This is a genomic window from Alteromonas sp. ABH4_456, from assembly GCF_056160645.1.
On sequence record NZ_JBSWXO010000002.1, the window covers coordinates 461372 to 515036 of the forward strand.

The following is a 53665-nucleotide window of genomic DNA, read 5'->3' on the forward strand; positions in this document are numbered from 1 at the left end:
TTCTATGGTGGATTTTGCTCCAACGTTTTTATCCTTTGCCGGTGCACCGCTCCCTGATTTTTTGCAGGGCACCGGTATCTTTTCCGGCGAACAGAGAGAGTATATCTACGCAGCCAGAGACCGCATGGATATGGTACCGGATAAAGAAGGCGCTGAAAAACTGGGAGGTACAGATTCATGATAAAAGCACTGAGCCGGAAACCAGTATGGTCGGGGCCATGTGGCCGGGGTTTGAACAGCCGGTGACCGCCAGCCCGCAATTTAAATTGACTGAATGTCACCGGCAGGTGTGCGTTGCGATGACCTCGTCCAGTGACAATGCATCCGTTGCCTGGCGAATGGCAGCCGGGGAGCCCTGGCAACTGTATACCCAACCCGTTCCTGTCCAACCCAACAGTTATATCGAAGCAAAAGCCGTCCGCTATGGCTATCAGGAAAGTAATGTGGAGCAATATCATCATGACTAAGTTTTCTGTAGCAACACTGTTATCTGCCACCATCGGCGCAGCATGTTTGCTACCTGCATTTCCAGCCAGCGCAAAAAGCACCGGGCAACCCAATGTCATTATCATTTTCGCTGACGATATGGGCTATGGCGACATGAGCAATAACGGTCATCCCACACTCACCACGCCTAATCTGGATAAAATGGCGATGGAAGGACAGAAATGGACAAATTTCTACGTGGCTGCTCCGGTGTGCTCACCCAGCCGCGCCGGTCTTATGCTGGGACAATATCCCGTTCGTGCGGGACTGGCATCATCCACGCCAATGCGTCAGGTATTCCGCGAAGACTCCTTAGGGGGCATGCCGGACAGCGCAACCACCATACCTGAAGCACTCAAAGCACAGGGCTACGATACGGCGATGATTGGTAAATGGCATATTGGCCATCTGCCACAATACCTGCCGGTCAATCACGGGTTCGACAGCTGGTTTGGTATCCCTTACTCCAACGATATGGACCAGGATTTTGAGAAAATTCAGCAGTTAAATGGTCCGGACTGGAGCGTTAAAAACTGGAATAAAGGCAAACAGTGGACAAACCCCAAATCAGAATACTTCCGTGTACCACTGATGCAGGGAGAGGAAGTCATTGAACGTGCGCCAGACCAGCATCAAATCACCAAAACCTATACCGCAAAGGCACAGGATTACATTAAATCTCATAAAGACAATCCGTTCTTTTTGTACATCGCCCATGCGATGCCTCATGTGCCACTGTTCGCATCGGAGGAATTCGAAGGACGCAGCACACAAGGCCTTTACGGCGATGTGATAGAAGAACTGGACTGGTCGGTAGGTCAAATTCTGCAAACATTGAAAGATGAAGGCATCGATGACAACACGCTGGTGATTTTCAGTTCGGATAACGGTCCCTGGTTATGGTTTGAAACCATGGGCGGCAGTGCCGGGCTGCTTCGCGGTGGCAAAGCCGACGTTTTTGAGGGGGGAATGCGTGTTCCCGGCATCTTCTGGTGGCCCGGACATGTCAAACCGGGGATCCGTCACGATATCGGTTCCACCATTGATTTACTGCCCACACTGGTGGATTTAGCCGGTGGTGAAATTCCCAAAGACAGCGACGGTTATTCAGTTAAAAGCACACTTCTGGACGGTGAAGATGCAGTCCGTGATGTGTATTTTTACTACCGCGGAGCAAAAGTGTTCGCTGTCCGTAAAGGCCGCTACAAAGCCCACTTTATTTACAAAGAAGGCTATGGCGGTAACCCCGGAGAAACACTGGCAGAGCCGTTATTGTTTGACCTGAACGCCGATCCTTCCGAGAAATACAACATTGCTTCAGAGAACAAAGCCATTGTTGCAGAGCTAGCTGCACTGCGGAAACAGCACGCGGCAAGCATTAAACCGGTTGAAAACCAGCTTGATAAGTGTCAAAAAGGGTCGCGACTTTGTCAGTAACGAAAAGCAGATCATTGTGAACAACCTGATAAGGGGCTGCCTGGCAGCCCTGTTTTTATGCATTACCTTTACCACCACAGCCAGTAGCGATAAGCGTTATACCGGTGCGGAAACCTGCCTGTCCTGCCATCAGAAGGAAGGGGACGCCTGGAGTCAGTCTGATCACTATCACAGCATGCTGCCTGCCAGTGACGAAAGCGTGCTGGGAAACTTTAACGACATGACTTTCAGTGCGGGAGCCCGCACTTCCCGTTTCTTCAAAGAAGGTGATGCTTACTTTGTCGAAACGCTGAACGGGCAGGGAGAAAAACAAACGTTCGACGTGGTTTATACGTTCGGCTTCAGACCACTGCAGCAGTATTTATTGCGGACAACCGGCGGACGGCTGCAAGCTTTTGATGTGGCATGGGACAGCCGGCCGGCAGAGCAGGGCGGGCAACGTTGGTATCAGTTGCAGAACAATGAAGTCACCGATCCGGAACATCCTTTTTTCTGGACAGGATACTATCAAAACTGGAACAGCCGGTGTGCTTCCTGCCACTCGACCAATTTACAAAAGCACTATGACCCCGTTAATAATACGTTCGATACTACCTACTCAGACGTTAATGTGGCCTGTGAAAGCTGCCATGGCCCTGGCAGTGAACATATCAAACTGGCCGGCGAAGGCACGTTAAGCGCAACCAACACTGGCCTTAAAGCACTGGGCAAAGCCATCGCTTTTCATTTTAAGCCAGGAGACGCCATTGCAAGGCCTCAGTCTTCTCCCGCCCCAATCAGTGAACTCGCCCTGAATACCTGCGGAGGGTGCCACAGCCGCAGAGCAGAATTAGGTGAACCGGATCTGACACAGCCATACCACCAGCAATTCCTGTTAGATGCCATCGACGAACCGCTATATTTCAGTGACGGTCAAATTCGTGATGAAGTTTTTGTACTCGGTTCTTTTATGCAAAGCAAAATGGCGCAGGCTGGTGTTACCTGTATCCATTGTCATGATCCCCACTCAGGCAAAACCCGCCTGCCCGGTGCACAGGTGTGTGCAACGTGTCACCGTCCTGACGTATTCATGGCCGACACCCATACCTTCGGGCATAAAGACGCCAACTGCCTGGACTGTCATATGCCCGCGCGCACCTACATGGGCGTGGATGACAGACGGGATCATAAATTCCACCGGCCTTCTGCCCTGAATGAAGACAGTGTACGCCCCTGCGCCACCTGTCACGAAGACAAATCCACGGCCTGGCTGCGCGATGCGGTTGAAAAATGGCCAGCCCGTGACGGCGCATCGCCGGATACCTCAGGTGAATGGGCAAAGTTAAATGCGGCATTAACCACGTGGGATCCCGCAGCCATTGCTGAATCCGTATCACTGCTTACTGATCCAAAAATTACGCTGCCTGATTTACTCACCAGTGCCCTGACCAGAAAAGTGGCCGCTCAGGCTTCGCAGCAAGCCGTAAAACTGATAAAAGCCCATGCGGCTTCGCCATCTGCAGCGGTACGCCGTGGCGCTGCTATGGCAGCACCGTCTTTATCAGCTCAGCAACAGGCAGCTGTACTGGCTTCACTTGCAGATGATCCGGCATTGTCTGTACGCAGTGAGGTGGCAGCGGCACTGCTGAATGCGCCGGCAGACAGTATTCTGCCGGAGGCGCAAATCAGCCCCCTTTTATCAGAATATGAAGCAACATTACTGGCCACGCGGGATCACCCGGGCGCCAACACGGGTCTGGCCCAGCTTGCTTTGCGTAAAGGAAACATAATCGACGCAAAAATGTATTACGAGGCGGCGCTTCGCATTGACCCTGCCAACTTACCCGCTCTGCTGAGCTTTGCCGATTTTTTACGCAACATGGGTAATGAGGACGGCGCGAAAAGATATCTGACAAATGCACTGACCATCGCACCGGATTCCGGAGCCGTGCAGTTTGCCTACGGACTGATGCTGGTGCGGGACAAGCGATATGAAGAAGCGACGACGCATCTGGAAAAGGCCGCCCGGGCAGAAGATGCCAGCCCGCGTTTCGCCTTTATTTACGGCGTATCCTTGTGGCAGCTCAAACAACCCGAAAAAGCACTCACGGTGCTGGATGACGCGGCCACAAGATGGCCGGGCGATTATGATTTGCTGACAACCCGCGCTAAATACGCCTATTTAAGCAAAAACGCCGTGATGCTCCAGAAAGCAGTCACGGCGCTGGGTAAGGTGTATCCGCAGGACAGCGTATATCTGCAGTTAAAACCGCTTATTCAGCCTTAGCGGCAGACGGCGCCTCAATGTGATGTGCCGTTACCCCCGCCGGATATAATAAACTGCGACGAAAGGTCGATGTTACCGTTACATCGTCAAATCCGGCATCCTTCAGTACGGCTTTAATGGACTTGTTCGAATAGCAACGCAGGCTCGACACAATGCCGTCCCACAATAACATTACCGGTACTACCGGGATCAGATAGGTGAAAATGGCAGTCACCAGCAATAACCGGCGCTCGGTGATAAACGGTAACATGATCATCGCCACCAGCGGGCCTAACAGCATAGACACGTAACTCATAAAGGAGTTATCACAATACTCCAGCACCAGCACATCATCACCGTGTGACAGATTGAGCTTGAAGATCTGCGCTACCTGTTCGTTGTCAAAGTGGTGGAAAGAGTTAATAAAGATTTTCGGGCAGCGGAAATCCGGATTGTCTTTCAGCACGTCAATGGGTTGTTCCAGATAATGAATACGGTCATCACCCAGATTGTTGATGCGCTCACGGAATTCCGGGTTTTTATCAATCATGAAATCCGACAGGTAAAAACGCAGATCTTTCTTACCCAGCCCCTTCATCAACAGTTCGTTGACATAGCCACTGCCGGCACAAGGATCCATCACTGTGCCGCCGGCTTTGTTGATAAAGCGGTTCAGCTCAGGCAACCATAATCTGTGATAGCCGAATACTCTATACAATGCGCCCATAAAGCGACGCAGAAAGGCGTGATAAAACTCCGGAACCCAAAATAAATCACCGAATTCAAACAATTTTTTCTGCATGGTATCCCCGCGTTCTGTCCTTTTTTCGTTGTAGGGTGAACAGTAAATAAACCTGTCATCGCCACAGGGTAAGTCTGTTTAGTATGGCTTATGTTGCGATAAACGGTTGAGCTATTTTTTCGCTGAACCTTTTACGCGCTTTTTCCGTTTATGATCTTATGCATTATTCTTTTAAAACACTCACCGGCGCATACATTGCCGTACTACTGGCTTTTGCCGGCCTGGACGCAGTCTGGCTGGGCGTAATTGCCATGCCGTTGTATCGTGAAGCGTTTGAAAGTCTGTTGCGACCGCAATTTATTACCTAGCCATGGATCGCATTCTATCTGCTTTACTGTGCTTCGGTCGTCTGTTTAACGATACGTCCTTATGCCGGAAAGAACCTGATTCATACTTCATTAGCGGGCCTGGCCCTGGGGGCTACCGCCTACGGAACGTACAATCTGACCTGCTATTCCATTATCCGGGACTGGCCATTGAATATGACTTTGATTGACTGGATATGGGGAACCGTGGCCACAGGAATCATTGCCACCTGCGGCGGTTTTGCAGCACAAAAAATCAGCGATAAACTGGCGCACTGAGGGTGACTCAGGCCCAAAGACCCCCTATCATGGTAACCCCGTCTTATGTTCATCTGGATCGCAGTAAATTTATGGTAGACTGCGCCCGTTTTCTCAACACAGGATTCCATTTTCATGTCGTGGATGCGCAAAACGCTTTTGTCAGTGTTTCATTATCCCGTAAAGTTGCTGGTGAAAGACCACAACATTCCCGCGAATGTCGAAAAAGAACTGGGTATCGACCGCACTAAGCCGATCATTTATCTGCTGCCCACCAACTCTGTGACCGACCAGCTTGCGCTGCGTATGTGCACACAGCGGTTAGGTTTGCCCAGCCCTGTGAAAGATGTCGAACTGGCCGGCAAAACCTATCCCGCCAGTGTCTTTCTCCGTAAAACGGAACCCTTGTTCGGACAGCCGTCCCAGACGGATGTAGAATCAATATTCTCAGATCTTTTCCACTTGCATCGTGACCATGAAGATGTGGATGTGCAGGTTGTCCCGGTTTTCGTTACCTGGGGACGTGCGCCGGGTAAAGGTAAACCCGGCCTTAGTGATTTAATTGCCCATCATGCCTCACCAAGCTGGCTGCGAAAATTCTTTATCGTGATGTTTCTGGGCCGCGATAACTTCATCAATTTTAGCAAAGCCGTATCAGCGAGAGAAATGTCGACCCAGCGGGGTACGGATGACTCGATTGCTCACAAGCTTGTTCGCGTAGCTAGTACTCACTTCCATCGTAAGCGCCAGAGCATGACGGGCCCCACTTTGCTCGAACGACAGGAACTGCACAATGCAATCCTGGGATCGGAAGCAGTTAAACGGGCCATGGCTGAAGAATCTGCGTCGAAAAAGGCGAAGAAACAGGATCCTAAAGAAGCTGTCAGAGAGTACATCGATGAGATTGCCGCAGACTACCGTGAAGGCCTGATCCGGTTCGGTGATCGCATCCTTACCCGTATCTGGAACAAGATTTATAACGGTATCAGTGTGGGTCACAGTGAGCGGATCCGTGAACTGGCTGCCAACGGTCATGAGATCATCTACGTGCCCTGTCATCGCAGTCATATGGATTACATGTTACTGACCTATGTGATTTATCACGAAGGTATGGTGACGCCTCACATTGCTGCGGGTATCAATCTTAACTTCTGGCCGGCGGGGCCCATTTTCCGTCGTAGCGGCGCCTTCTTCCTGCGCCGCAGTTTTGCCGGTAACAAGCTTTACACTGCAGTTTTCCGTGAATATCTGGAATTGCTGTTTAATAAAGGCTATTCCGTTAAATATTATCCGGAAGGTGGCCGCAGCCGCACAGGTCGTCTGATCCCGCCTAAAACCGGTATGCTTGCCATGACTATGCAGGCAGTACTTAAAGGTGTTCAACGTCCTGTGAGTATTGTGCCCGTGTACATCGGGTACGAAAACGTGATGGAAGTAAAAAGCTATCTCAGTGAACTGAAAGGCAGCGGCAAAAAGAAAGAGTCTAATTTGCAGGTGTTTTCTGCCATCAGAAAACTGAAAAATTATGGCCACGGTTACGTAAACTTCGGTGAGCCAATTCAGTTGAATCAGTTCCTTGAACAAAGCGTTCCTGACTGGCGTGAAACCTTACCTGCAGACCCGGAGAAAAAACCAAACTGGCTGACGCCACTGGTTAACGATCTGGCCCACGAGGTAATGCTGCGTATTAACCGCAATGCTGCCGTTAACGGTATGGCGCTGATTTCTTTATGTTTGTTGTCGTCTAAAACACAGACCATGACGGAAAAAGAGCTGGTCAGGGTGATGGACAACTACCTGGCTTTGCTGCGCAGTGCGCCGTACAGTGATGACGCCACCATTCCCGCCAGCAACGGCAGAACCATGCTGGAAGAAACCCTGGCGTTGAAACGTTTTGACATCAGTCAGGATGGCTACGGCACGATGATCGCGCCACTAAAAGATGCCGCTGTATTCCTTACATATTACAGAAATAATATTCTTCATTTGTTTGCCTTGCCCGGCGTGATCCTTTCAGCTGTCTTCGGCCGGCCCGGCATTCACCGTCATGAGATATTACGCCTGATGGCAGCACTGTATCCTTTGCTGCAACGTGAGCTTTTTATCTACATGACTCAGGATGAGGCACTGGCTTACACCGACAAGCTCATCACCACTTTGCTGGAACAAGGCATGCTGACAGAGATGGAGCAGGGACTGTTGCATCCGCCGGCATCATCAGACCGGGCGTTCCATTCAGCCTGGCTGCTGAGCCGGTGTATGCAGGAAACTTTCCAGCGCTACGCGGTGGTACTTACCATTATCGAGCGTGATCGGGTGATAAGCCGCAATAGTCTGGAACGGACGAGCCGTCAGGTGGCGGAACGTCTGTCAACCTTATACGGCATGAACTCTCCGGAGTTTTACGACAAGAATGTGCTTTCTTCTTTCATTTCTGCCCTGCGGGAGAACCACTGGCTGGATTCTGCGCCGGATGGCAGTCTGAAGTATTCTGAAGAAAGCGATGCGCTGCGCCAGGATGTGTTGTCTCTGGTGTGGCCTGAAATTACCCAGCACTTGCAGAATGTGGAAGCAACGTGCGGGTAACGGATCCACGTGTAAAAGTGAAAAGGAAAGTTATGATACAGGGCACTTGTCGATATTTATTTGCCTTCGCAGTGACACTGATGCTGGCGTCATGTTCATCTGTACCGGATATCAGTGAATACCGGAAACCGGCAGGGTTCAAGCTGGAAAGTCCCCGTCTTGGTGCCGGTGCAGCTACCGATCAGAAAACCATATTTGTGTTTGGTGGCAGTAATCAGAAGGGCCTGCTGAATGATGTAGAAATTCTCGACCCGGCGACCAAAAACGTTCAGGTGCTGAAAAACCATATTATTCCCCGCCGCTATTTTTCGTCGGTTTACGATGACAATAACCACGTGTATCTGATTGGCGGGATCTCTGCGTCAAAACAACGGGCAAATTATGAAAGCACCCTTGAGGTGTTTAATACCGTTACCCGTAAAGTGACTAAAGCGGCGACATTACCTTACCCTACGCGTACTAACACAGCAGTATATCTGGATGGCAAAATCTATGTGCTGGGCGGCTCTCACCACGACTGGCAGACCCGCAAGCTTAAACCTACAGCACTGATGGCAGTTTATGATATCAGCAAGGACGAGTGGTCTCTGGGCGCGCCGATGCCCACAGCCAAGTCCACCTCTGCTGTCACATGGCAAAATAAAATTTATGTCGTTGGCGGTTACACTGGTGAAGAGCAACTGGATGTGTTTGAACAGTACGATCCGGCGACTAAAAAGTGGAAATCTCTGCCTCCGCTGCCAGTCCCCGTCAGTGCACATACCACCACTGTGTGGCGTGATTACCTGATAGTGTTTGGTGACTACAACAATCTTGATGCTGTGTGGACTTACGACTTTAAGGCAGGCGCCTGGCATCAAAGCGACTTATCCATGACCGGTGTCAGACACGCAAAAGCGGTTACCTACAACGACGCTGTATATCTGATCGGCGGTAATCAGGACTCACCGGGCCCTGTGCTCGACACCATTCAGATATTTGATGCGAAACAATTGCGTCAGGCCGTTGGTAAGTAGCCTGTTCCAGCTCATTCAGACATAAAAAAGGGGCTGTTCAGCCCCTTTTTTATGACAGGAAGAATTTATACGCGGGGTCGTCTGTGACCTCTTTAAACTCGTAGCTTAACTGCTGCAAGTGAGCATTAAATTCATCACGGCTTTCCGGTGGTATTTCAAAACCGGCAAGCACCAGGCCTTCAGCGGCACCATGATTACGGTAATGGAACAGTGTTATATTCCAGCGTTCACCCAGCGTTCCAAGGAATTTAAGTAACGCCCCCGGGTGCTCAGGAAACTCGAAAGTAAACACCGCTTCATTCAGCAACGCCGGCGGTCTGCCGCCAACCATATGGCGTACGTGCAGCTTCGCAAGCTCGTTGTCGCTCATATTGAAGCAGTCGTAGCCCTGTTCAGTCAGCGAGTCATTAAGCGCAGCAAACTCCTGCTTACCGCCTTTAAGATTTACACCCACAAAGATGTGCGCGTCTTTCCCGTTAGCAAAACGGTAATTGAATTCAGTGATAGCTTTACCGCCAAGGACTTCACAGAATTGCTTGAAAGCCCCCTTACGCTCGGGGATCTTCACTGCAAAAACAGCTTCTTTCTGCTCACCTAATTCACAACGCTCAGACACATAACGCAGCGTGTGAAAATTAATGTTGGCACCGCACAGAATACCACCCAGCTTCTTGCCCTTGATATTATGCTCTGCCACATATTTCTTAATAGCCGCCACAGACATCGCACCGGCAGGCTCTGCGATAACACGGGTGTCATCGAAAATATCTTTGATTGCCGAACATATTTCGTCATTGGTAACAGTGATCACGCCGTCCAGCAATCTTTCACACAGACGGAACGTTTCTGTCCCCATAGTTTTTACCGCAACACCGTCGGCGAAAATACCCACCGAGGGCAGAGTCACGATTTCACCGGCTTCCATGGCCGCCTTAAAGCAGGCTGATTCTTCCGACTCGACACCGATGATTTTGATGTCCGGCTTCAGTTGTTTGAGGTATACCGCGATACCCGCAGCCAGACCACCACCGCCGATAGCCACAAACAGAATATCCAGGTTAGGATTCTGCTCCAGTAGCTCCCGGGCTACAGTTCCCTGGCCGGCAATAACATCAGGATCATCAAACGGAGGAATAAAGGTGTAGCCGTGGGTTTTCGCCAGCATCTGCGCGTGCTTGCTGGCCATATCGAAATTCGTGCCGTGGAGCACAATGTTAGCGAAGTGTCCGCCGAAGCGACGTACCGCATCCACCTTGATATCCGGCGTGGTTTCCGGCATCACGATAGTGGCATGTACGCCTTTCTTCTTTGCACCGTATGCAAGACCCTGAGCATGATTACCAGCAGATGCTGCAATAACACCGGCATCCAGTTGCGCTTTGCTCAGCGCACTTAATCTGGTGTAAGCACCACGGAGTTTGAAAGATTTAACCGGCTGCTGATCTTCACGTTTCAGATAAATATCATTACCTGTTAACTGCGAAAGTCTGGATAACACAGACAACTCGCTGTTAACCGCAACTTCATAGACCGGCGCTAACAAGACCTTTTTGAGGTATTCGTGATCGCTGACGGTCATATGTCTTCCAGTTTAGAGGCATCCCGCACAGCACCTTTGTCTGCACTGGTAGCCAGCATGGCAAAGTTCTTCAGTGACAGAGACACTTTACGTTCGCGGTTCTTCGGTTTCCAGGGCTTGTCGCTGGCTTCCATCGCGGCACGGCGGTGAGCCAATTCCTCGTCAGAAATCGCAATGTTGATAGTCCGGTTAGGGATATCAATTTCAATCTTATCGCCGTCTTCCACCAGACCAATGCCGCCACCGCTGGCCGCTTCCGGTGAACAGTGACCAATAGACAAACCGCTGGTACCGCCAGAGAAACGTCCGTCAGTGATCAGGGCACAGGCTTTACCCAGACCTTTCGATTTCAGGTAGGAGGTCGGGTACAGCATTTCCTGCATGCCCGGGCCGCCTTTCGGACCTTCGTAACGAATGATAACCACATCACCGGCTTTCACTTCGTCACCCAGGATGCCTGCTACCGCATCGTCCTGGCTTTCGTAAATTTTCGCAGAACCGGTAAATTTGAGGATAGATTCATCCACACCAGCAGTTTTCACGATACAGCCATCAACCGCCAGGTTACCGTACAGTACCGCCAGACCACCGTCTTTGCTGTAGGCATGTTCAAGATCGCGGATACAACCTTCGCTGCGGTCGGCATCGGCTTCATCCCAGCGACAATCCTGACTGAATGCCTGAGTAGTACGGATACCTGCAGGGCCTGCACGGAAGAAAGTATCAGCATCTTTGTTTTCCGGATTAGTGATATCCCAGTCGCTGATCACTTCCGGAAGCGTCTTACCCAGAACATGATGCACGTCCTGATTCAGCAGACCGGCTTTATTCAGTTCTCCAAGAATACCCAGTACGCCACCGGCACGGTGCACGTCTTCCATATGATATTTAGGTGTAGACGGTGCCACTTTACACAAATGCGGGACTTTCCGTGACAGACGGTCGATATCTGCCATGGTGAAAGGCACTTCACCTTCCATTGCCGCTGCCAGTAAGTGCAGGATGGTGTTTGTAGAACCGCCCATGGCGATATCCAGACTCATGGCATTTTCAAATGCCTTGAAAGATGCAATGTTGCGTGGCAACGCAGTTTCATCATCATTTTTGTAGTAACGCTCACACAACTCAACTACCAGCTTACCCGCCTGCTTAAACAGCTTTTCGCGGTCAGCGTGGGTAGCCAGCATAGAACCGTTACCCGGCAGGGACAGACCCAGCGCTTCCGTTAAACAGTTCATCGAGTTTGCGGTGAACATGCCTGAACAAGAACCACAGGTCGGGCAGGCAGAACGCTCAATCTGGTCTGTGTCTTCGTCGCTGACGCGGTCATCCGCAGCGGCAACCATGGCATCAACCAGATCCAGCTTAATCAGTTGATCTGACAACTTGGTTTTACCGGCTTCCATGGGGCCGCCGGAAACAAACACCACGGGAACATTCAGGCGCATAGACGCCATCAGCATTCCCGGGGTGATTTTGTCGCAGTTAGAAATACACACAATGGCATCAGCACAATGGGCATTCACCATGTATTCAACGGCATCTGCAATGATTTCCCGTGAAGGCAGGCTGTACAGCATACCGCTGTGGCCCATAGCGATACCGTCGTCTACCGCGATGGTGTTGAACTCTTTAGCAACACCACCGGCTTCTTCTACACTGCGGGCAACAAGTTGTCCGAGATCTTTTAAATGCACATGCCCTGGCACAAACTGCGTGAAGGAGTTGGCAATAGCAATAATCGGCTTACCGAAATCAGTGTCTTTCATACCGGTAGCGCGCCACAGCGCACGTGCGCCGGCCATATTTCTTCCCTGGGTGGAGGTTGCAGATCGTAACTTGGGCATAATGCTTTCCCGTTTCTTAATTCAATTACAAAAAATTACTTATAAACCGGCGTTAACCAGTTCCATTTATCTTCGGTCTTGCCGTTGAACAAGCCAAAGAACATATCCTGTACTTTCTCAGTGATCGGGCCGCGGGCACCGTTACCTACTGAAATACCGTCAACGCTGCGTACCGGCGTTACTTCTGCTGCGGTACCGCACATCAGAATTTCATCGGCCAGATACATCGCTTCACGGGGAATATTTTCCTCACGGACTTCATAGCCCATTTCTTTCAGCAAGGTTATCACTGTGTCACGGGTGATACCGGGCAGAATGGCTGCCGTCTTCGGTGTGGTGGATACAATACCATTGCGGATAACAAAGATATTCTCACCGGCACCTTCTGAGATATAACCGTTACGGTCCAGTGCGATACCTTCACCGTAACCATGACGACGGGCTTCCATAGAGATAAGTTGTGAAGACAGATAGTTACCGCCGGCTTTTGCACCGGTAGGGATGGTGTTAGCTGCCAGACGGTTCCATGAAGAAATACCGGCATCCACACCATTCTTCAGTGCTTCTTCACCTAAATATGCTCCCCATTCAAAGGCAGCAATGGCTAACTCAGTTTCAGTACCGAAAGGTACAGCCAGACCCATACCGATATCACCGTAATAAGCGATTGGACGGATATAAGCTGACTTCAGTTCATTCTTACGGATGATATCCATCGTCGCTTCATTGATTTGGTCCAGCGTATAAGGAATCGTCATGCGGTAAATTTTCGCAGAGTCCAGCAAACGCTTGTTGTGCTCGTCCAGACGGAAGACGCAGGTTCCTTTATCTGGCGTGTTGTATGCACGGATCCCTTCAAAGACAGATGAACCGTAATGAATAGCATGTGTCATTACATGCACAGTTGCATCTTTCCAATGCTTGATTTCACCGTTAAACCAAATAAATTCTGCTGGTTGCTTAGCCATGTTAATTCCTTCCTGTAGCAGGCTGTTCGCCTGAAACCGTTAGTTCGGTACAAAATAAGTGACAAGACAAATGTCTTAAGACGAATGATACATGACCGCAGTGAAGTGCCCAATAACCTCTCCGGACTCTGCTTGCGTCTGGACAGGAATATTTACACCTTTTGTAAGGTTGCAGACACACCTGTTCACGCCTGATTTCGCCTGTAGGTCGACACAGAAAAGGATAGTCCCTGAATACGGACTTGTTATGACTGGATTGTTGATAGTTCGGAATTTTATAAAGGGCCGGAACGGGCCCCCGGATCGTGGCTGGCTGACCACGAATCTGTACGGTGCGAAGAAATAGCATGAAACCCATGCCATAATCAAGTATTTTGCGCCCTGAACGCCGATTTTCCGTTTAACCGGCGTGCGTGTTAAGCAATAAAAAAGCTGAGTAAAGAAATGACAGACTGGTTTCACTGGTTAAACCTGGCGGGTGTGGCTGTTTGTGCCATTTCCGGCACCTTAATGGCTTACCAGAAAAAAATGGACGGCTTCGGGGTCGTTGTACTGGCATCGGTGACTGCAATTGGTGGCGGTACGCTGCGGGATATTATGCTCGATTTGCCGGTATTCTGGATTCAGAATACAGACTACATCTATACCACTTTAATTGCTGCGCTGGCGACCATTGCCTGGCTCAGAGTCAGCCCGCGATTCCCCTATCACTACTTATTGATTGCCGATGCTTTCGGCCTAGCGTTATTTAATGTCGTCGGCATGGAAAAAGCACTTATTCATGAAGCACCCATGTCTGTAGCCATTGCTATGGGGACGATCACCGGCGTTTTTGGCGGCCTGCTGCGCGATGTTATTTGTCGTGAAGTCCCGCTGGTACTGAACGGAGAGCTTTATGCCATTACCTGCATAACTGGTGGATTAAGTTACGCATTGCTGCTTTATTCCGGCTTTGACCAGCATTACTGCCCCTGGGCTGCTTTGCTTGTCACCGTGGTCATACGCCTGTGTGCCATGCGGTGGCACTGGCAACTGCCGGTATTTAAGCCCGACTGAGAACTGTTCACCGGTTCAGTTATTCCCGTTCCGCCACCTCTGTAAACTGCACAGCAGAAAGAACACAGGAGTGCGGACATGGGAATGGCAGTGGTAAAAACCCGCGCCGGTACGGGAATCGATGCCCCGCTGGTAAGGGTGGAAGTGCATCTGGCAAACGGATTGCCGGCATTTCAACTGGTGGGTATGGCAGAAACTTCAGTGAAGGAGGCCAGAGACAGGGTTCGCAGTGCACTTATTAACAGCGGCTTTGAGTTTCCGGCCAGACGGATCACGGTAAATCTGTCTCCGGCAAGTATTCCCAAGCAGGGCGGCCGTTACGATCTCGCCATCGCGATAGGTATTTTAATGGCACATGGTCAGCTTAATGACAGCGCCTGTGACGGAATGGAATTTACCGGCGAGTTGTCGCTTACCGGCGAGCTGATGGCTGTCAGCGGCATTATCCCGGCTGTCATTGCCTGTAGATCTGCAGGCCGCACACTGTTTCATCCCGCTGCAAACAAAAATGAAGCCGCACTGGTTGACCGTGCAAAGCGCTTTGCTGCCGATTCTTTAATTTCCGTTTTTCTGCACCTGGCAGGGCTTGAGCCCCTTGCCGCTGATGAAAACCATCCGGTAAAGCCTGTTCATGGCTCCGCACAGCCCGTGTGGGAAGGTATTCATGGCCAGCATCAGGCGAAACGGGCACTTATGATCGCAGCGGCCGGCGCGCATAATTTACTTTTCACAGGACCACCGGGCACCGGCAAAAGTTTACTTGCCAGCCGGCTGCTCCGCTTACTGCCGCCACTGTCAGCGGATGAGGCTCTGGATGTGGCGGCGTTGTATTCAGTCAAACATACCGTTACCCGTGACATCATTGCCGGTTGCCGTCCTTTCCGCTCTCCCCATCATACCAGCTCAGCCGTTGCACTTACCGGTGGTGGTGCATCACCGGCTCCCGGGGAAGTGTCACTGGCACACCACGGTGTACTATTTTTAGATGAACTACCAGAGTTCGGCAGGCGGGCGCTGGATGTACTCCGCGAACCGCTTGAAACCGGTGAAGTGCATATTTCAAGAGCATCCGGGCAGGCCACCTTCCCGGCACGTTTCCAGTTGATAGCCGCAATGAATCCCAGTCCTACCGGCGATGCAGATGACGGCCGAACGCCACCGGACCAGATATTGCGATACCTGAGCCGCATATCCGGTCCGCTGCTTGACCGTATCGACATACAGGTGGAAGTGCCCCGCTTACCGGACTATCAGTTAACTTTGACCCCGGAAAACCACGAACCGGAAGACATCCGCCAGCCACAGCAAAAAGTAAGTCAGGCGCAGACTATACAGTACGCCCGCCAGGGGAGCCTGAACGCCATGTTGCCGGTAAATACACTGGCAGAAATGTGCGCGCTGTCTGCACAGGACACGCAGTTTATTCAGATGGCGGCTGAGAAATTGTCACTCTCTATGCGGGCATTTCATCGTGCTCTGAAGGTGGCCAGAACCATTGCCGATCTTGAAGGGCAGGATACGGTTCAGCGCATTCACCTGTCAGAGGCACTGGGCTACCGTGCGCTGGATAATCTGCTCCGTCAGCTTAGCGGGATCTGAAATAAAGCATCAACCAGTGGCTCGTTCCGGCGGGAAGACAAACAGCTGATCCCCAGCTCATAAGCTTCAATATCGCCAACCTGTATTTTGCTGACACTGCCTGCCATAGAGGAATGATCCAGCACAACCTGAGGTACAAACCCCACACCGCATTCCAGTGCGACCATGCTCACAATGGCTTCATTGCCTCCCACAGAAGCATAGACATTAGGTCTTATACCGTGTTCTGCAAACCAGTGATAAGCAATCCGTCGCGTGGGGCCGTGTTCCGGCATGATCACCTGATGCCGCCGCCAGTCTATCTGAGCCAGTTCAGTAAGCCGCCAGTCACGGGGAGCAATCAGTACCAGCGGCACTTTGTCCAGTGGTGTGAATGTCATATCGGTAGGAAAATCAGGTGCATGGATGGCGATCGCCACGTCGCATTCCTTATGCTTCACCTTTTCGTTAGCCAGCGCCGGATCTCCGGTCACCAGCCTGATATCCACACCGGGATAGCGGGAGCGGAACTGCCTGAGCAGGGCCGGCAGATGGCTCTGGCTGGCAGTTACCGAGCAAAATACACTGAGCTCTCCTTGTAATGCTTCGCTGTCATCGTGCAGTTCACGTTGCAAAGATTGCCAGTCTTTCAGTACTTCCGTAGAGAACGCCAGCAGCTTATGGCCGGCATGGGTAAGGACCACAGAACGGTTATTCCGCTTCAGCAACACTGCACCGCACTCTTCTTCAAGCCTTTGAATACAACGACTTAGCGTGGACGGTGACACATACATTGCCTCAGCGGTGTCACCGAAATGTAAACTGGATGCGAGATGATTGAAAAGTTGAAGTGAACGGAAATCCATAAATATTGCAAAAAATGAAATACTGTTTTGCGAATATATCATTTTCCAAAACAAAAGTGATCAAGTAATCTTCACAGCAAGTCGTCATCGACGAGGTCATCGACTGGCTTTGAGCCCGTTGATAATGACTAGATTAATGATGTTCGGAATTTTATATGGCTAATTATTTTAATACTCTGTCTCTACGTCAGCAACTCGACCAGCTAGGTCGCTGTCGTTTCATGGAGCGCAGCGAATTCACAGACGGTTGTGAGTTCTTGAAAGGCAAGAAAGTTGTTATCGTCGGCTGTGGTGCTCAGGGCCTGAACCAGGGTCTGAACATGAGAGATTCAGGGTTGGATGTTGCTTACGCATTGCGTCAGGCAGCAATCGACGAAAAACGTGATTCTTTCCAGCGTGCAAGCAGCAACGGATTTAAAGTTGGTACCTATCAGGAACTGATCCCTGAAGCCGATCTGGTATACAACCTGACTCCTGATAAGCAGCACGCAAGCGTTGTTGAAGCGGTAATGCCGCTGATGAAAGAAGGTTCTGCATTAGGCTATTCTCACGGCTTCAATATCGTTGAAGAAGGTCAGCAAATCCGTAAAGACATCACGGTAGTGATGTGTGCACCTAAGTGTCCGGGTACTGAAGTACGCGAAGAATATAAGCGTGGTTTCGGTGTACCTACACTAATTGCGGTTCACCCTGAGAACGATCCGAAAGGTGAAGGCTGGGATATCGCAAAAGCACTGGCAAGCGCTACTGGCGGTGACCGTGCAGGTGTTCTGGAATCTTCTTTTGTTGCAGAAGTTAAATCAGACCTGATGGGCGAGCAAACCATTTTATGTGGTATGCAACAAGCCGCAGCTATCCTGGCATTTGAAAAAATGACTGCTGATGGCATCGACGCCGGCTATGCCGCTGCGTTAATTCAGTATGGTCTGGAAACCATCACCGAAGCACTGAAAATCGGTGGTGTAACAAACATGATGGACAGACTGTCAAACCCTGCGAAAATCAAAGCGTTTGATTTGTCTGAACAACTGACCGATCTGTTACGTCCGCTGTTTGAAAAACATCAGGACGACATCATCAGCGGCGAGTTTTCCCGCACTATGATGGAAGATTGGGCAAACGGTGATGCCAACCTGCTTAAATGGCGTGAAGAAACTGGTCAGTCTGGTTTTGAAAATGCACCTAAGTATGATGGTAAAATCACTGAGCAAGAATTTTTTGACCACGGCATCCTGTTAGTTGCCATGATCAAGTGCGGTGTAGAAGTTGCCTTCGACGTAATGGTTGAAGCAGGTATTTTACCTGAGTCTGCCTACTACGAATCACTGCATGAAACACCATTGATTTCAAACACTATCGCTCGTAAGCGTCTGTATGAAATGAACGTGGTAATTTCCGATACTGCCGAGTACGGTAACTACCTGTTCGCAAATGCTGCAGTACCGCTGATGCGCGAGAAGTTTATGCCGTCTATCGATACCAGTGTTATCGGCAAAGGTTTAAATGTCAGCTCTAATCAAGTTGATAACCGCCGCCTGGTAGAAGTAAATGATGCCATCCGTAATACCGGTGTAGAAGCTATCGGTAAAGAATTACGCGGCTACATGACGGACATGAAAGCCATCATTGGTGTGTAACGATTTCTGTCGTTAGGTGCTTAACCAAGCCCTCTTGCCCGACCATTTTGGTCGGGCTTTTTTATGCCTGAAATTCCATATCTGCAAACAAAAACACCGGCAGAACGCCGGCGCTTGAATTGAGTAAGCCATACCGCTGCGCTGATTATTTACCAGGCCCTGCAATATCGATTTCAGGTAACGGCTCTGCAGTGTCAAAGCCCAGCACCTGAGAATAGAAATACAACTCAGCATTCAGGGCTGTCACAATATTCTCAGACTTTCTGAAACCATGCCCTTCACCTTCGAACGACACGTAAGCTGTTGGAATACCTTTGTCTTTCAGTGCTTCGAAAATCATCTCTGACTGATTTGGAGGTACCACTTTGTCTTCCAGCCCTTGTAGCAGCAGTAGCGGTGCATTGAAGCCATCAAGATGATGGATGGGTGAGCGTTCAATGTACAAGTCCTTTCGTTCCGGATACGGTCCGATCACCTGGTCAAGATAGCGGGATTCAAACTTGTGGGTATCTCCCGCCAGCGCCTCAAGATCGCTGACACCATAATGACTGGCACCCGCTTTGAACACGTCACTGAATGCCAGGGCCGCAAGCGTCGTGTAGCCACCGGCACTGCCACCGCGAATAATGAGCTTTCCGGCATCTGCCAGCCCCTGATCCGCCAGCCACTGCGCGCCGGCTACAGCATCTTCTACATCGGTTACACCCCATTCACCGTAAAGTGCATGGCGATATTCGCGACCATAACCCGTACTGCCACGATAATTAAGGTCGAGAATACCGAAGCCCCGGCTGGTCCAGAAATACTTACTCACTGAATAGGTGGGGGACGCTTTTGATGTCGGCCCGCCGTGGATCATCACAATGAGTGGCGGTGCACTGCCTTCAGGTGCTGTCACGTCCGGATTCGCCGGCGGGAAATACGTGCCGTATGCTTTCGCGTTTTCACCCACCGGGAAACTCACTTCCTGAATGGCTGGCACCCACGCCGGGGGCAGCGTGGAATCACTGGAGGTTGTGATCACACTGACTTCAGGGGAGTCAGCGGTTAAATCAGATAAGGCAATCAGTTCACCCTGGCGGGTTTGCGGATCCTGAATGACATACAATGCAGAGTCCGACTCAACAAAGTCTTCAATAGCCGCACTTTCCGGTGTCAGCACATGCATTTCGCAGGTTTTTCTGTCAAACAGATAAAGCTGGCCAATGGCTCCCTGAACCACATTCGCCAGAATGGAGCCATCCTGACGGATGCGGTAGTAATGCTTACCCACCTGCCAGGCCGGTCCGCCAGTCTCTGAATTCTCCGGCTGCGGTGACAACAGAGTAAATGCAGTGCCTGACACCTGATACAGTGACCACCAGTTATTGCGGTCGCTCAGTACGTACAGGTTGCCTTCTGCATCCCACTGGGGATCGATAGCCGATTCACCGGTATCCGGGTTATGTTCTGTCAGCCCTTCCAGTTTGCCGTCAGCAGCAAAGGCAGCCGACCACAGCGTAGTGTTATCCCAGGGCATATCCGGATGATTCCACGCGATAAAGGCAACGGATTTGCCATCCGGAGACAGGCCGGGTGCAGACACAAAGCTGCTGCCTGAAAAAAGCACGTCGCCTTCTGACATCCCTTCAGCCGGAATGGCGACCAGCGTATTCTCCGGCTCACCGGATACGCGATGATCTTCGCGGATACAAATCAGCCGGTTACGGGGCGCATCAAGCTCAAAGGCTCCAAAACGAACGTTTGCTGCCGGAGTGATAGCCACCGGCGCTTCGCCAATGACCATGCGGTAAACACGCTGATCATTAAAATGAGAAAACCAGACCACGCCGTTATTAACCAACATGGAACGGCCACCGTATTCGTGTACGCGTGTTCTTGCATTCCACGGTGCAGGCAGCACCTCTTGTGGCTCACCTCCGCTTTGTCCCTTTTTTCTGCGCATGATGGTACACCGGCCTCCTTCTTCAGGCCGGGACTCAACCCAGTAAACAAAGTCACCATCGACGGCCAGAGAGGACAGACCGCGGCTCCCCTGCACAACTGCCTGAGCGGAGACAGGAGATGGCCAGCCGCCATAACCGGTGGTGTGAGAAGAGGGTGTATTCATGAAGCTTCCTGTCTGATAACGGGTGTCAGTCCGGCTCGCCCCGGGTAAACGGGGGCAAACCACCTCCACACAAGATACCGCATCAGGAAGCGGGTTTGAATGCAGGGCTTACATTTACATATTCAAATGTATTCAGCCCTGCCGCCGGTTTCAGTGCACCGACTTTTCTGCAAATCTCACGCTCACAAAAGCGAGAGAGAAGAAGATCAGGAAACCAAAGCCGATAGGATAAAGGGTGCCGTTTAAGAAACTGTCGATAGACAAGGCGATAGGAACAGAGAATATGCTCGACATGGATCCGATGATAGCTGCGCCAAGGCCGGCCATCTGTCCCAGAGGCTGCATTGCAAGGGCGTTCAGATTACCGAACAGGATCCCCACAAAGAAGAATCCGCAGAACATAACCGGCAGAAGCAAGGTCAGAGGAGGTAATCCGCTGAATGCCGTGATAAGCGCCAGGAAAACGACAGAGAAACCCACAACGCCGTATAACGCAATACCCACCAGCTTTTTCATACCGAAGCGGACTACCATCGTGCCGTTAAAGAACGATGCCAGGCCGATGGAGAACGCGAGGAATGCAAAGATAAACGGGAACATGGTGCCTGTGTCGTAATATTCCTGAAAAATGGTCTGTGAAGCACTCAGGTATCCCAGGAAAGCACCGAACATAAAGCCCATGGCGACGGTATAACCCATCACGTTTCCGTGGGTCAGAATAAACTTCGAAGACTGGAAAAATTTAGACCAGGCGAAGCGGCCCCGCCGGTCAGCAGGCAGTGTCTCCGGCTGACGGGACAAAAACCATGTGCCGGTGAACACAGAGACAATCAGAAACAACGTAAAAATATGCGTCCAGTGGAAGAACGTCAGGACAGCCTGACCCACCATCGGTGCAATCATCGGCACCAGAATGAAAACCATCATGATGAATGACATCACTCTGGCCATTGCATCGCCCACATACAAATCGCGGATGATCGCCATTGCAGCCACACGGGGACCGGAAACACCGAATGCCTGTATTAAACGGCCGGCCAGCATGGTAGACATGTCGTCTGCCATCATACAGACCACAGTGCCTACAACAAAAATCGAGAGGCCAAGTAAAATGGCTTCCCGCCGGCCACGGGTATCAGAATAAGGACCAAAAAAGAGCTGACCGAAAGCCATGCCGCCGAAGAAAATAGACACAATCAGATGCGCATCATGGGGATCGTCTGCATGCAGCGCTTCGCCAATCTGGATCAGAGCAGGCAACATCGCGTCGATGCTCAGGGCAACCAATGAAGTCATTAACGCCATCAGAGCAACAAACTCGACAAGGCCCAGCGTTGGCTTAATTGGGGAAGGGTTTTCTGACATATGTGTTGTCTACTCTAATCGACATAAAATAAAGGGCGCATAGTATAGCCTGAATTTGCCGGAAATTGCGTCAGTCTTTACCGCCGGAATGTAGAAAATTTACACCTTTTAAAGCATAACCGGTTTGATAAAACGCATACCCCGGCAAAATAGCGCCTTTTGAACTTTGCAGTCCGGGATATACTCTAACGCCTGTGATAATGCAGCTTTAGTTTCAACGGCAATTTTACGAAGTTGATAGCGTCTGAAAGATGATCGTTTTGCATCGTTTCTACGAATACCATTATCATTGTACGACCGTTATTTTAGGGTAGGCATCCATCAATACTGTTTTCCGGCTTTTGCAAGAGAGCCTTTCTATCACGGGGCTTTAATGCACACTTTCCATCTGCACCACAGGAAAAGGAAATTCGCCCGGTTATGATTCACCGTTTTACTGTTAACGCCTGGCAGCGTTTTGTGCTGTCCTGCGCCCTTGTGTTACCTGCGTTTTGCACCTTCGCCATTGATGTGGATATTGAAGGCGTAGAAGACGGGAAACTGGAAGATAATATCCGTTTACACCTTAACAGTCTGGATATCAGCAAAGATGTGTTGTCAGACCCGTTCTGGCAGGATGAGCTGGGCGCGACTGTGTCAACAGCGGTTGAGCCTTTCGGCTATTACAACAGCACGACAACCGTAGAAGTATCCGGCGATGATGTGATCCTTCATGTGAATCTGGACACGCCGCTGACAGTGACCAATGTTACCCGTGAGATCATCGGTACCGGCCGTGAAGATAAAGATTTCCGTGACCGCTTTAATGCCTTTTCGCTGAAAAAAGGCGATGTATTGAATCAGCCGGTATACGAAAATTTTAAATCGTCCATGTTTAATTACGCGTTGTCCCACGGTTATTTTGACTTTAACTGGCAGGCAACGCGGCTCGACCTGGTCAGGGAAGAAAGAGCAGCCAATATTCTGCTTATCGCGCAGAGCGGCCCCCGCTATAAGTTCGGCGAAGTAAAGCTGATTGGCGATCAGAAATCTGAAGCCATCCTCAACCGGTTAAAGCCCTTTGAATCCGGCGAGTATTACTCGTCAGCGAAACTGACAGAATTTAACCGCCGTCTGAATCAGTCGGGTTACTTCTCCCGTGTTATTGCCCGTCCGGTGGTCAGCGAAGCGGTGGATCTGACCGTGCCCGTTGAGATTACACTGGTACACAAGCCCAGGGATACCTTTAACGTGGGCCTTGGTGCAGCTACAGATACAGGTGCCCGGTTGCGGTTAAAATGGGAGCGGCCATGGATCAACACCCGCGGGCATTCTGTCACCTCTGAACTGTTTTTATCTTCTCCGGAGCAGTCGTTTACGGTGGACTACCGTATTCCAATGCAAGACATCACCAATGACTACCTCAGTATTGAAGGCGGTTACCAGTTTATTGACTACAGCAATACCAATACCGAGGCTGAAACCCTCACCGTTGCCGCGCACCGTTACTGGCAGGAAGCCAATTCCCCCTGGCAGCAGGACGGCTCGCTGACTTACCTGCGGGAAAATTATACCCAGGGTACGAGTGTGGAACAGACAACTCAGTTGGTCATGCCGGGGTACGCCATACGTTATCTGGATCGTAACGACCCGCTGAATATCACCAAAGGCACCTACCTCCAGGCGTTTTTCCAGTTTGGCCGTGACAACGCCGGTTCTGACATCAATATTACTAAAACCGTTTTGGAAGGCGGCATGATCCGTACACTCAATAAACACTGGCTGATGCTGAGAGCAGAAGGCGGTGCCATTGAGACCAATGACTTTTACCGTGTACCTGCATCACTGCGGTTTTTCGCCGGTGGTGATCAGAGTATCCGGGGCTTTGCTTACCGTGATATATCACCGAAAAAGAATGTTTATATTGACCCGGAGACTGGTGAAGAGGTTGTTGACGTCATTATCGACCCGGAAACCGGAGAGGAACTTACCGACGTGTCGGTGGGTGGCCGCTACCTGGTGACGGCCAGTGTTGAATACGCCTACCGGGTAGCCGAAAACTGGCGTGCTGCGGTCTTCACTGACGCCGGTACGGCAACCAACGACTTTGACGAAGGCCTGGCTTATGGCTTTGGTGTGGGTTTTCACTGGTTATCGCCTATCGGACCTGTGCGGGTTTATGGTGCCAGAGGTCTGTCTGAATTCGAAAACAGCTGGCGGCTTCACTTTATTCTGGGGCCGGAACTATGAGCAGACGGAAGTTCACTTTCTGGTTTTTTACCACTCTGCTGCTGATTGTACTGATTGCAGGCCTTATCATCAGTCCGTTAGGTACGCCTGTGATCCGCTATATTGCGAACAAGGCTGTCGACGGATTACATATCGAAAATATCAACGGAACGGTACTCAGTGATTTCTCTCTAGAAGGCGTAAGCTGGCACAACGAACAGTGGTCGGTAAACGTTAAGCGGGCTGAAATCAATGTGGTTTTAGGCTGTCTCATCACATCCAAAGTGTGTATCGACTACCTGAATGTTGATGGCACCCGTGTTAAGCAACTCTCCGAAGCACCGGCTGAGGATGAGCCGGAACCGGAAAGTACAGAACCGGTGGAAATTCCGGTTCCGGTGAAAATCAATGCATTAGGTATCACGGATGTGTCGGTTAAGTTGCTGGCAGGTCACATCACTCTGCAGTCTTTGTCACTGGAAGGTCAGGCCTTTAAAGAGGTGACGCTGTCACCGGTAAATATTGAAGGACTTATTGTCGCACTGCCAGAAAGTACAGAGAAAGCAGCAGATAAAACGGGTGATGACAAACCGGTGAGTTATGCACTGAGCTATAAAGCGCCGGAACTGCCTGAAATCGTCATCCCCATCCCGGTCACCGTGGAAAACTTCACCCTGAGTAATACACAGTTAAAGCAGGGCGACGCGGTGACGCAGGAAATGGCGCTGCTGAGTTTCAGTACCGTTACACTGGAATCAAGCGACATCGCACTGGATAAGCTCCACGTGGAACATACGCTGGCCAAACTCGATGCGGATGCAAAGGTGACCTTGTCCGGAGATTATCCTCTGTCTTTAACAGCCAGTGCTGATGTTAATGCCGCCGGTGTGGAGGAGCAGGTCAACGTGTCTGCCGACGGCTCCCTGAGAGCTTTAGCACTGGATGTTGATGCCAGCGGAACATATTCAGCCAGCGTGACCGGTAACGCCAGCATTCTGGATGATACGCTGCCCCTTGAACTCTCTGTTAGCTGGCCGGAGCAACCTGTACCTGACGTTAAGGACACCAGATTGTGGGAAGGTGCGCTGGATCTCACAGGTACCATGGGTAACTACCATTTTACCGCCAAAACCGGTGCAAGCTTGCCGGATATCGGCGATATTCCCGTTGATGCCGATGTGGTACTCAACAGCAACAACATCACAGTGAATGCCCTGACAGTGGATATCCTGGAAGGGAAAATTACCAATACCGGCACACTGTTTTTAAATGAATCTGTCAGTTGGTCGGGAAAAACCAGACTTAACGGCATTTCAGCGCGCAGCTTGTCGCCCTATGCACCATCGCAAATTGAAGGCGGACTAACCAGTCTGATGCAGCTCACCGACAAGGGCGTTGAAGTCAGCGTTACCGATCTTGCAGTGGACGGCATTAGGGACGGTAGTGAGCTGAACGTGACAGGATCACTGGTGTACTCTCAGGCCAGCGACTTAATTGTTACCAATCTGGGTGTTGTGCAGGAAAAAAACCGGGTCCACGTTGCCGCGCAAGTATTTAACCAGCGTTATATTAATGCAGATATCGACCTGGACGTAGACGCCACTGAGCAGCTTTATCCTGATGTATCCGGTCAGATAAAAGGTCGTATCAAAGCCAAAGGTGAATGGAGCGATCCGGTGGCGGAAGGTGACATCACACTCACCGGCGTAAAAGTATCGCCGGTACTAAGTGCGCTGGCCGCTGAACAGGGGGAAATGAACGGTAATCTGGGGATCAGCGGCTCCTTATCAGCACACAATTTTAATGTGGATCTCACCCTGCCTGATCATCACCTGAAACTGGAAATGGACGGCGCGTGGAAAGATGAACGCTACACCGCCGACATCACAAACAGCCAGCTGGGATTACTGACAACACGGTGGCAGTTAAATCAGCCTTTCCGGGTTGCAGTGCGGCCTGAACCTTTCAGCATGAAAATATCTGAGAATTGTTGGGAGTCCCGTGAGAACGGTGAGCTTTGCATCGAAGATGTGCTGTTCAAAGATGAACGGACAAAATGGATTGTCAAAGCGAACGGTCTGCCACTCGGGTTGTGGGCTCATGAGCTGCTGCCCGACACATTTACAGCCAGTTCTGATGCGAAGCTGTCGGTGAATACAACCGGTGAATTTGGCAAGAATGCGCCAATGACAGCGAATTTTGATCTGGCTGTCACTCCGTCTGTCTGGACAATGGGGCCTGAACAGCAACTAAAGCTGAACCTCGATGAAGTCTCCGCCAAAGGCCGGTATGAAGATGATTTGCTTACCTCCACACTGAACATTCTCAGCGAACAGCTGGGAGCGGTAAACGCCGACATGAAAGTCAGACCCGGTGAAGAAAACATTCCGCTGGAAGGAACGGTGAATATCGACAATATCCGCATCGCACCGTTCAAACCCATGTCAAAAGCGATACGGGAACTGGAAGGCGCACTGAACGGCCAGCTGGCAATTAAAGGCACGGCAAGCTCACCGTCGCTCACGGGCAGCGTGAAGCTGACAAACGGCAATGTGGATATTGAAGATATGCCGGTGAAAATAGGCGACTGGGAACAGACTATCGAATTCGTTAACCGCAGTGCCACCTTTAACGGCGCGTTTTTGCTCGGTGAAGGAAAAGGGACGTTGTCCGGCGATGTAAACTGGGAAGATGAGCTTACCGCTAATGTGAACCTTAAAGGCAAACGCTTCCAGATTAACCAGCGTGATATCCGCATGCAGGTGTCGCCTGACATTACAGCCAGCATCAAACCCGGCAACGTAAAGGTGACCGGTAATGTGAACCTGCCCTGGGCCAGAGTAAAAATTGAAGAACTGCCTGCCAGTGCGGTTTCGCCATCCAAAGACGTGCATTTACGGGGCGAACCGCCGGTTGAAGACCCGCTGGATATTATTGATGCCACTGTCATGGTAAACATCGACAAAGACAAAACCGGCGAAGTAAAGTTGGATGCTTTCGGGCTGACAGCTAACCTTTACGGCGGCATTGAAGTCAGAACCCATCCTGCGCTGGTGGGATACGGCGATTTGCAGATCCTTGACGGACGCTATCAGGCCTATGGTCAGGACTTGATTATTCAGACCGGTGAAGTGCAGTTTAACGGCCCGCTGGATCAACCCATGCTGTTGGTCGAAGCTATCCGCGACCCGGACAAAACAGAAGATGGTGTGGTTGCCGGGATCCGCATTGACGGCGCGGCTGACAGCCCGAACATAAACTTATTCTCTGAGCCGGCAATGAACCAGAGTAACAGTCTGTCATACCTGTTAACCGGCTCCGGCCCGGGATCATCCAGTTCTTCTTCGCCAGACTACAACGCCTTGCTGCTTGGCTTCGGTTTATCCAATACGGAGAAGCTGCAAGGTAAAGTGGGCAGTGCACTGGGGATTGAAGATTTCAGCGTCGGCACCACATCAAGTGCAGGGGGCGGCGCAACGAAGTTATCATTGAATGGCCGCATAAACGATCGTCTTACTGTGCAATACAATGTTGACGTGGGCCTGAGCGGAGACAACAGCAGTACGCAAACACTGAGACGACGTCAGGAGCCACCCGACCTGGCACTTCGTTATCGTCTGTTACCCAAGCTTTTTGTAGAAGGTGTGCAGACAACCATTGAAGAACAAACGGAATTTGCTATCGATTTTTATTATGAGTTCTTTCTGGGCGGCCCGCAGGAAGCAGAGAAAAAAGCTGATGATGAGGCTGACGAGGAGTAATCATGCAATCTGTACCGTTTTCTATTCTTGATCTGGCGCACATCGGTGAAGGCCAGACGGCAGCCGATGCCTTTGAAAAAAGCAAAGCCATTGCGGCAGAAGCAGAAACACAAGGCTACCAGCGCCTCTGGCTGGCAGAACACCACGGCATGCGGGGCGTAGCCAGTGCAGCAACAGCGGTATTACTGGCGGCTATCGGTAATGCCACCCGCCATATCCGTATCGGCTCCGGCGGCATTATGTTGCCCAATCACTCACCGCTGGTCATTGCCGAACAGTTCGGTACACTGGCGACACTGTTTCCGGGCCGGATTGATTTAGGCCTTGGCCGTGCACCGGGTACAGACATGGCGACGGCCATGGCGCTTCGCAGAAATATGCACGCCAGCGTGGATGACTATCCCGCCGATGTGCAGGCACTGCAGGCGTATTTGTCTGATGACAAAGGTGGCAGGGGCGTTATTGCTATGCCGGGCGCAGGCACCCGTGTACCACTTTGGCTGCTGGGCTCCAGCCTTTACTCGGCAAAACTTGCCGGTCAGCTCGGTTTACCCTATTCATTTGCCTCCCATTTTGCACCGGAAATGTTGCAGGATGCCATAAGCGTTTACCGCGCCAGCTTCAGACCCTCTGAACAGCTGGAGAAACCCTTTGTATCCGCCGGTGTGATGGCAGTAGTCGCTGATGATGAAGACGAGGCAGCCCGGCTGTTTACGTCGGTCCAGTTGCAATTTGCTAACCTGAGAAAGCAGGCCAACAAACCCATGCCGGCTCCGGTGGATCATATTGAAGCCGTATTGTCTGAATACGAAATCGCGGCCATCAATAACTCCCTCCGCTTTGCCATTACCGGCACGCCGCAGCAGGCTGAGCGCCAGATTACACAGTTTATTGAGGCTACCGGCGTAGATGAGATGATTTTCTCATTCCCGGTCACCGATACCGAAAAATGCTTACAGGCAATCCGTCATGTTGGCAGCCTGACGTCAGTGATGACGAAGCAGGACTGGGCAGCCTGAACAACGCCTCAGGACTGGTTTTTAATCAAAGCCAGTTCCTGTAGCCTGGCTCTGAAGCGGCGTTCACGGCGCTGTCCCCACAGGTAACAGTGCAAAGAAAACACCACTCCCAACCCCAGAGCCCCGTAGAACCGCATTGAAGAAAAGTCCGGTTGAGCTGCTTTTTCACCGGTCACCAGTTCCCATCCCAGTATGCCGGCCAGATACAAAACAGCAACCCAGCAGGAATGCTTCGTTAACATGGCAATTTTCACATTGTTTGCTATCTGACGGTAAAGCACATCCACATACGCCTGCGTGTTCACGGCATTACTGAAAGCTGCATGCCGGCGTAGCCAGAGCAGGTATCCCACCAGCGGAATAGTGACGATAAGCAATCCCCAGATCACAGTACGGGAGAAAGACGACAGCTCATCTGCCATGATGTACAACATCAGTATGAGCGGCACCGGGCTTAGCAAATCGATCAGGATGTACAGCCGCTGCTTGCGACGCTGACCGCTGAGTTCACGCCTTAGCTTGTCGATGTCTATGGTCTGCACGTCCTGCGTCTGCCACAGGGCAGCCAGATCATCCGTATTATTCGTCATGATTTAACCTCCTCACCACTTCTTCTTTTGTGCGTTTCAGCAGCACACCGGCGTGGCTGGTTGTGATCCCGCAAACATCTGCAATTTCCCCGTAGGACAGCCCTTCAAGGGATAAAGTCAGCACCTGACGCCCCGGCAAAGGAAGGGTACGTACCACTGAGAGGAGCGCTTGTAATTGCTTGTCCTGTACGGTGGCGTCTTCAGGGTTTAATAATGCAGACACACCGTGTTCAGTGTTTTCATCCAGTTCATCAGTGCGGGGAAGCCGGGCGTTTGAAGCAACATGCGTGACCGCACGGTTGTGGGCTATTTTCAGAATGTAAGTTTTCAGGCTGCTCTTGTGTTCAAAGCGCTGCAGTCCCTGCCACACTGCAACAGCAATCTCCTGCAGCAATTCCTGACGCAGTGCATCATTGGCCTCGTAACCGGCGGCGACACGGCTCAGTAATCCGTTGTACTGTTTTAATATGCTGGCGAAATCTTCGGCCAAAATGGGTTCCCGTTCATACAAAAATTCCCTGTTTCCAATGTCATAGTCGCGGGACAAAGAAAAAAATTACAGTGATTTGTAATTTTTTTTATTCCGCCAGGACTACCTGATCAACACGCCGCCATTGCGGTTAAAAATAACCCTGATTACCCGGAGACAACCATGACTATTACCGCTGTGATAATTATCCTGAGTGTGCTGTCGGTTTCCCTGACCGTATGCTTTCTTGATGCCCGCTATAACCTGAAACTGGTCGCTTGGATGAACGGAGAGGTCACCAACCCGTTTATGCAGGCTTCATTCAGTGAAAAAGTCTCAGCAAAAAAACGGGATGATTCAGAAATGGCAGCCCTGAAAGCCCGTATCGCAGCCCTTGAAGCCATCGTGACAGAGCCTGCCTACGAGTTGAATCAGAAACTCAACCGGCTGTAACTGTTCTTACTTTGACAGGAAAGCAGACAACCGTCCGGCAGCAATATTCACCAGTCTTTGCCGCGCCTCTTTTGCCACCCAGGCAGAATGGGGAGTGATAAGCAGGTTAGGCAGACCGGTATTTAACAGGGGATGATCTGCCGGGGGCGGCTCTGTCGACAGGCCGTCAAGTCCGGCGCCGGCAATGTCCCTGTTTTTCAGCGCCTGTAACAACGCGGCTTCATCAATCAGCGCGCCTCTGGCGGTATTAATAAGAAAAGCCGACGGCTTCATTTTACTCAGGCGCTGTGCATTGATGAGATGATGGGAATCCTCTGTCAGTAAACAGTGCAGCGACACCACATCAGCTTCGGGTAACAAGCTGTCCAGCGACGGTCTGTCGTCATCCGGCTTGCCCGGTCTGGCAGACACCGTGACACGCATACCCATAGCTTTTGCCATTTCAGCAAAACGCTGACCAAGTTCGCCATAACCCACAATCACCAGATGTTTGCCCGCCAGCTCCATAGCCGGATGATCCAGCAAGCAAAAGTGCGGCCCTGCAGACCACTTGCCGGCGTTTACATCGCGGGCGTAGGGGGCAAACGAAGTAGACAAATTTAACAACAGCATCAGTGCATGCTGGGCAACGGCGTCAGTGCCGTAACCTTCCACATTGGCAACCTCGATACCGTGCTGCCCACACCAGTCTTTATCAATATTATTGGTACCGGTTGCCAGAACACCTATGTACTTACATTGCTTTGCATGACGCAACACTTCAGCATCCAACACCACTTTGTTTACCAGAATGATATCAGCATCGTGCACTCTCTCTTTGCGCTCATCCGCTGTTGTGGTGCCATACTGTGTCAATGACACAGGCAGGTCAGTCAGACAGGAAATATCAAGTTCTTCCGGCTTCAGCGTATCAGCATCCAGCAACACGGCCTTCATTCAGAATTCCTCCCTGATGGATTCCAGAGCGTCTTTGATATCAGCGGGAACAGGCACGGCATGATCGGTCTGCCGTTCAACATAAACATGGACAAATTGTCCGTGTGCCACGCGGCGCTTTGCATCGCCGGCATACACAGACAGCCCGTAAGTTACTGAACTGCGACCGACTTTAACCACCCGCAGTCCGACAAAAATACTTTCAGGATATGAAGCGGGAGAAATATACTGACACTGGGAACTCACCACATAAGCGACGATATCCCGCGAGGCATCCGGACAACGCTCTTTGAGAAAACGGCTCACACCGGTATCAAAGAAGCTGTAAAACGCCACATTGTTGATATGGCCATTTTCATCGTTATCCTGTAACCGTGTGGTTAACTCTACATGCCACGGGTAGTCACTTAATCCCGGTGTAAAATCCGTCATCCGTTCACTCCTTCTGCTTCGCAGCTAAACCACCAGCGGGCTTATGTGCGTCTAGGGCAACAACACCAGGTCGTCGCGGTGGACAATCACCTCTCCATAGTCATAACCGAGAATATGGCGGATTTGATTGCTTTTCTGCCCTTTTATCTGGGCCAGATCTTTGGCGTCGTAAAGTGCCAGACCTTTCGCCAGCGCTTTCCCGTCGCAATGCAGCTCCACTGCATCTCCGGCAACAAATTTACCTGAAATGCCGGTGACACCGGAAGGCAGCAAAGAAGCGCCCCGGTCTGTGATAGCCCGGCGGGCACCCGCATCAATGTCGATGACACCACGGGTTTTTAACGTATGGGTTAACCATAAAGATCGGGCGGTCTGACTGGACTGCCTTGCAGTAAATAATGTTCCCGGGCACTGGTCTTTGAGCAATGCATCAAAGACTTTGCCATCACGGCCGTTGACGATGAGCGTTTGAATACCGCTATGGGTACATTTATCCGCTGCCTCAATTTTTGTTCGCATTCCGCCGGTGCCCATGGACGTTCCCGCTCCGCCGGCTAGTGCATAAATGTCCGGAGTTATCGAATCAACAACAGGGATCAGAGTAGCCGAGGCATCTTTGCGGGGATCGGCGGTGTACAAACCGTCGATGTCCGAGCACATGATCAGGGTATCAGCCTGTGCCACCAGCGCAGTATATGCACCAAGATTGTCGTTATCGCCGACTTTAAGTTCGGCCACTGCCACTGTGTCATTTTCATTTACAATGGGCAGCGCTTCATGTTTAAGCAGTTCCCGCAGGGTGTTTTTAATATTGACGTACCGGGTACGGTCACGAAGGTCATCCGCAGTCACCAGGATCTGGGCACAGGGGCAGTCGAAAAAACGCTGCCAGTTCGCCATCATCTGCATCTGTCCGATCGCGGCCATGGCCTGTTTCTCGGCAATAGAAGCAGGATGGTTGATGGTTACCCGTCCACGTCCGGCAGCAATACTGCCTGATGACACGACAATCACTTCTTTTCCTGCAGCACGGCTTTCGGTAATGAACCGCGCCAGGGGCAGTAAATACTTAGCACTGACATGTAAACCATCAGGTGCAATTAACGCGCTGCCGACCTTTACGACGGCACGCTGCCAGGTGAAATTACTCATGAAGATAACTGATAAACAAAGAGAGTTTGAGAATACTGCAAACCCATTCAGAAAAAAACGCATATCCGCGCTTTCCCAAAGAACAATTTGTCACACCGCAGTTTATTCTGATCTGAAGGTCTGTGATGTAAGCTTCAGTTTGCGGTGAGTACATAGCTATCTACGGCTAAAAACTGCATTACTTTTGAAAAAAGATATAACATAACAATTCAGACTCGTCAGAGTTAGATTCAAGTTACAAGGATATATATGAGCACGCGACAAAAGCGACTGCTTTGGCTGGCTCCTGTACTGGGTTTACTGGTTCAGGCTCCGTTTGCCTCCGCAGCGATAAAACAAACAAAGGGCGACTTCGAAGATAAATTCAGACAACTCGACGAAGTACTTCCTACTCCTAACGTATACAGAAACGCCGCCGGTGAAGCTGGTCATCAGTACTGGCAGCAGCAGGTCGATTACGTCATCAATGCAAAACTCGACGAAGAAAAACGCCGTATTGATGCTTCTGAAAAGATTTCTTATCACAACAATTCACCTGACACGCTGAAGTATCTTTGGATTCAGCTTGATCAGAACAAGTTCCGTGATGATTCCATGTCAGCCCTCACCACTACCTTTGGTGGCATCGGTAACCGTGGTCCGGCGACGCAGTCAGCCAGCGGCGACAGCCCGGCTAAACTGAGTATGGGTGCACTGCGCCGTCAGCAATTCGTTGACGATCACGAACTTGGCTATCAAATTAAAGCCGTTGAAAGTGCCGGCAAAGCGCTGCATCACGTGATTGTGGGCACGCTGATGCGTGTAGATCTGGCAACACCGCTGAAGCCGGGTAAGTCAGTGGATTTCACCATCGAATTCGGTTACAACATCGTTGAAGAAGACGCAGTCTCTGCCCGTTCCGGATATGAGCACTTCCCTGATGACGAGCGCGAAGGCGGCAACGACATCTTCCTGCTGGCACAGTGGTTCCCCCGTCTGGCGGCTTACACTGACTACGAAGCCTGGACCAACAAAGAATTTATCGGCCGCGGTGAATTTACCCTGGAATTCGGTAACTACGATGTGTCAATGACCGTACCGGCTGACCACATTGTTTCTTCTACCGGTGTGCTGCAGAACCCGAAAGACGTACTTACCGGCACTCAGCGTAAACGTCTGGAAGAAGCGAAAACCGCTGATCGTCCGGTCTTTATCGTAACCGCCGAAGAAGCGCTGGAAAACGAGAAAGAAGGCACAGGCAAAACTAAAACCTGGCGCTTCAAAGCTGACAACGTGCGTGACTTTGCGTGGGCTTCTTCACGTAAATTCATGTGGGATGCCAAAGGCGTAGAGCAGGACGGCCCGCAGAAACACGTTATGGCCATGTCTTTCTATCCGAAAGAAGGTGGCGATCTGTGGAAGAAATATTCTACAGAGTCAGTGGTGCATACGCTGGACGTATATAACCGTTTCACCTTCAGCTACCCGTACCCTACAGCCCAGTCTGTTAACGGTCCTGTTGGCGGTATGGAATATCCGATGATTTCCTTCAACGGCCCGCGTACTGAGTTACAGGACGATGGTTCACGTACTTACTCGCTGTCTGAAAAGCGCTTCCTTATCGGTGTGGTTATCCACGAAGTGGGTCACAACTACTTCCCGATGATCGTTAACTCTGACGAACGTCAGTGGACCTGGATGGATGAAGGCCTGAACAGCTTCCTGGACGGCGTTGCCGGCCGCGAGTGGGATCCGAACATTCCATGGGGTGTTGAACCCCGCGATGTTACCGGCTACATGAAGTCTTCATCTCAGGTACCTATCATGACCCAGTCTGACTCGGTACTGCACCTGGGCCCGAATGCTTATACCAAGCCGGCAGTTGCACTGAACATTCTTCGCGAGACCATTCTTGGCCGTGAGTTGTTTGATTTTGCCTTTAAAGAGTATGCACAGCGCTGGATGTTCAAGCGTCCTACGCCGTCTGACTTCTTCCGGACAATGGAAGAAGCTTCCGGTGTCGATCTCGACTGGTTCTTCCGTGGCTGGTTCTATACTACCGATCATGTCGATATTTCACTGGACCGTGTGTATAAGCTGCGCCTGGACACGAAAGATCCTGACATCGACCTGGCCCGTCAGCGTGAAGCTGAAATGGAAAAGCCTCTGTCTCTGACCGACGAGCGCAACCGTGAAGAAGGCCGCAAGCTGTGGGTTGAGCGTTTCGACGACATCAAAGATTTCTACGATGACAATGATCAGTACACACCAACCAACAAAGACCGCAACAAGTACCGCGAATTCCTGAACAAACTGGAACCGTGGGAACGTGAAACCTTTGAGCGTGCTGTACGTGAAGACAAAAACTACTACGTAATGGACTTCAGCAACCTGGGCGGACTGGTTATGCCAATTCTGCTGGAAATGGAATTTGCAGACGGTACCAAACAGTCAATGCGTATTCCTGCTGAAATCTGGCGCCGTACACCGAAAGCTGTCTCTAAGCTGGTCGTGACCGACAAAGATAAAGAGCTGGTAAGCGTTACTGTGGATCCCCGCTGGGAAACTGCTGACGTAGATGTGGAAAACAACTACTACCCGCGTCGCATTATTCCTTCACGTATCGAAGCGTATAAGGCGAAGAAGAGCGAAGCCCGTACCTCAATGGATCTGATGCAGGACAGCAAAGCTGAACTGAAAACAGATGACGGAGAGGGTGATGACAACTAAGTCTCACCGCATGATTCAGTGGAGCTTCGCGGCTCTGCTGATGATGGTTTGTCAGGCAGTATCTGCCCATCAGATTAAAGCGGCAATCACCACGGTTCTGTTCAATCCGAGAACAGAAAATATTGAGGTGATGCACCGGTTTAATCTGCACGATGCGGAACATGCTGTAAAAGCGCTGTTCGACAAGCGTGCAGATATTCTGAATGACAAAACCACTCAGCAGGCTTTTACTGATTACGTGATGGCCCGCTTTGCATTACGGAATGCAGATGGCGAAAGTCTGGGGCTGAAAACCGTAGGTTATGAAGTAGATGGTAAGTTTTTCTGGGTTTATCAGGAAACCGAACAACCACCTTCGCTGGAAGGTCTCAGTATCCGTCACGATGCACTCAGAGACTTGTGGCCGGCACAAATTAATACACTTAACGTGGAAGGACAGGGCGATGTAAAAACCCTGACATTCCGTGATAACGTAGAATTACTCAGTGTGGAGTTCGCTGACAGCTCTGCGCGCCACCACTAAAGTCTTATATCTTCACATTGACCCGCTTGCCCGTATTGCATCATAGTTAACCACACAATTTTCGCGTTACGGGTAAGTGTTATGTCTGAAACGACTCCTCAAACCAACAGCTTCACTGACAAAAAGAATATTATGTGGGTGTTGCTATCCGGCGCTATGGCCATTCTTTTCGTTGCGCTGTTATTTATTCCGGGCGCCACCAGTCCCGACAGCACCCTTTCAATTTATGCCGCCATGCTATGGTGCGGTATTTTCTCCGCTACGGTTTTCCGTTACCTGGGCAAAAACGGCTGGACCGGATTTGCCGCAGGCAGTGCAGCCGGATTCTGCATTCAGCTCCTTTCTGCATTCGTGACACTATGAGCGATGAGCCGGACGGCAAACCCGTCCCCTCTGGCAGGCTTTCGCGGGTATTGGGTCTGGGTTCTCTTGCTGGCCGCATAGCCGGCAATATGGTGACCAGTGGTGCCGGACAATTACTGAAAGGGCAGCGGCCGGCCATGGCTGACTTATTGCTGACCCCGGCCAACATCACCCGCATAGCCGACAAACTGGCCACTATGCGCGGTGCCGCCATGAAAGTAGGGCAACTTATTTCCATGGACGGCGGAGATTTTCTTCCTGAAGAACTGTCCGCAATCCTTGCCCGTCTGCGGGAAGATGCCAGTCCGATGCCCAAAGCCCAGCTTACTGAAGTGCTGAGCAATGCACTGGGTGAAAGCTGGCAGGACAATATGCTGTATTTTTCTTTTGCCCCTGTCGCCGCCGCGTCAATCGGTCAGGTCCATAAAGCCATCACCCCCGACGGGACAATGCTGGCGTTAAAAGTCCAGTACCCCGGCGTACGTGAAAGCATCGACAGTGATGTTGATAATGTGGCCACACTGGTTCGCATGAGTGGCCTCATCCCTAAAACGCTTGATATTGCACCGGTGCTGGAAGAAGCGAAACAGCAACTTAAACAGGAAGCAGACTACCTGCGGGAAGCGTATATGCTGGACACCTACCGTTCCCGTTTGCAGGATGATGACGCGTTTATCGTGCCCTGCAGCTACCCGTCGCTGTGTACTGAAAATGTCCTTGCCATGTCTTTTGAAAAAGGGGATGACATAGAGTCGGTACTGCATCTGGAACAAGACCTGCGTAACGGGATCATGAGCGCACTGATGCGGTTGTTTTTCAGAGAAGTCTTCGATTTTAAACTGATACAGAGCGATCCGAATCTGGCTAATTACCGCTATGACCCCGTTTCCGGAAAAATTATTCTGCTGGATTTCGGTGCCACCAGAGAAATTGCCCCGGCCATGGCTGAAGGATACCGTTCGCTGTTGCGCGCGGCGGCAAACAATGATGCTGACGCCATGCTCAGTGCGGCGCTGTCTATCGGGCTTGTCACCGGGGAGCATACCACTCAGCAGCAAACCAAAGTCGTTGAACTCGGCATGACTGCCTGTGAAGCGATACATGTTGACGGCAGCTATGATTTTGGTAACAGTGACCTGATAATGCGGTTACACAATATGGGTACCGCACTGACGTACCGGGAAAATTTCTGGCATGTGCCGCCGGCAGATGCCCTGTTCATTCACCGTAAACTGGGCGGATTATTCCTGCTGGCCAGACGGTTAAAAGTACAAATGAATCTGCGCCAGATTGCTGCACCCTGGATTCAGTAGGGTAATGCCATAGTGAATGGTAATGCTACAGAATGTGACGCTTTCGGCGGATTGCCAATCATTTCATCGTAGGGGGTGTCATGTTTCATCACCGATTTTTCTACATGACAATGAGCGAACAACTCGCGGATCTGTCCTGCGCTGTAAAAACGCATGGGCTTGTCTTCGTTATCGTAAACCAGTCCTGAACGCTGGCCGATGCAAATAAGTACCAGATATACGTTCATTTCGAATGACTGCACTTCAAGGTAATCAATCACTACAGGGTCGTTTTCGATATCGCGAAAGTAGAATTTGTTCATCGCTGCTCTCCGTTAACCTGTCTGAAGTGTACAAATACCATTCAGAAAGGACTACTTTTACAGACGGAATTCCCATTAAGATGTTGTAATGAAGCGCTCCGTTTTTTCGCATTTTTTCTGGTTATAGCAAAGATAATGCGATCAAAATCAGGCTTTCCCGAGTAGAAAAGTGTTAGAAAAGAGGAATTTGCTATTAGTACGGAACAAATTGATCCATTGATTCTCAAAACAGAGAACACATCTCTGGTAGTATGATAGCCGTACTATCTCAGGACAGTTGAATTCAGCCAATTTCTGAGGCGAATGTCCTGAGGTAGCACGGGTTTATGATCCAGAGGGAACATTACAGGGTGAAAAGTTTATGAGTGATGATTCAGAGAAGAAAACGCTGGCGCCGCATATTTTAATTATCGCGGTGATTGTAGTGGTCATAATTGCAGTGCTGTTGTGGCCGTCGAAGGAAGAACCTGCACCGGTTACCGAGGAAGTGCCGGCAGAAGAAATGCCAGTGCTGCCTGACGAGCCGGACGATTTTCAGCCCGCCCCGCCACCGGAACCGGTAGATATCGCTCCCGTTGACGAGCCGGAACCCATGCCGGAACAACCAGAGCCTGAACCGGAGCCTCTGGATGTGTCGGATAAGGGCGTAGAAGAAGCCTTAAATGCTATTTCAGGTACGGAAGAAGCGAACAACCTGATTGTGAATGAGGGTCTTATCCAGCGCTTTGTTGTTACAGTGACCAATCTGGCCAATGATGAAATGCCGGCGGTCCAGCAGGTACCGTTAACCGCACCGGAGCAAACATTCAAAGTTTACCGTCAGGCTGATAAAGAGTGGATTGATGCCGCCAGCTACAAGCGATACACGCCGTACGTTACCATGATGGAAAGTTTTGATAACGAAGCATTGCTTGATCTGTTTAAGCGCTACAAAGGGGAAATCCAGTCGAAGTATGACGAGATAGGACAGCCCGGCCAGCCGTTTGAATCTGTCGTGGTGGAAGCTATCGATCAACTGCTCGATACCCCGGAAGTACCTGTTCCGGTAGAAGTATACTCGGACTCAGTTGCCTACAAATATGCTGATCCGCAACTGGAAGAACTCAGCACGCCGCAAAAGCAATTGCTGAGAACCGGTCCTGACAATATGCGCCGTATTAAGGCGAAATTACGGGAATTGAAGTCTCTGCTTGCAGACGATGGATTTTAACCGGTTTCAGGCTCAGATAGAGTCGCACCCGTCAGATGACGGGTGCAACCTCCCTCCGGTAGAACAATGGCATCCGCCATTTTGCGGTAACATCGATATGTGCATCACTGCCTCCGGTGAATGGCAATATCAGCAATCTCCTGTTACACGATTATCCCTTGTCAGGCTTTTTTCCTCTGTTTTAGTAAAAGAAAATGACGATTATTTTCTGCTAACGCCGGTGGAGAAAGTCGGTATACAGGTAGAGGATGTGCCTTTTGTTATTGTTCAGTGGGCAATGGAAGATAATCACCTCAGATTAACCACACAAACCGGTGATACATTCACTGTCAGCGCCTCTCATCCCGGCACACTGCGGGCTTCTTTAGACGGCACCTTTTTACCTTACGTGAATGTCCGGCGTAACTTGTGGGCCAGACTTCATCAGAATGTTTACTATCAGTTACTTAACGAAGCTGAGGAAAAAACAGCGCCCGACGGCACCACCCGCTTCACAGTTCAAAGCGGTGACTATGAGCTCATTCTCGGAGAAATCAGCGAATAACCTTTGCCGTACTGGTATCCGCACAGTCATTTCATTACAGTAGAAAACTCACACACTGATAACGATAATGACAATGAAAAAACTCTCTTTATGTATAACAGCCCTGTTGGGACTGAACACTTTACCCCTGCAGGCAGACACCCTCATTCATGCCGGCAACTTATTTTCTGCAACTGACGACTCTCTGCAAAGCCGGATGACAATTGTGGTCGACGGCAACAAGATAACCGCGGTGAAAAAAGGCTATATCAGCGCTGAAGACGGCGACACAGTGATTGATCTTAAAAATCATACTGTAATGCCGGGACTGATGGACATGCACGTTCACCTTTCCTCCCAGCAGGGCCCGTCTTCTTATATGGAACGCTTCACACTCAACGAAGCTGACTACACCCTGAAAGCGGCACACTTTGCTGAGAAAACCCTGTCTGCCGGCTTCACAACTGTGCGTAATCTGGGTGACGGATACAACGAAACCATCGCACTGCGAAAAGCCATTGATAAAGGCCTGGCGCAGGGGCCGCGTATTTTCTCTGCCGGTAAATCGATTGCGACAACCGGCGGACATGCAGATCCCAGTAACGGAATGGCACACAAACTTCGCCCTGATGTCGGACCGGAGGAGGGTGTTATAAACGGCGTTGCAGAAGCTCGCGATGCAGTGCGCCAGCGCTATCAGGATGGTGCTGACGTGATAAAAATCACTGCCACCGGCGGCGTTCTGAGCGTAGCGAAAAGCGGCCAGAATCCGCAGTTCATGGACGATGAACTGGAAGCCATTGTTGCTACAGCTAATGACTACGGCATGACCGTGGCTGTGCATGCTCACGGAAAAGAAGGTATGAAGCGGGCCATTAAAGCCGGTGTGACGTCTATCGAGCATGGTACTTACATGGACGATGAGATCATGGATTTGATGAAAGAACACGGCACCTGGTACACCCCGACTATTCTCGCCGGCGAGTTTGTGGCTCAGAAAGCGAAAATCGACGGATTCTTTCCGGAACTTGTCAGGCCCAAAGCGGCTGCCATCGGCCCGTTGATCCAAAACACCTTCTCCAAAGCGTATAAAGCGGGTGTAAGCATTGTGTTTGGCACTGACAGCGGCGTTTCAGCACACGGCGACAACGCTCAGGAATTTGCACTGATGACAGAAGCCGGCATGCCTGCTGCTGAAGCATTGCGCAGTGCAATGGTTTCACCGGCAAAACTGCTGAATATCAGTGATGAACTCGGCACTATCGAAAGCGGTAAACTGGCCGACATTATTGCGGTTGAAGGTAATCCCCTTGAGGACATCAGGGTGATGGAGAAGGTTGTCTTTGTTATGAAGGACGGGGCAATCTTCAAACAATAACGGAAGATTATGCCCATAACGAAAAAGTTAAAACGTACGACGAAGAAAATGGTGGATTCCAGGCACATGCTGAAAGGCATTACCCTGGCGTCATTTCTGGAATCTACCATCGTACCTGTGCCCCTGGAAGCGATCCTCATACCGCTGATGCAGGCAAGAAGAGAAAAGCTCTGGAGCATTGCCCTGATGGCCACTCTGGGGTGTGTTATTGGTGCATTATTCGGTTATGCGCTGGGGTATTATCTTTTCGATTTAACCGGCGACTGGATCATTAACACCTTTTCTGACCCTGAACAGTTTAAGCAAGTTTCAGCTAAAATGGAGCAGCAGGGGTTCTGGTTTGTACTGACGCTCGGAATTGCCCCCATTCCGTTTCAGATAGCCATGCTGGCAGCGGGTGCAACAAAATACTCCCTGCTGTTGTTCTTACTGGCTACGGTCATCGCCAGGTCCATACGGTATTTTGGTCTGGCACTGGCGGTATATGTTGCCGGAGACAAAGCTGAAGCGTTAATCAGGCGATATAAAACGAAAGCGATACTGGCACTGACTGCTGTCGTGCTGTTGATCTGGTATATCACTACGTTGTTTTAACCGGGCAACAGCGCTAAATTTAATTTGATAATAATTCTCATTTGCATTAATTTTAATTCAGGAGGTGCGTATGATGAAAACCCATTATCTTAGCCCGGAATACTGGAAGTGGCTGCAATCCCACCCGGAGCATGCCCGCAACCATTTTACACAGACCAGTCAATCTGCGCTGGAAAAGGCAAAGTCCGGTGAAATGGAATCCGCCCGCCAGACAGCAGGGGAAGCGTATGAGATCGCGCAGGCGGTATTGCTTTCTTTGCAGGCACCGGAAACCTCCCCGGCCGCACAGAGAAAAGATTTGACCGCTTATGGTGCTGCTGCCATACAGCTTGCACGCAGCCATGCTGCTACAGGGAACATTGAAGATGCTGCCACCTGTCTTGATGCGGCATCACAGCAAATCTATGCGCTGGCCCCGCTGTTTGCATTACACCCTGAGTTACTGACGATGCTGCAACAAATCACGTTTTCACTGCAAAAAGGGCTGGCCTTCTACCAACGACAAACATTATCTTCAAGGGTACTTCACTAGTGACCTTACCGGTGGACAGCCAGTCATCCACAACCATAACGCTGGAAGTGGATATCAGGCTTCTGAAGCATATGCTCCGGCAGAGGATTTTGCACATCAGCGATCTCCGCTGCCAGTCCCATGATGACAAAGTGCGCTTACAGCGGCTCTTACTTCAGGCCATCACGGAAAGCCATTAATTTTAGCATCAGATAAATCGCTATCAGCGGTTATTAGCGTATTCAAATAATATTGGAAAAAGCTTGCGGGTTTTCCCCTGTCAGCGTAACGAATACCGGATACGATACTGTGATCGCTTCAACCACTATCAGCTATATTGCCCGCGCCGGATATGGTGCAAAAACCGTTGTTTATATTCTTCTTGGTATTTTCGTTATAACCACAGCATTTACTTTCCTTCAGTCTGAAGAACCCACTCAGGACAATGTTTTCAGAACACTCCTGGAGCAGCCTTTTGGATGGTATCTGCTCGCCGGCGTAGTATGCGGGCTCGTCTGCTATATGTTATGGCGTCTTATTCAGGCCTTTCTGAATACCGAGAACCTGGAGATGTCAAAAAGCCGGCGATGTGATCACCAGAGCTTTCTTTGTATTATCAGCGACGATTTACGGAGTCGGGGCCTGGGGTGCAATCAGAGTACTGATTGGTACCGGTAATTCAGAGAAAGACAGCAGTAAACAGGTTTCACAGGAATTAATGCAGCAGGCGTGGGGAGAATGGCTGGTTGCTGCCATCGGTACGGGTATTCTGATATTTTCTTTCATCCAGCTAAAGCATGCCTGTAAAGCCGATTTCATGGAAAAATTTAATACTCATCATATGCGGGACAGTGAGATTCATATCAGCCGTATTGCCGGCAGACTCGGCTATCTCGCGAGGGGTGTTGTTTACATTCTGGTAGGTGCTTTTTTTATTCAGGCGGCAATTGAACTGGATCCGTCAGAGGCAGGTGGAATTAAAGAAGCATTCAGTACTATTTTAAATCAGCGGTACGGGCAGTATGGACTTGCTGCGACAGGTGCCGGCATAGCCATGTTTGGCATTTTCTGTGGTTTTGAAACAATTTACCGCACCACGCCGGGAAACCGGTAACAAAAAGCCGGCGTATCACCGGCTTTAAAAACTGTTTGTATGAGATAACGGCTACAGCCCTTTCTTAATCAGAAACTGATAAGGCAATGCTTCAGTCTGGCTTGCCACCAGCGTGTGCTGCATAAACCGGCAAAACCCCGGGATATCCCGCTCTGTTGCCGGATCATCTGCGGTGATCAGAACCGTTTCACCTTCTTGCATTTTCCGCACTTTCAGACGCACCATCATCACAGGTTCCGGGCAACGGAGGCCCTGTGTGTCCAGTTCGTGGTCCGGGCTGGCGAAGAGGGAATTATCCGATCCCATATGACTCACGGTACTGACGGATTGACGCCATGTGCTCTGCGTGAGCGCCGGTTTCTTCCAGATAAGCAATTACGTCATTCAGAGACACGATGGAAACAACCTGTGTACCAAAATCACGTTCCACTTCCTGAATAGCAGACAGCTCGCCTTTACCCCGTTCCTGGCGATCCAGCGCAATCAGTACACCGGCCAGAGAGGCACCGTTCTGAGCAATAAGCTCCATTGACTCACGGATAGCTGTTCCGGCAGTGATCACATCATCCACCAGCATAATACGGCCTTCCAGCGGGCTGCCAACAAGATTACCGCCTTCACCGTGATCTTTCGCTTCCTTACGGTTAAAACAGTAAGGCACATCCATATCATGATGATCAGCTAAGGCTACTGCTGTGGTTGTGGCAATAGGGATCCCTTTGTAAGCAGGGCCAAACAATTCATCGAAGGCTATGCCGGAATCCGACAGTGCTGCCGCGTAGTAACGACCCAATTTGGCCAGATCGCCACCTTTGTTGAACAACCCGGCATTAAAGAAGTAAGGACTTGTACGGCCTGACTTCAGGGTAAACTCGCCAAATTTCAGCACGCCACGGGCGATGGCAAACTCAATAAACTCTCTTTTAAACGCTTTCATCTGCTCTCCTTACGCAAGAGCCGCTTTCTGAACATCAAACAGTTCACGCAGACCGTGCTTAGCGATATCCAGCATTTCGTGCATTTCATCAAAGGAGAACGGTTCGCCCTCCGCGGTACCCTGGATCTCAATCAGCTTGCCGGTTTCGGTCATTACTACGTTCATGTCGGTTTCGGCTGCTGAATCTTCGGTATACTCCAGGTCAGCAATTGGCGTACCTTCGTAAATACCCACAGACAATGCTGCTACCATGAATTTCAGCGGGTTAGTTTTGATAATGCCTTTAGCACGCATGAAGGTAAGGGCATCTACCAGTGCAACACAGGCACCAGTAATAGAGGCGGTTCGTGTTCCGCCGTCAGCCTGAATAACGTCACAATCCAGTGTTATTGTGTTTTCACCAAGCAGTTTCAGATCAAGTGCCGCACGCAAAGAGCGGGCGATCAGGCGCTGAATTTCAAGGGTGCGGCCGCCTTGTTTACCCCGTGCTGCTTCACGCTGGCTGCGGGTATGCGTTGCCCGCGGCAGCATGCTGTATTCAGCCGTTACCCAGCCCTTTCCCTGCCCCTTCATAAAACGCGGTACACCTTCTTCCACCGTCGCAGTGCAAAGTACCTTGGTATTACCGAATTCGACTAAAACCGAACCTTCAGCATGACAAGTGTAATTGCGGGTAATCGTAACGGGACGGATCTGACTGGCGGTTCTGCCGCTTGGACGCATAGGAGTCTCCTGAGAAAAGGTCATAAATCTGTATTTTTTAACAGGCGCAAGTATAGCGTAAATACACCGGCAAATTGAATCCGGCGGGAAGGGAATTAAGGCGTAAAAAAGTAAAACGCCGCATAAATGCGGCGTTATCAGATTATTTTAATGTTTCAGAGAGGAAATTCACGACCTTCTGATAGTACTCGCCGCGGTTGGTTTCATCATAGAAACCATGTGTTTCCGAGTCTTTCACGAACCACTCATAGGATTTGCCAGCTTTGTCCAGGGCACTTTTCAGACGTTCGGCGTGCTCAAGGGGAACCCGGCGGTCACGGGCACCATGGGCAATAAGTACCGGACCGGACAGTTTGCTCACGTGGGTCACAGGGGAAAACGCGGTTAACTGAGCGGGGTCAGTACCCAGCACTTTTTCCAGATACGCATCACCGGTGAGGAATTCAGTAATGTCACCTTTCTCCAGTGCCAGATTCAGATCATAGACGCCGGCATTAGCAACGGCACACTTAAACAGGTCAGGGGCGAGTTCTGCAGACATGACCGCAGAATAGCCGCCAAAGCTGCCGCCCATGATACACACTTTGTCTTTATCGATATGTCCCTGAGAAATGATGTAGCGTGTACCGTCGATTATATCCTGCTGAATATCGTCACCCCAATGCTTGTAGCCGGCAGCCTGATAATCGCCGCCATAGCCACCGGAACCACGGTAGTTCACCTGAAGAACGGCATAACCTTCGTTCGCCAGTAACTGAACTTCACGGTCAAACCACCATAAATCACGTACATAGTGCGGACCGCCATGAACAAGCGTTACCAGAGGAACTTTCTGTCCCTGTTTCATCGTAACAGGGTAGGTAACGAAACCGTGAATTTTCATTCCGTCTGACGCTTCAAAACTCACCGGTTTGGTTTCAGAGAAGTCGTTTACGGAAATGTGTTCGAGGTTAGCGAACAGCTGGCTCAGGCTATTGGCAGATTTGTTGTAAAGATAATAGGTACCGGCATCAATATCGCTGGTGGCATAGATGAGCCACAAATTGCCGTCTGCTGAACGGCTGACCATATTCACGTTGTAACCCGGCAGGGCACCCAGCAAGTCTTTAAAGATTCCGGCTTCTTCTCCGGCACTGTCGAAAACCATGTACGCCGGCATACCGTCATCCACGCGGATAGCATAGGCAGAGGACTTATCGGTTGTCAGATTTACCTGAGACAAAGACACTACATCATCGGTGTATATTTCTTTTCGCTCACCGGTCTTGAGATTCATCCGGAAAAGGCCGACTTTGTCCTGTTCGAAATTATCCAGGTAAATCACTTCCGTGGCATCTTCGTTCAGAGATACCGGATGGAAAGCCTGCCCGAATTGCTCACTGATTTCTTCCCAGTCATCGCCTTTACGACGAAAAATAAGCGTATCGTCATTCTTATTTGTGCCGGTTGCCATGATCAGGTTACCACTGTCATCAGTAAAAATGTCAGATTGTGGCGCGGGCGCATAAGCCTTGGCGGGGTACAATTTGCCGCTGTAAACGTTCAGACGGTGAATTGATGCGATGCTGTCGTAGCTGGCAGAAAGACGCTGAACGAAACCAATCCGGTCTACGTTCATCGGCTCTGATGCAATCAGGATCTCATTGTCGTTATCCGGCATCGTACTGATCACGCGGGCCCAGCCATCTACGCTTTTCTTTCTTTTAATCCGGGTATTCTGACGCTCTTCGACGTTGAATCCATAGATAATCTCGCCGTTAGTACCGTCGTAATTAATAGCGTAAAGTTCGCCCCAGAACTGAGGTTCAGATTGCCATGGCTCTTTACGCCAGATTTCCATTACCAGGCGATCATTATTCGCCCAGTAAAAGGTACCGACCTCATTTCCCCCGCGCATGGCCATTCCGCCAACCGTTGAGAAATCTTTCATGTCCAGCACGGCAAGGTTTCTGATGCCATCCTGCACAACCACGATGGCCAGACGATCTCCGTCAGGTGATATTTTGGCATCTGCGTAAATAGCATTTTTAGCTATGTCCTGCGGTGTGAAAGCCGCAAAAGCAGAAAAAGAAAGGAACAAAAATGCGACCAGCGCACCTAATTTCTTATACGACATGTGGGTCATCCCTGAGTAAACATACTTCTGATAATGAGGCATTATCTCTGAAATCAGAATCCATTAAATGTAACAAATTTATCCGGTAACAGAATAGCCAGCAACACAGTTACAGGCAAGCAGGGACGATCAAAACCTGTCTGAACCTTGTACTAAAGTATGAACACAGTGAACATTACCACTGACAACCCGGTGATTCCTGCGTAGACTTACGCATAAATCCATACGGAGATTGAAAATTTATGATTTACAGCATGACCGCGTTTGCCCGCAGTGAAGTGAAAAAAGACTGGGGAACAGCCGTGTGGGAAGTCCGCTCGGTGAACCAGCGTTTTCTGGAAACTTACTTCCGTTTGCCTGAACAATTCCGGGCACTGGAACCGGTGCTCCGTGAGCGCTTTCGCAAGCGTTTACAGCGGGGAAAGGTAGAGTGCGCGCTGCGTTTCAGCGCTAACGATGCCGCTGTAACCAAACTCACGCTTAACGAGGCACTTGCGAAAGAAGTCATGCATGCTGCAGACTGGGTGCAGTCACACGGTCAGTCCACCGGAGTTAACCCCCTTGATATCCTGCGCTGGCCCGGCGTTATCGCTGCCGAAGAAGCCGATATGGATGCCATTCAGGCGGATATTCTGGCGGCATTTGACGAGACCCTTACTCAGTTCATCGAAGCCCGCGCCACCGAAGGGGATGCGCTTAAAGCACTTATTGAACAGCGCATGGACGGCATTGAAAAAGAAGCCGCAGCAGTTGCTGAAAAAATGCCGGCTATTGTTGAGTGGCAGCGTGAAAAGATTCAGTCCCGTTTTGAAGAAGCCAAAGTAGAACTTGATCCCACCCGCTTCGAGCAGGAAATGGTCATGCTGGCGCAAAAAATTGATGTGGCAGAAGAACTCGACCGCCTGAATGCTCACGTAAAAGAAACCCGTAATATCCTGAAAAAAGGCGGCGCCTGCGGCCGTCGTCTGGATTTCATGATGCAGGAATTCAACCGTGAGTCGAATACACTGGGTTCCAAGTCAATAAACTCAGAAATCACTCAATCAGCTGTTGAGCTGAAAGTGCTGATTGAGCAGATGCGCGAACAGATTCAAAACATCGAATAGTTTTTTTACCCGTCCAAAAATGTCTTAAATGCCCTGTTATTTGCTTGTAAATACAGGGCTTTTTTATTTTCCCCGTCCAAATCGGTTTGCAGATGTCCGTTATCAGTTGCTGTTTAAGTGGTGGGCAAAATGGTGGGCAAGACCTGTTTTTTTGACTCAATAAGCAAAAAGTCAAGGTATCTGGTGAGCAGATTTTTGCATCTATCTCACCACCGCCTTATGCCATCCCCACTTATCGTGCTGCTTGCAGATTGTTCAATCACTCAACTATCGAACCAATCGATAAACAAACAGTGGTGGCAATGGTGAGCAAATTTTAACGATTTCTTAGGAATATAGAGTAACAAACGATGGCAAAACTAACCGCAACTCAGGTGCAATCTTATGCTCGCACCGCAGCAGCAAACAAAAAATACAGTGATGGTAATGGCCTATATTTTTGCGTAAGAAAATCTGGCATGCCGTATTGGATGCTAAGGTATACCAGCCTAAATGGACGACGAGAAGCCACGCTCGGTCAATATCCAAGTATGACCTTAGCAGAGGCTCGACTTGAATCGTCTAAAATGCAGCTACAACTTCAGCAAGGTGAAGATCCATTAGCAATTCGCGCTATTGAAACCATCCCAGAGATCCAAAATGTCAGCCAGCTGTTTCAAGACTGGTATGCCAAAGACTTAAGTCGCCGGTTAAAGCACCCCAATATACCCAAACGTGTTTTTACCAAAGAGATTGCACCCGTGATTGGTCAACTCCCTATCCAAGCCGTGCGTCCCACACATGTACGTGAAGTATTAGAGCGCATTCGAGAAAGTAACCGACCTACCATTGCCAACGATACCTTGATGTACATGAAGCAGCTGTTTCGACATGCGATAAAGCTCGACTTAACGCTGAATAACCCAGCCGCAGCATTTACCGTGGACGATGCCGGTGGCGTGGAGTCCAGTAAAGACCGGATGCTTAGCAAAGAGGAAATTCACTACGCCTTCAGCGTGTTTCATACCCATATCAATAGCTTTGGCCGCGACAACTACCTCGCTTGCTGCCTGTTTTTGGTGTTGGGCGTGCGCAAAAGCGAACTGTGCGAAGCCATGTGGCGTGAAATGGATTTAACCACAGGCGTATGGGACCTGCCCAAAGAGCGCAGTAAAACTGGCGTGCCGATCAGCATCCCCTTACTGCGCCAAGCCATTACCTGGTTTAACGAGCTGCAAGTCCGTGCTTGTGGATCGCCTTATGTTTTCCCGGCCAGACGAGCAAGCCATCGTCCGCATATGGGGCCAGATACGCTGAATCGTGCCATTTCTAAGCTGTTTGGTCGCGAGCCTGGGCGCAAAAAGCAGCCACCCAATAAAATGGGCAAGCTTGAACACTTCACCGTACACGATTTGCGCCGCACCTTTCGCAGCCTTGCCGCCTCTTTGGGCATTGCAGGCAACGTGGCCGAACGCTGTCTTAACCATAAGCTAAAAGGTGTTGAGGGCATCTACGACCGACACGATTACTTTGAAGAGCGCCGTATTGCCCATCAAACCGTAGCTGATGTGATCGAACCACTGGTGAACTTTGAGCCCGCTTCACAGCACAACACAGGAGGGCGTTAACATACAATTTATGATGCGACTCGCCCCCATTACCTTTCCAATAGCCATACTGGCAAGCCTTGGCTGGTGTATTGGCATTTCCCTACTCGAACAGCCTCATGGCATAGGTTATGCACTTACTCGATATTGCCTGACGACATTGGTGGTTCTCGCCCCGTGGCTGACGCTAAAACTCACGTTCTACGTGATTGTCAGCCTAGGACGTAAACTAGGACTCATCCCGCCTGCACGCCAAACGTATAGCCTAGGTTATGAAGAATCACTCTATTGGTTCAGAGTATTGGCCTTTTTCGATGGCAAACGCAGCCGCATGCCAAAAAAGCCAATCAGGCGAAACTAGCAGCCCTCATTTACTCACTTACCGTGGGCAGTTGGGACAATGGGGCAACACTTGATACCACAAGCTTTAGAAGGTGAATAAGAGGAACTTGAACCGCCCCAAGGAATGGGGCAATCGGGGATGCGGTAACAACACCTAACCGCATCAAGAATACCAAACTTGCAAAAGTCCCAAATTGGGACTAACATCTATTTATGAGAATTATCGCATTATCAACCTTAAAAACATTTTGGGAAGACAGCCCAGAATACATTGACGCTAAAGAGCCAACGTTAGCGTGGTATAGGCATGCATTAAACGCTGATTGGGGAGCACCGGCGGATGTGAAACAGGACTTTAGAAATGCCAGCATCCTCAAAGATGGACGTGTCGTGTTTAACATTGCCGGTAATAAATACCGGTTAGTCGTTTGGATCAATTATGCCTACAAAGTGGTTTATATACGGTTTATAGGCAGCCATGCACAATACGACAAAATTGATGTGCAAACGATTTGAAGCCAAAAGGTAGTAACAAGAGGTAAATATAATGGACATCAGACCTATTAAAACAGATGCCGACTACCGCGCGGCATTAAACGACATCGAAAACCTAATGATGGCGGAGCCAGATACCATTGAAGGCGAAAAGCTGGACATTTTGGTTACGTTAGTCGAGGCCTACGAAGCAAAGCATTTTCCAATGGATTTGCCAGACCCTGTTGAGGCAATAAAGTTTGAGATGGAGCGCAAAGGCTTAACGGTTAAAGATCTTGAACCCATGATAGGTAAAAGCAATCGTGTTTATGAAATCCTAAACCATAAGCGATCACTCACGCTAAAAATGATTTGGAAACTTCATGAAGGGTTAGGTATTCCAGCAGAGTCGCTGATCAAGCCACCGCAAGTTCGCGCTTCATAGTGCTTCGATTCAAAATTAGTTTGTTATGAATGATGCTCGCTACCCAAACATTTCTGCTATTGATAACAGGCTAGCTGAGCTTGAAAACGAAAAGCAGCAGCTTCTCGCATTAAGAAAGGCTTTGCGTAGCGCTCAAAACGAGCGTTCAGTACAGACATTCACGCCAGCACAAAAGGTCGCCCTATTCAGACAACGATTTCGTGGACGAGAGGATATCTTTGCCAATCGTTGGCAAAACCAACAGGGTCGCAGTGGCTATTCCGTAGCTTGTGATAATGAGTGGGTAAGTGGACTATGCAACAAACCCCGCATTAAATGCCAAGACTGTTCACACCGAAAGTTTAGCGAATTAAACGAGCACATTATTTACAGGCACCTTGCCGGTCATCAAGTGGTTGGTCTATATCCACTACTTAAAGATAATTCGTGCTATTTGTTGGCAGCCGATTTTGACAAAGGCTGTTGGCAAGAAGAAGTCAAAGCAATGTCTAAAGCATGCCAAGAGTTTGATATTCCGCACGCGATAGAAATCTCGCGCTCTGGCAACGGGGCACACTTATGGATCTTTTTTGACACCAATATCCCCGCTAACCAGGCTCGGGCACTGGGTTTCGCTTTGCTTGATAAAGCCATGGAAATATTTCCAAATCTTTCGTTTGACTCCTATGACAGGCTCTTTCCTAACCAAGATGTCCTTCCTGAAGGCGGTTTTGGTAATCTCATTGCGCTACCACTTCAAAAGGAAGCTCGCCTTTCAGGCCGTAGTTGCTTTGTTGACAGTGACCTGAATGCGATTGACGATCAATGGCAGTACCTTGCTGAGCTTAAAACGCTCACGCAATCGAGTATTGAACAACTCATAACAACCATTTCACCCGACACCCTATTACTGTCCGAACAAGGGCTAACAGATAACCGCCCACCTTGGGAAATCACAGCCAAAGCCACACCAATAAAATTAGAGTCTTTGCCGAAAAACGTGACTATTACCTTGGCCAACCATATCTACTTTTTGATGAGCGAGTTACCTGGGCCACTACTGGCAGGACTAAAGCGATTAGCGAGTTTTTCTAATCCTGTGTTTTTTAAAACACAAGCGTTGCGCTTTTCAACCCATGGCATTCCGAGGTTTATTTCCTGTGCTCGTATTGAAAACGGTTATCTAGCACTACCGCGAGGCTGTCTCGATGACGCGATTGCTTTGCTACAAGAGCAAAATATTTCGCCACTATTTGACGATAAGCGTGAAAACGGCAAACCATTATTAAAACTTACCCCTGAGTTCACTTTGCGAAAGAATCAGCGAGACGCAGTGGCCGCAATAACCAAACATGACTTCGGTATTTTGCATGCGCCGACCGCATTTGGAAAAACGGTTACAGCCATTGGTATGATCGTAAAACGCAAAGTAAATACCCTCATACTGGTTCATAGCCGACAACTGCTTGAACAGTGGCAAGAGCGCTTGCGCACGTTCCTACCCGAAGTAACCATTGGCAGTATAGGCGGGGGTAAAAGAAAGCCGAGTGGCATTATCGACATTGCCACCTACCAAAGCCTGGTCAATAAAAAAGACAACTCTATCTCCCCTCTCATCCAAGACTACGGCCACATTATTGTTGACGAATGCCACCATCTATCTGCGCCTAGGTTTGAAATGGTACTCAACGAGGTAAGAGCAAAATATGTATTGGGCCTAACAGCAACACCAGAACGACAAGATGGTCATCAAAAGATCATTTTTATGACAGCAGGGTCAATTCGCTACAAAGTGAAACAAAGCCCTGATGAGCAATTTACTCAAATCGTGATGATTCATCAGCTCTACGATATACCGCCGGCTGAGCTAATAAAAACAGATGAGCGCCCAAAAATAAGCGATGCCTACCGCTGGCTCGTCGATAACGTGCGTATTCCGTTTTACTTGAACAGCCATTCCGGTTTTATTTGAACACCTCAGATCAACGCATCGTTGGCTAGCTGATTTTTACCTTAAGTGTTCAAGTGGCGTCAACGGTCGCCAGTGTTTTTCTCATTGACTCTCCTTTCAGTTTTATCCGGTGAGCGTTGTGCATCAGGCGGTCGAGGATGGCATCAGCCAGCGTGTTATCACCGATGGATTGATACCACTGGTCAGTAGGTAGCTGGCTGATGAGGATGGTTGAGCTGCTGCCGTGGCGGTCATCCATGATTTCCATCAGGTCGTTGCGTTGAGCCGCGTTAAGCGGCTCCAGT

General features: G+C 50.1%; 46 protein-coding genes and 2 pseudogenes (1 of these 48 only partly in view). 30 read left to right on the forward strand and 18 right to left on the reverse strand.

All coding sequences use genetic code 11. From position 1 onward, the window contains the following. The 4 genes in view from ACXAG2_RS05070 to ACXAG2_RS05085 are tightly spaced (at most 25 nt apart) and all read left to right on the forward strand, a layout consistent with a single transcriptional unit that may run on beyond the window. On the forward strand, nt 1-181 hold the 3' portion of the coding sequence (locus ACXAG2_RS05070; protein ID WP_474865009.1) for a sulfatase/phosphatase domain-containing protein. 101 nt of this gene lie to the left of the window's left edge; the window shows 181 of its 282 coding nt (coding positions 102-282); the start codon falls outside the window, past its left edge; its stop codon occupies nt 179-181. Nucleotides 182-206: 25 nt separating this feature from the next. Next, entirely contained in the window at nt 207-467 is a 261-nt protein-coding gene (locus tag ACXAG2_RS05075) for a hypothetical protein (protein WP_474864953.1), read from the forward strand. Beyond that, nucleotides 460-1923 (forward strand): sulfatase family protein, encoded by a 1464-nt coding sequence (locus ACXAG2_RS05080; protein ID WP_474864954.1) that lies wholly within the window; start codon nt 460-462, stop codon nt 1921-1923. The genes ACXAG2_RS05075 and ACXAG2_RS05080 overlap by 8 nt, the downstream gene beginning before the upstream one ends. Next, on the forward strand, nt 1886-4189 hold the full coding sequence (locus ACXAG2_RS05085) for an ammonia-forming cytochrome c nitrite reductase subunit c552 (protein WP_474864955.1): 2304 nt from the start codon (nt 1886-1888) through the stop codon (nt 4187-4189). The genes ACXAG2_RS05080 and ACXAG2_RS05085 overlap by 38 nt, the downstream gene beginning before the upstream one ends. Here ACXAG2_RS05085 and ACXAG2_RS05090 read toward each other — a convergent pair. Next, nucleotides 4176-4970, reverse strand: coding sequence for a hypothetical protein (locus tag ACXAG2_RS05090; protein ID WP_474864956.1), 795 nt, complete (start codon nt 4968-4970; stop codon nt 4176-4178). The genes ACXAG2_RS05085 and ACXAG2_RS05090 overlap by 14 nt on opposite strands. Before the next feature lie 158 nt (nt 4971-5128). Between ACXAG2_RS05090 and ACXAG2_RS05095 the strand changes: the two are divergent. The 3 genes and pseudogenes from ACXAG2_RS05095 to ACXAG2_RS05105 all read left to right on the forward strand — a co-directional run bounded on the left by ACXAG2_RS05095 (nt 5129) and on the right by ACXAG2_RS05105 (nt 9135). Continuing rightward, a pseudogene (locus ACXAG2_RS05095) lies at nt 5129-5554 on the forward strand (DUF2177 family protein). A 114-nt stretch (nt 5555-5668) separates the two neighbouring features. Beyond that, nucleotides 5669-8119 carry a glycerol-3-phosphate 1-O-acyltransferase PlsB gene (plsB, locus tag ACXAG2_RS05100; protein WP_474864957.1) on the forward strand — a complete coding sequence of 817 codons (2451 nt, stop codon included), beginning with the start codon at nt 5669-5671 and terminating at the stop codon, nt 8117-8119. Nucleotides 8120-8151: 32 nt separating this feature from the next. Beyond that, nucleotides 8152-9135: a Kelch repeat-containing protein gene (locus ACXAG2_RS05105; protein ID WP_474864958.1), complete on the forward strand. Its 984-nt coding sequence runs from the start codon at nt 8152-8154 to the stop codon at nt 9133-9135. Between the two features lie 49 nt (nt 9136-9184). Here the strand turns inward: ACXAG2_RS05105 and ilvA are convergent, their stop codons facing one another. Genes ilvA through ACXAG2_RS05120 form a run of 3 tightly spaced genes read right to left on the reverse strand, consistent with a single transcriptional unit; the run spans nt 9185 to nt 13529 of the window. Further along, the gene (gene ilvA, locus ACXAG2_RS05110; protein ID WP_474842220.1) at nt 9185-10714 is read right to left on the reverse strand and encodes a threonine ammonia-lyase, biosynthetic; all 1530 of its coding nucleotides are present in this window, start codon (nt 10712-10714) and stop codon (nt 9185-9187) included. Further along, a complete protein-coding gene (gene ilvD / locus ACXAG2_RS05115; protein ID WP_474842222.1) occupies nt 10711-12561 on the reverse strand; it encodes a dihydroxy-acid dehydratase in 1851 nt (616 codons plus the stop codon). The genes ilvA and ilvD overlap by 4 nt, the downstream gene beginning before the upstream one ends. A 35-nt stretch (nt 12562-12596) precedes the next feature. Continuing rightward, nucleotides 12597-13529, reverse strand: a complete 933-nt coding sequence (locus ACXAG2_RS05120) for a branched-chain amino acid transaminase (protein WP_119503168.1) — start codon at nt 13527-13529, stop codon at nt 12597-12599. A 444-nt stretch (nt 13530-13973) separates the two neighbouring features. Here ACXAG2_RS05120 and ACXAG2_RS05125 point away from each other — a divergent pair, with 444 nt between their 5' ends. Further along, on the forward strand, nt 13974-14585 hold the full coding sequence (locus ACXAG2_RS05125) for a trimeric intracellular cation channel family protein (RefSeq protein ID WP_474864959.1): 612 nt from the start codon (nt 13974-13976) through the stop codon (nt 14583-14585). A 78-nt stretch (nt 14586-14663) separates the two neighbouring features. After that, a complete protein-coding gene (locus ACXAG2_RS05130) occupies nt 14664-16184 on the forward strand; it encodes a YifB family Mg chelatase-like AAA ATPase (RefSeq protein WP_474864960.1) in 1521 nt (506 codons plus the stop codon). On the opposite strand, the gene ilvY is transcribed toward ACXAG2_RS05130, so the two are convergent. Then, nucleotides 16166-17029, reverse strand: coding sequence for an HTH-type transcriptional activator IlvY (gene ilvY, locus ACXAG2_RS05135; RefSeq protein ID WP_119503564.1), 864 nt, complete (start codon nt 17027-17029; stop codon nt 16166-16168). The genes ACXAG2_RS05130 and ilvY overlap by 19 nt on opposite strands. A 155-nt stretch (nt 17030-17184) precedes the next feature. On the opposite strand from ilvY, the gene ilvC reads away from it, so the two are divergent. Then, nucleotides 17185-18666 carry a ketol-acid reductoisomerase gene (gene ilvC / locus ACXAG2_RS05140; protein WP_119503171.1) on the forward strand — a complete coding sequence of 494 codons (1482 nt, stop codon included), beginning with the start codon at nt 17185-17187 and terminating at the stop codon, nt 18664-18666. Between the two features lie 145 nt (nt 18667-18811). On the opposite strand, the gene ACXAG2_RS05145 is transcribed toward ilvC, so the two are convergent. Both ACXAG2_RS05145 and ACXAG2_RS05150 read right to left on the reverse strand, forming a co-directional pair. After that, on the reverse strand, nt 18812-20776 hold the full coding sequence (locus ACXAG2_RS05145; protein ID WP_474864961.1) for an alpha/beta hydrolase family protein: 1965 nt from the start codon (nt 20774-20776) through the stop codon (nt 18812-18814). A 150-nt stretch (nt 20777-20926) separates the two neighbouring features. Continuing rightward, nucleotides 20927-22141: a multidrug effflux MFS transporter gene (locus tag ACXAG2_RS05150; RefSeq protein ID WP_474864962.1), complete on the reverse strand. Its 1215-nt coding sequence runs from the start codon at nt 22139-22141 to the stop codon at nt 20927-20929. A 420-nt stretch (nt 22142-22561) separates the two neighbouring features. Here ACXAG2_RS05150 and ACXAG2_RS05155 point away from each other — a divergent pair, with 420 nt between their 5' ends. Genes ACXAG2_RS05155 through ACXAG2_RS05165 form a run of 3 tightly spaced genes read left to right on the forward strand, consistent with a single transcriptional unit; the run spans nt 22562 to nt 29129 of the window. Beyond that, nucleotides 22562-24370, forward strand: coding sequence for an autotransporter assembly complex protein TamA (locus ACXAG2_RS05155; RefSeq protein ID WP_303572488.1), 1809 nt, complete (start codon nt 22562-22564; stop codon nt 24368-24370). Next, nucleotides 24367-28110 (forward strand): translocation/assembly module TamB domain-containing protein, encoded by a 3744-nt coding sequence (locus ACXAG2_RS05160; protein WP_474864963.1) that lies wholly within the window; start codon nt 24367-24369, stop codon nt 28108-28110. The genes ACXAG2_RS05155 and ACXAG2_RS05160 overlap by 4 nt, the downstream gene beginning before the upstream one ends. Then, nucleotides 28110-29129 (forward strand): LLM class flavin-dependent oxidoreductase, encoded by a 1020-nt coding sequence (locus tag ACXAG2_RS05165; RefSeq protein ID WP_474865011.1) that lies wholly within the window; start codon nt 28110-28112, stop codon nt 29127-29129. Before ACXAG2_RS05160 ends, ACXAG2_RS05165 begins: the two co-directional genes overlap by 1 nt. An 8-nt stretch (nt 29130-29137) precedes the next feature. Here the strand turns inward: ACXAG2_RS05165 and ACXAG2_RS05170 are convergent, their stop codons facing one another. Together ACXAG2_RS05170 and ACXAG2_RS05175 are read right to left on the reverse strand one after the other, a co-directional pair. Further along, the gene (locus tag ACXAG2_RS05170) at nt 29138-29719 is read right to left on the reverse strand and encodes a hypothetical protein (protein WP_474864964.1); all 582 of its coding nucleotides are present in this window, start codon (nt 29717-29719) and stop codon (nt 29138-29140) included. After that, nucleotides 29709-30209, reverse strand: a complete 501-nt coding sequence (locus tag ACXAG2_RS05175) for an RNA polymerase sigma factor (RefSeq protein ID WP_474848686.1) — start codon at nt 30207-30209, stop codon at nt 29709-29711. Before ACXAG2_RS05175 ends, ACXAG2_RS05170 begins: the two co-directional genes overlap by 11 nt. Before the next feature lie 162 nt (nt 30210-30371). On the opposite strand from ACXAG2_RS05175, the gene ACXAG2_RS05180 reads away from it, so the two are divergent. Further along, nucleotides 30372-30641 carry a hypothetical protein gene (locus ACXAG2_RS05180; RefSeq protein ID WP_474842236.1) on the forward strand — a complete coding sequence of 90 codons (270 nt, stop codon included), beginning with the start codon at nt 30372-30374 and terminating at the stop codon, nt 30639-30641. A gap of 6 nt (nt 30642-30647) precedes the next feature. Here ACXAG2_RS05180 and ACXAG2_RS05185 read toward each other — a convergent pair whose 3' ends face one another. From ACXAG2_RS05185 to proB, 3 genes are read right to left on the reverse strand one after another with little or no spacing between them, the layout of a single operon-like run. Continuing rightward, a complete protein-coding gene (locus ACXAG2_RS05185) occupies nt 30648-31577 on the reverse strand; it encodes a D-2-hydroxyacid dehydrogenase (RefSeq protein WP_474864965.1) in 930 nt (309 codons plus the stop codon). Then, entirely contained in the window at nt 31578-32009 is a 432-nt protein-coding gene (locus ACXAG2_RS05190; RefSeq protein WP_119503180.1) for an acyl-CoA thioesterase, read from the reverse strand. A 51-nt stretch (nt 32010-32060) separates the two neighbouring features. Further along, nucleotides 32061-33161: a glutamate 5-kinase gene (gene proB, locus ACXAG2_RS05195; protein ID WP_474864966.1), complete on the reverse strand. Its 1101-nt coding sequence runs from the start codon at nt 33159-33161 to the stop codon at nt 32061-32063. A 249-nt stretch (nt 33162-33410) separates the two neighbouring features. On the opposite strand from proB, the gene ACXAG2_RS05200 reads away from it, so the two are divergent. From ACXAG2_RS05200 to ACXAG2_RS05215, 4 genes are all read left to right on the forward strand, one after another. After that, nucleotides 33411-35870, forward strand: coding sequence for a M1 family metallopeptidase (locus ACXAG2_RS05200; RefSeq protein ID WP_474864967.1), 2460 nt, complete (start codon nt 33411-33413; stop codon nt 35868-35870). After that, complete coding sequence (locus ACXAG2_RS05205; protein WP_474864968.1) at nt 35860-36393, forward strand: DUF6702 family protein; 534 nt, start codon at nt 35860-35862, stop codon at nt 36391-36393. Before ACXAG2_RS05200 ends, ACXAG2_RS05205 begins: the two co-directional genes overlap by 11 nt. A gap of 81 nt (nt 36394-36474) precedes the next feature. Then, nucleotides 36475-36756 carry a hypothetical protein gene (locus tag ACXAG2_RS05210; protein ID WP_119503182.1) on the forward strand — a complete coding sequence of 94 codons (282 nt, stop codon included), beginning with the start codon at nt 36475-36477 and terminating at the stop codon, nt 36754-36756. Beyond that, on the forward strand, nt 36753-38069 hold the full coding sequence (locus ACXAG2_RS05215) for an ABC1 kinase family protein (RefSeq protein WP_474864969.1): 1317 nt from the start codon (nt 36753-36755) through the stop codon (nt 38067-38069). The genes ACXAG2_RS05210 and ACXAG2_RS05215 overlap by 4 nt, the downstream gene beginning before the upstream one ends. On the opposite strand, the gene ACXAG2_RS05220 is transcribed toward ACXAG2_RS05215, so the two are convergent. Beyond that, complete coding sequence (locus ACXAG2_RS05220) at nt 38063-38371, reverse strand: DUF6482 family protein (RefSeq protein WP_303572498.1); 309 nt, start codon at nt 38369-38371, stop codon at nt 38063-38065. The two genes, ACXAG2_RS05215 and ACXAG2_RS05220, sit on opposite strands and share 7 nt — an antisense overlap. Nucleotides 38372-38732: 361 nt before the next feature. On the opposite strand from ACXAG2_RS05220, the gene ACXAG2_RS05225 reads away from it, so the two are divergent. The 7 genes from ACXAG2_RS05225 (at nt 38733) to ACXAG2_RS05255 (ending at nt 43701) form a co-directional block, all read left to right on the forward strand. Continuing rightward, nucleotides 38733-39581, forward strand: coding sequence for a DUF3014 domain-containing protein (locus tag ACXAG2_RS05225; RefSeq protein WP_474864970.1), 849 nt, complete (start codon nt 38733-38735; stop codon nt 39579-39581). Then, nucleotides 39571-40125, forward strand: coding sequence for a DUF1285 domain-containing protein (locus tag ACXAG2_RS05230; RefSeq protein WP_474865013.1), 555 nt, complete (start codon nt 39571-39573; stop codon nt 40123-40125). The genes ACXAG2_RS05225 and ACXAG2_RS05230 overlap by 11 nt, the downstream gene beginning before the upstream one ends. A gap of 73 nt (nt 40126-40198) precedes the next feature. Next, nucleotides 40199-41482: a metal-dependent hydrolase family protein gene (locus tag ACXAG2_RS05235; protein WP_474864971.1), complete on the forward strand. Its 1284-nt coding sequence runs from the start codon at nt 40199-40201 to the stop codon at nt 41480-41482. Between the two features lie 9 nt (nt 41483-41491). Beyond that, nucleotides 41492-42076 (forward strand): YqaA family protein, encoded by a 585-nt coding sequence (locus tag ACXAG2_RS05240; protein ID WP_474842246.1) that lies wholly within the window; start codon nt 41492-41494, stop codon nt 42074-42076. 70 nt (nt 42077-42146) lie between these two features. Then, nucleotides 42147-42608 carry a hypothetical protein gene (locus tag ACXAG2_RS05245; protein ID WP_474864972.1) on the forward strand — a complete coding sequence of 154 codons (462 nt, stop codon included), beginning with the start codon at nt 42147-42149 and terminating at the stop codon, nt 42606-42608. A gap of 288 nt (nt 42609-42896) precedes the next feature. Further along, nucleotides 42897-43265 (forward strand): DUF1206 domain-containing protein, encoded by a 369-nt coding sequence (locus ACXAG2_RS05250; RefSeq protein ID WP_474864973.1) that lies wholly within the window; start codon nt 42897-42899, stop codon nt 43263-43265. Then, nucleotides 43177-43701: a DUF1206 domain-containing protein gene (locus tag ACXAG2_RS05255; protein ID WP_474864974.1), complete on the forward strand. Its 525-nt coding sequence runs from the start codon at nt 43177-43179 to the stop codon at nt 43699-43701. Before ACXAG2_RS05250 ends, ACXAG2_RS05255 begins: the two co-directional genes overlap by 89 nt. Before the next feature lie 51 nt (nt 43702-43752). On the opposite strand, the gene tusA is transcribed toward ACXAG2_RS05255, so the two are convergent. The 4 genes from tusA to ACXAG2_RS05275 all read right to left on the reverse strand — a co-directional run bounded on the left by tusA (nt 43753) and on the right by ACXAG2_RS05275 (nt 47477). Next, nucleotides 43753-44007, reverse strand: coding sequence for a sulfurtransferase TusA (gene tusA / locus ACXAG2_RS05260; protein ID WP_474864975.1), 255 nt, complete (start codon nt 44005-44007; stop codon nt 43753-43755). Continuing rightward, on the reverse strand, nt 43994-44638 hold the full coding sequence (gene pyrE, locus ACXAG2_RS05265) for an orotate phosphoribosyltransferase (protein WP_474864976.1): 645 nt from the start codon (nt 44636-44638) through the stop codon (nt 43994-43996). The genes tusA and pyrE overlap by 14 nt, the downstream gene beginning before the upstream one ends. 9 nt (nt 44639-44647) lie before the next feature. Then, nucleotides 44648-45361 carry a ribonuclease PH gene (gene rph, locus ACXAG2_RS05270; RefSeq protein ID WP_474842253.1) on the reverse strand — a complete coding sequence of 238 codons (714 nt, stop codon included), beginning with the start codon at nt 45359-45361 and terminating at the stop codon, nt 44648-44650. Nucleotides 45362-45503: 142 nt separating this feature from the next. Beyond that, nucleotides 45504-47477, reverse strand: a complete 1974-nt coding sequence (locus ACXAG2_RS05275; protein ID WP_474864977.1) for an alpha/beta hydrolase family protein — start codon at nt 47475-47477, stop codon at nt 45504-45506. A gap of 242 nt (nt 47478-47719) precedes the next feature. Here ACXAG2_RS05275 and ACXAG2_RS05280 point away from each other — a divergent pair, with 242 nt between their 5' ends. From ACXAG2_RS05280 to ACXAG2_RS05300, 5 genes and pseudogenes are all read left to right on the forward strand, one after another. Next, nucleotides 47720-48583, forward strand: coding sequence for a YicC/YloC family endoribonuclease (locus ACXAG2_RS05280; protein WP_474864978.1), 864 nt, complete (start codon nt 47720-47722; stop codon nt 48581-48583). A 350-nt stretch (nt 48584-48933) separates the two neighbouring features. Continuing rightward, complete coding sequence (locus ACXAG2_RS05285; protein WP_474864979.1) at nt 48934-50190, forward strand: tyrosine-type recombinase/integrase; 1257 nt, start codon at nt 48934-48936, stop codon at nt 50188-50190. A gap of 534 nt (nt 50191-50724) precedes the next feature. Further along, on the forward strand, nt 50725-51027 hold the full coding sequence (locus ACXAG2_RS05290; RefSeq protein ID WP_102309607.1) for a type II toxin-antitoxin system HigB family toxin: 303 nt from the start codon (nt 50725-50727) through the stop codon (nt 51025-51027). A 31-nt stretch (nt 51028-51058) separates the two neighbouring features. After that, a complete protein-coding gene (locus ACXAG2_RS05295) occupies nt 51059-51430 on the forward strand; it encodes a helix-turn-helix domain-containing protein (protein ID WP_000354813.1) in 372 nt (123 codons plus the stop codon). A 25-nt stretch (nt 51431-51455) separates the two neighbouring features. Continuing rightward, nucleotides 51456-53336, forward strand: a pseudogene (locus ACXAG2_RS05300) (TOTE conflict system archaeo-eukaryotic primase domain-containing protein); the annotation flags it as partial. A gap of 94 nt (nt 53337-53430) precedes the next feature. On the opposite strand, the gene ACXAG2_RS05305 reads toward ACXAG2_RS05300, so the two are convergent. Beyond that, nucleotides 53431-53665: ATP-binding protein (locus ACXAG2_RS05305; RefSeq protein ID WP_474864982.1), on the reverse strand; the 235-nt coding region annotated here is incomplete at its 5' end.

Excerpts from the sequence above, each read along its gene's own strand:
- ilvY (WP_119503564.1), bottom strand. The coding sequence starts at position 17,029 with ATGGATTTCCGTTCACTTCAACTTTTCAATCATCTCGCATCCAGTTTA.
- ACXAG2_RS05090 (WP_474864956.1), bottom strand. The coding sequence starts at position 4,970 with ATGCAGAAAAAATTGTTTGAATTCGGTGATTTATTTTGGGTTCCGGAG.
- ACXAG2_RS05280 (WP_474864978.1), top strand. The coding sequence starts at position 47,720 with ATGATTTACAGCATGACCGCGTTTGCCCGCAGTGAAGTGAAAAAAGAC.
- ACXAG2_RS05125 (WP_474864959.1), top strand. The coding sequence starts at position 13,974 with ATGACAGACTGGTTTCACTGGTTAAACCTGGCGGGTGTGGCTGTTTGT.
- ACXAG2_RS05155 (WP_303572488.1), top strand. The coding sequence starts at position 22,562 with ATGATTCACCGTTTTACTGTTAACGCCTGGCAGCGTTTTGTGCTGTCC.
- ACXAG2_RS05150 (WP_474864962.1), bottom strand. The coding sequence starts at position 22,141 with ATGTCAGAAAACCCTTCCCCAATTAAGCCAACGCTGGGCCTTGTCGAG.
- ACXAG2_RS05190 (WP_119503180.1), bottom strand. The coding sequence starts at position 32,009 with ATGACGGATTTTACACCGGGATTAAGTGACTACCCGTGGCATGTAGAG.
- rph (WP_474842253.1), bottom strand. The coding sequence starts at position 45,361 with ATGCGTCCAAGCGGCAGAACCGCCAGTCAGATCCGTCCCGTTACGATT.
- ilvC (WP_119503171.1), top strand. The coding sequence starts at position 17,185 with ATGGCTAATTATTTTAATACTCTGTCTCTACGTCAGCAACTCGACCAG.
- ilvD (WP_474842222.1), bottom strand. The coding sequence starts at position 12,561 with ATGCCCAAGTTACGATCTGCAACCTCCACCCAGGGAAGAAATATGGCC.
- ACXAG2_RS05235 (WP_474864971.1), top strand. The coding sequence starts at position 40,199 with ATGAAAAAACTCTCTTTATGTATAACAGCCCTGTTGGGACTGAACACT.
- ACXAG2_RS05240 (WP_474842246.1), top strand. The coding sequence starts at position 41,492 with ATGCCCATAACGAAAAAGTTAAAACGTACGACGAAGAAAATGGTGGAT.
- ACXAG2_RS05180 (WP_474842236.1), top strand. The coding sequence starts at position 30,372 with ATGACTATTACCGCTGTGATAATTATCCTGAGTGTGCTGTCGGTTTCC.
- ACXAG2_RS05170 (WP_474864964.1), bottom strand. The coding sequence starts at position 29,719 with ATGACGAATAATACGGATGATCTGGCTGCCCTGTGGCAGACGCAGGAC.
- ACXAG2_RS05245 (WP_474864972.1), top strand. The coding sequence starts at position 42,147 with ATGATGAAAACCCATTATCTTAGCCCGGAATACTGGAAGTGGCTGCAA.
- ACXAG2_RS05205 (WP_474864968.1), top strand. The coding sequence starts at position 35,860 with ATGACAACTAAGTCTCACCGCATGATTCAGTGGAGCTTCGCGGCTCTG.
- ACXAG2_RS05145 (WP_474864961.1), bottom strand. The coding sequence starts at position 20,776 with ATGAATACACCCTCTTCTCACACCACCGGTTATGGCGGCTGGCCATCT.
- ACXAG2_RS05230 (WP_474865013.1), top strand. The coding sequence starts at position 39,571 with ATGGATTTTAACCGGTTTCAGGCTCAGATAGAGTCGCACCCGTCAGAT.
- ilvA (WP_474842220.1), bottom strand. The coding sequence starts at position 10,714 with ATGACCGTCAGCGATCACGAATACCTCAAAAAGGTCTTGTTAGCGCCG.
- ACXAG2_RS05185 (WP_474864965.1), bottom strand. The coding sequence starts at position 31,577 with ATGAAGGCCGTGTTGCTGGATGCTGATACGCTGAAGCCGGAAGAACTT.
- ACXAG2_RS05075 (WP_474864953.1), top strand. The coding sequence starts at position 207 with ATGGTCGGGGCCATGTGGCCGGGGTTTGAACAGCCGGTGACCGCCAGC.
- ACXAG2_RS05290 (WP_102309607.1), top strand. The coding sequence starts at position 50,725 with ATGAGAATTATCGCATTATCAACCTTAAAAACATTTTGGGAAGACAGC.
- ACXAG2_RS05225 (WP_474864970.1), top strand. The coding sequence starts at position 38,733 with ATGAGTGATGATTCAGAGAAGAAAACGCTGGCGCCGCATATTTTAATT.
- tusA (WP_474864975.1), bottom strand. The coding sequence starts at position 44,007 with ATGGGATCGGATAATTCCCTCTTCGCCAGCCCGGACCACGAACTGGAC.
- ACXAG2_RS05160 (WP_474864963.1), top strand. The coding sequence starts at position 24,367 with ATGAGCAGACGGAAGTTCACTTTCTGGTTTTTTACCACTCTGCTGCTG.
- ACXAG2_RS05200 (WP_474864967.1), top strand. The coding sequence starts at position 33,411 with ATGAGCACGCGACAAAAGCGACTGCTTTGGCTGGCTCCTGTACTGGGT.
- ACXAG2_RS05275 (WP_474864977.1), bottom strand. The coding sequence starts at position 47,477 with ATGTCGTATAAGAAATTAGGTGCGCTGGTCGCATTTTTGTTCCTTTCT.
- pyrE (WP_474864976.1), bottom strand. The coding sequence starts at position 44,638 with ATGAAAGCGTTTAAAAGAGAGTTTATTGAGTTTGCCATCGCCCGTGGC.
- ACXAG2_RS05120 (WP_119503168.1), bottom strand. The coding sequence starts at position 13,529 with ATGGCTAAGCAACCAGCAGAATTTATTTGGTTTAACGGTGAAATCAAG.
- ACXAG2_RS05215 (WP_474864969.1), top strand. The coding sequence starts at position 36,753 with ATGAGCGATGAGCCGGACGGCAAACCCGTCCCCTCTGGCAGGCTTTCG.
- proB (WP_474864966.1), bottom strand. The coding sequence starts at position 33,161 with ATGAGTAATTTCACCTGGCAGCGTGCCGTCGTAAAGGTCGGCAGCGCG.
- ACXAG2_RS05295 (WP_000354813.1), top strand. The coding sequence starts at position 51,059 with ATGGACATCAGACCTATTAAAACAGATGCCGACTACCGCGCGGCATTA.
- ACXAG2_RS05130 (WP_474864960.1), top strand. The coding sequence starts at position 14,664 with ATGGGAATGGCAGTGGTAAAAACCCGCGCCGGTACGGGAATCGATGCC.
- plsB (WP_474864957.1), top strand. The coding sequence starts at position 5,669 with ATGTCGTGGATGCGCAAAACGCTTTTGTCAGTGTTTCATTATCCCGTA.
- ACXAG2_RS05285 (WP_474864979.1), top strand. The coding sequence starts at position 48,934 with ATGGCAAAACTAACCGCAACTCAGGTGCAATCTTATGCTCGCACCGCA.
- ACXAG2_RS05105 (WP_474864958.1), top strand. The coding sequence starts at position 8,152 with ATGATACAGGGCACTTGTCGATATTTATTTGCCTTCGCAGTGACACTG.
- ACXAG2_RS05210 (WP_119503182.1), top strand. The coding sequence starts at position 36,475 with ATGTCTGAAACGACTCCTCAAACCAACAGCTTCACTGACAAAAAGAAT.
- ACXAG2_RS05220 (WP_303572498.1), bottom strand. The coding sequence starts at position 38,371 with ATGAACAAATTCTACTTTCGCGATATCGAAAACGACCCTGTAGTGATT.
- ACXAG2_RS05080 (WP_474864954.1), top strand. The coding sequence starts at position 460 with ATGACTAAGTTTTCTGTAGCAACACTGTTATCTGCCACCATCGGCGCA.